The organism is Bacillus sp. z33, from assembly GCF_058313615.1.
Map to the genome: position 1 here is coordinate 173,014 of NZ_JBZFQN010000004.1, position 57,671 is coordinate 230,684.

A 57,671-nucleotide genomic window follows, 5' to 3' on the forward strand; every position below is an offset into this window, starting at 1 on the left:
CGCATCTCTCACAATTGAAAAATGTTCAACATTGTAATGCCCATGAAGAGTTTCATTATGGTGTTGGATGATTTGTTCCGGGTTTAAAACCGTATTGCCGGCTGTAGAATGACCATCCCCAACTAATGTAATATCGAATCCATTGATAGTGGCTGTTCTCACTGCACTATCAATACAGTGTTGTGTCTCGCAGCCCATTATAACAATATGTTCTATTCCTTTAGAGTGTAAATGATTTAAAAGTCCAGTCCCATGAAAGGTGTTTGTTGCCGTCTTATCGAAGAATTTTGCATCCACAGGTACCCGAATTTCTTCATGAATTTGAAATCCTTTACCTTTACCCCCAGCAACATCTAGATCCCTTACAAAAATAATCGGAATATTTAATTCTCTTGCTTTATCAATTACTAAATTAATGTTCCTGATAAGTCTGTTTTTCATAAAAACAGCACTAACTTCTTGATTCCCATCTATTAACTCTTGTTGTGCATCAATAATTAACAAAGATTGATTCAACCGAATTTCCCCTTTCAAATGTGGAGAAACGCTCTTTTATTTAGCAGTATTCCCCTCGTTATAGTTCACTTTACGGTATTTTTTATTCTTCATATAATCTACCTCCCAGGGAATAAACTTTCCAAAATAAATGTAATTTTCGGATAATTATACCTTAACATAGTCTAATTTAATAAGATACGTAGTTCTACAAATAAAAAGCCACCGACATTGTCGGTGGCCATTCATGTTGGTGATTTTAAATTAAATGCTTTTATTTCGGTCAAATAGATAACTTTCTCCCTTTTCATATAAAGCAATTGAGTGTCTAATCCATTTCTGTTTAGGAACGAATTTATGGACGAGTATAGCAGAAACAAATCCAAGAATAGCTCCTGCTAAAATATCAACAGGATAATGGACTCCTACATAGATTCGGGAAATAGAAAGAAGAAGTGCAAGTGCTGCCCATAAATACCAGAATCGTTTGCGGAAGAGGGCAATAGATATACAAACTGAGAAGAACACGATCGTATGGTCACTAGGAAACGAGTTTCCGACCTCTTTTTCTATTAACTTGTTTACATTGGACCAAACGGCAAATGGTTGATGATGTGAATAGACCAATCCAATTAATTTACCAGTTACTTCAGCGATAAAAAAAGAAATAACGGCACTTACGACCATTATTTTGTTTTCTGTTTTACGAGTTAACCAGTAAAACAACAGAACTAGCATCAAGCAATAAACCGTATATTCAGCGAAGAAAATAAAAAGTGGATTTATATCCGGATATTCTTTTCCTATGTCATTAACTGCACGAAATAATGTAATATTTGCTTCTGAATTAGTCATCTTTTCTTTTCCTCCCAAGTTATTCTATTATGGATAATTTACTCGGATATTTCAAGTTATTCTATAACTCAATTGGTCCTATCTTTCTTGATAGTTTAGTTGTAAGAGGGGATTATGATAAAATTTAACAAAACCATAGCTCCGCTGCGTTGTTTTTCATGCCAATGAATTGAATAGTGTACTGGAGTGGTCAGATTTTACGGACGAAAGGAAAGCATATCGAAACACACATGGATATCCGCCTAATCGCCCTGAAAAAACAGGGTCAAAAAATCCATCACGTATGACATCTCAGAATGATCGAAGTAAAAAAAGGAGGCTAATATGAGAACAGTATTTCGTTTGTTACTGCCTTATTTAATCATCATGGTCGTACTCGGTTGTTCAAAAGAGGAGGAGAATGATACCGTTGTCAGGCAGACAGATACAAATGAAAAACAACCATATGATATTGAAGTGGTTGCTGAAGGCCTGAATGTTCCATGGGAAATGGTTATTGCTGAAGATGGGAGAATGTTTTTTACAGAAAGACCCGGACAAATTAGGGAAATTCGTGATGGAAAAGTAGTGGAAAAGCCGCTTCTGTCTTTACCGGCACCTTTCTTTAGTGAAGGAGAGGGAGGATTACTTGGATTGGCGCTAGATCCTGATTTCCAAACGAATCACTTTATGTATACGTACCACACCTATGAAGATAATGGGAAAATCAAAAACCGCGTTCTTCGTCTTATAGTCGATGACAATCAAGCTAGTATTGATAAAGTGATTCTGGATGGGATTGTTGGTGATACGAATCATAATGGAGGGAGAATGAAGATTGGTCCTGACGGAATGCTTTATATTACAGCAGGAGATCGATATGAACCTGACTTAGCTCAGGATAAGACAAGTATGGGCGGGAAAATTTTCAGAATCCATACAGATGGTTCCATACCGAATGATAATCCAATCGAGGAATCGCCTGTTTACAGTTACGGACATCGTAATCCACAGGGACTAGCCTGGCATCCTGTAACAGGAGACTTATTCAGTTCGGAACACGGCCAATCGGCACATGATGAGATCAATTTAATTGAGGCAGGAAAAAATTATGGCTGGCCGATTATTCAGGGGGATGAAGCAAAAGAGGGGATGCAACCCCCTATAGCCCAAAGTGCAACTGAAACATGGGCACCTTCAGGAATGACATTTGTCTCGAAGGGTGAATGGAAAAATCAATTACTGGTTGCCAATTTACGAGGCATGCAGGTGCTTAAGATAGAACTTGATGAATCTGGCAAACAGGTAAAAAAAATCGAATCTCTCTTTAAAGAAAAGTACGGGAGAATCAGAAATATCATTGAAGCACCGGATGGGTCCTTGTATATGATGACAAATAATCGGGATGGCAGAGGCAATCCATCTGACAAAGACGATAGAATCATCCGTTTGAATCCTATAAAAACTAATAGCTAAGTATGGTACGGATGTTGCATGATCCGTTAAAATTACTCTTACATTTAAAGAGTTTGTTTCAGGATGTTGAGTACGTATATTCGTCTGCTTCTTGCTCTTTTGCTGGCATTTGTTTCTTTTGGAGCTTTAGCTGGGGGTGGTGCCATGATGCTTGGTGCTGTGTATCCTGAAATGGATATGATGCAGATGTCATTATTGGATCCTATTCTTTTTATTACTAGCTGGTTAATACCTGGTCTATTATTATTCCTTTTGAATGGAATAGGCAATGGCTGGGCAGCCGATCTTCAGAATTAATGGAATGGTGAAAATCATGATAGCCATTTTCTGTTGAAAATAGAAAAAGCACTCAACCATTAATTCTGGCTTTGTGCTTCGATATTTGTAAGTTTGAGTTCCACTTGATTTCTTCCATTTGCTTTAGCCTTATACAGGGCTTCATCTGCTTTATGAATAAAAGAAGTATAGGTGTCCCCTTTTTCAAAGGTGGTTACACCAAAGCTTGCTCTGATTTTATACGTACCAAGGGGCTCCATTTCTATCGCTTTTCGTAAGCGCTCAGCGACATTCAATGCACACGGATATTTGGTTTTAGGCAAAATGAGAATAAATTCCTCACCACCAAAACGGGCAAGTACATCAAAGGTTTTTACATTCTTCTCGAGAACAGATGCAATATGCTTTAATACCCGATCTCCCTCTAAATGTCCGTATTTATCGTTAAAATTCTTGAAATGATCGATATCTATTAATATAATACTTAAATCATTTTCCATTGGGGCCTTTTCTATAAATTTCGTTAAGTAGTAATCTGCCGTTCTTCTGTTATTGATACCTGTTAATCCATCCTTATAGGCAATAGATTCAAGTGTGAAAAACTTTTCTCTCAGTTCAGTACGCATGTGCTCGATACCGATGATTAAACGGCCCAATTCATCATCTTTATGATATTCTGGGACTTTAACTGTAAAATCCTTATTGGAATAGGATGTAACACTTTGCTCTAATTCAACAATTGGCTGAACCAAATTGGTTAAATGCCAAATGATATAGAAAACAGCAAGTACTAGCATGAGCAGAATTCCAAAACAAAAAACGGTTAGAATAATCATTACCCTGTTTTGTGAGCGCTCTTCCATTTTTGATTTTAACAGTCTGATTTCATTCGTTACCTCTTTATAATGGATCCGTATGTTATCAAATGCCATTTTACTATTATCAAGTACTTCATTTGGAATCAATTTATTATCTTCTATGATCTTAATTTGAACATTCCCATACTCACTATTCCATTTTTCTCCGCTAGTCATCAAAGCAGTAACAGATTTACTTACGCTTGGAAAAATGGTTATATCTTCTTTGAGTTTTTCAGAAGTTTGTTGAAATGTCTCAGTTCCTGCATAAAATGGCTCAAGAAAGGCATCATTTTTAGATAAACTATATCCTCGCTGCCCGGTCTCTTGATCGATTAAAGATTGATAGAGAACTAATACATGTTCGTTCATGGCTTCTAGTTGTTCCATTGTTTCGTTTGAAGAAACAAATTCACTCTTTACATAAAAAAGGGATGCTAAGTTTAAACAGATCCATATTAATCCAATAGTTAATAAACTCCAGAAGAATCGGTGACCAATTTGCCATTTGAATATTTTTTTATGCAGAATAACCCACTCTTTCTGTTGGTATTAAAAGTTAATTCTACAATATTTTACAAAGTTTTAACAAGTTTTTCTATTTAAAAGTATTTGGTTTGTTTTTTGAGATTGATTAGATATGGAAAGAGAGTTACAGATTTAGAGAGATAAAATCTCCCAAAAGCACAAATTAAAAGATTGCTTTTGGAACAATTATCATACATCGTATTATAGGTCATAATTGGAATTGATTGTATGTAGATTTCAATTTCTGAGGTCAGTATAATGATAAGGTTGCAATTATTATCATATTACTTACGGAAAGAAGAATCGGCATGTTTAAACAATATATTCTCGATTTGCATAATGAATTTGCCGGATATAATTCGGCGAAGCTTCGTAAAGATATTATGGCAGGTATTACAGTTACCGCTGTTGCGCTGCCTTTATCCCTCGCGTTCGGGGTTAGCAGTGGAGCAGATGCAGCTGCTGGATTAATTACAGCGATTTTAGCAGGCTTAATTATCAGTATGCTATCAGGTGCATCCTATCAAATATCAGGACCTACAGGAGCGATGTCTGCTATATTGATAGCAGTTGTTGCCCAGTATGGTCTGGATGGAGTATTTATTGCCTGTTTGTTGGCTGGTATCTTATTGGTGATTGCTGGTCTACTGAAATTTGGCCGTGTTGTTTCTATTATACCGATGCCAGTTATCACGGGTTTTACATCAGGGATTGCCATTATAATCGCAATGGGACAAGTAGATAACTTTTTTGGGGTTGAATCGAGCGGAGAGAATCCAATTGGTCAAATCATTTCTTACATAGAGAATGGTTTCCATCCTGATTTTGCCACGGTATTGATTGGAATGATTACCGTTGTCACGATGATCTTCTGGCCGAAAAAATGGAATGCGTTTATTCCATCTTCCTTAGCAGCCTTATTGCTTGTTCTAATTATCAATACCTTTTTAAAATTACCGGTTGCGGTAGTAGGAGATATACCAAAAACTTTTTTACCGGAAAACCGACTCATGTTTGGAGATTTATCACTCACTAAAATAGAGCCATTAATTTGGCCGGCAATCAGTATTGCGGCTTTAGGAATGATTGAAAGTTTATTATGCGGAGCATCTGCCGGTCGTATGGTTGGAGAAAAAATGAATGGAGATCGGGAACTGGTTGCACAGGGAATCGGGAACATGATTATCCCATTCTTTGGCGGCGTTCCGGCTACTGCTGCGATTGCCCGTACGAGTGTGGCGATTAAAGCTGGCATGCAAACAAGATTGACAGGAATTTTCCACGCAATTGGCCTGCTTTTGTCGATGTTTCTCCTTAGCCCGATTATGTCAAGCATACCGATGTCCGCATTAGCGGGTATTTTGATTGTAACAGCATGGCGTATGAATGAATGGGAGAGTATTCACTATATCTTCTCTCACAAATTCAAAGGGGCCATCTTTAAATTCATGTTAACCTTACTTGCTACTGTAGTGTTTGACTTAACGGTTGCTATTGTTGCGGGAATTGCTCTTTCTGCCATATTATTTGTTATTAACAGTGCAGACGTAGAGATGAATATCAGTAAAGTGGATATAGAAAAATTAGAAGACAAGGGAATAAAATTAGATCAGGCATATGATGATATACGGGTTGTTTATCTTACTGGGCCTATTTTCTTTGCAACGGTAAGCTCGTTGACAGAGCGACTGGAAGACATCAATCAAGGGGTTATGATTCTTTCCATGCGCGGTGTTTCCTCCGTTGACGGTTCAGGAGTACAAGCAATGATGGAATTCTGCGAATTAAAGAAACAAGAGGGTGTAACCATCATCTTTAGTGGTGTACAGCGCAGAGTTCTCAGCCGATTTGAAAGAGGCGGTATTCTGGATGTGATTGGAGAAGACAATGTCTTCTGGAGTACAGACCAGGCACTTGCTAAAATCAATCAAATACAAAGATAAAATAAAAGATAGAAGGAGAGTGCCAGCTTGGCGCTCTCCTTTTTTAGATCTAGTCTAAGATAGCTTTTTACCGAGTATCAGATATCGCTCTTTCATTTACTCATTTGGAAAGAAGGAACCATCGATGATACTCCATCCTATTGTATGATAAAGTCTGTGCCGTCAGATTGGGTTGCTGAGCTATTAATGCGGCTGTTTTTTGGTGTCTTATTCGAATATTGAACTGATTTGTTGGATTTCCTCAGAAGATAATGTAACATTCAGTGTTTTAAGATTATTAATCACTTGTTCCGGCTGTTTTGCTCCAGGAATGACTACATCAATTGAATCCTGTGCCAAATACCATTGAAGGACAAGATGAGCAATTTGAACATCTTTATTATTCGCGATTTTACGAAGCTGCTCCACCTTTGCCAGGTTTTGATTAAACAGTTCTCCCTGGAATAATGGGTTACGGGAACGTCCGTCAGCAATAGTAGAATGCTTTGTGTATTTCCCGGTTAATAAGCCAGAGGCAAGCGGGAAGTATGGAACAAAGGAAATATTGTGTTGTGCGGTATAAGGAAGAAGCTCTTTTTCAGCATCTCTTTTAAATAGATTGTATTCAGATTGAATCACATCCACGTATCCATCTTTATTGGCTACTTTTAATTGTTCTAATGAAAAATTAGATACACCGATGGCACGGATTTTACCGGCATCTTTCAGTTCTTTTAAGGCGCCGACTGCTTCATCCTTTGGAGTATCTTGGTCTGGGAAATGAATGTAGAAGAGGTCAATGTAATCTGTTCGCAAACGAATCAGACTATCTTCCACAGTTTTTTTTAGAAATTCAGGGGAGTTATCAAAAATAACTTCATTTTCTACAAATTTATGAGCTCCTTTTGTTGCAATAACCAGGTTTTCTCGATTGCCTTTTTCTCTAATGATTTCTCCAATTAATTCTTCTGATCGTTCCGGACCATAAATATAGGCAGTATCAATAAAGTTCACACCATGGTCGATGGCAGTCCGTACGATTTCCCGTCCTGTTTCCTCATCGAGATTTGGGTAGATATTATGTCCTCCAACTGCATTTGTTCCAAGACCAATTGGATTTACAAGTAAGTCTGTTTTACCTAGCTGAACTTTTTTATTCATACAAAAACCCCCTTAACATGTAATGATTCAATCATAACAAAGGGCGAGAAACATATGGAAATGATAGGGTTTAGAAAAAGATAAATGGCTAAAGGTCTCAAGGATTATCTCCTCGAGACCTTTATGCAAAGAGGGGGGGATTTATTTCTGTTCTATGGCATTTATGATGTGTTCTACTATTAGTATAATTCAAATGATAACGATTATCAATATCATTTAGGTGAAAAAGATGTAAAATTTATTACAAATACATAACTAAATTTTCAGGATTAAATTTTGGTTGAATAATCATGAGCAGTTTGAATGCCTTTTTTATAGGGATTATAAAAAGGAGGGCATTATGGAACTTGTGACTCAATCATAAATGTAATCATCGTTCTAAATTTTTGTTTAAACAAACCTGCAATCTTCATTGTACCGGTTCGGTTTGGAGAATTCTGTTGTTTATCACGGCGATCAGTTCGGTGATATCTGTCAGCAAGGATGACAGCACTGCTGAAGCCAACAAGTCAGCAACGAGCTTCTTTCATGAGAGTCTGTTACAAATCATAACCTACTTACGAATGAGCATTTTGTTTGCTACCTTTTTCACAACTAACTAGAATAAGGTTCATATAAAGGAGGAATAGATTCCAATGAATGAAAAATATAGATCTCTTTTCGAAAGCTTAACACTGCCAAATGGCGTTACGTTGAAAAATCGGTTCGTACTTGCTCCAATGACACATTACTCTTCTAATCCTGATGGTACGATTTCCGATCAGGAGCTTGCATATATTGCGCAGCGTTCCAAGGAGATCGGCTTAGTCATCACTGCTGCAACCAATGTCTCCGATAGTGGCAAGGCGTTCCCGGGACAGCCATCCATTGTACGCGATACAGATATAGCAGGTCTGAAGAAACAAGCAGATACAATAAAGGCTGAGGGAGCTAAAGCAATCATCCAGCTTCACCATGGCGGACGAGAAGCATTAACTAATCTTGTACCGAATGGGGATGTTGTTGCTCCAAGCGCTGTAGAAAAAGAAGGTGCAACTACACCACGCGCATTGGAGACTGCAGAAGTACAGCAAATCGTTGACGATTTCGGCGAAGCAACTCGCCGTGCTATTGAAGCTGGCTTTGATGGCGTCGAAATTCACGGTGCAAACGGCTATATTATCCAGCAGTTCTACTCTCCATTCTCCAATCGCCGCGAAGATGAATGGGGCGAGCGCTTACGCTTCCCACTGGCTGTTGTTGACGCAGTCAGAAATGCTGTTGAAAAACATGGCTCCAAAGATTTCATCGTTGGGTACCGTTTCTCTCCTGAGGAACCGGAAACTCCTGGATTAACGATGAAAGAAACACTTGAGCTGATTGATGCTCTAGTGGAAAAACCTTTGGATTACCTGCATGTTTCTTTAATGGACTTCCATTCTACAGCACGCCGCGGTGCGGATACGAACGTTAAACGTATTGATCTAATCAAGGAACGCATCAATGACAGACTACCTTTGATTGGTGTCGGATCCTTGTACTCTGCCGAAGACGTGGCTGAGGCCAAAGCTACAGGAGTTCCATTGATTGCTATGGGACGTGAGTTATTGATTGATCCGGAATTCGTTACAAAGATCAAAGAAGGACGCGATGACGAAATCATCCGCCTGATCGACCCTGCCCGCGAAGATCAACACGGTCTTCCAGATCCGCTTTGGAACATCATCCTGCAGACAAAAGGCTGGGTTCCGACAAAAGCAGAGTAATAGTCGAAGCGCATTGCAATTATGCTTTAATTGAATGAATAGAAAAAACCTCTCATATGAGAGGTTTTTTTATGCAAGCTGGCGGCCTTGTCCATATAAAGGAATTGCCATTCCATACTGGACTTTTTATTTTTCCTTCTCACTTTTACTTTGTCTCATTCGATTATAATACTGAAAAAAGACCGATATGCTATGGTATATTTGGTATATTGTAGCTAAACGAAGAAAAGGATGTTCGATATGCATATAACAATAATCGGATCAGGTATAGCAGGATCGGTTACCGCATATAAGCTTGCGAAGCGGGGCTTAAAAGTAACAGTGATCGATCGCTTTGATAAAGGGCAAGCGACAGATGCTGCAGCAGGGATCGTTTGTCCATGGCTGTCCCAGCGGCGAAATAAAGATTGGTACCAGCTGGCGAAAGGCGGTGCTCGCTATTATCCGGAAATAATTGAAGAACTCCGTCAAGATGGAGAAACTGAGACGGGTTATGAACGTGTAGGTGCGTTGAGCCTGCATGAGGATCTCAAAAAACTGGATGCAATGCAGCAACGTGCTGAAAAGCGCAGAGCGGATGCACCGGAGATGGGTAAGATAACCCGTTTTAACGAAAACGAAGCACGCCAGTTATTTCCTTTACTTGCGGAGGGATATGGAGCTGTGCATGTCAGCGGTGCTGCTCGCGTCGATGGCCGGGCTTTACGAAATGCCTTGCAACGAGCAGCCAGAAAATACGGCGCCCGTTTCGTATCAGCTGAAGCACAGCTTTCTTTGGAAGCAGGGCAAATCGTTGTGACAGCCGGCAATGAAGAATGGATACCGGAAAAAGTCGTAGTTACTGCAGGCGCTTGGGCTGGACAATTGCTAGAACCACTCGGCTATCGAATGGAAGTCAGCTTCCAAAAAGCACAGATTTGTCATTTGCAGGTTCATACTGCCAAAACACATGATTGGCCAGTAATCATTCCTCCGAATGATCAATATTTGCTTGCTTTTCCAGATGGAAGAATAATAGTTGGTGCTACGCATGAAAACGATGAAAAAATGGATATCAGAATAACGGCAGGAGGCGTCCAAGAAGTGCTGAGTAAAGCCATTCAGCTTGCTCCCGATCTTGCGGATGCAAGCTTGACTGAAACAAGGGTCGGCTTCAGACCTTTTACGCCAGGTTTCCTTCCTGTATTTGGCCGCATGCCAAATCACCATAATCTTTATGTCATAAATGGCTTGGGTGCCTCAGGTTTGACGATGGGTCCATTTATCGCTTCTCAGCTCGCAAAACTGATCGTTGGAGAGGAAACGGATATCGATATATCCGCCTATAATCCAGAGGGTGCTCTGGCATAATCTACGAGTCCATGATAATCATGGACTTTTTGTCATAACCAAATTTATACCAAATTTATTTAAAGAAGTGGTTGCGGTTAACCTGGGAACTTAATATATGTTAAATGTCTCAATATAGCTTGTGAACATTTATATTATATTAGGCGCCGTACAGGTGAATGTTCATACCAAATTAATCTAGTAGTAATGTAGTCTGAATATATTATTTGTTATAAAATGGTGATTAGGGGAGCGTGGATCAATTTGGAGAGGAAGGTTTAAGTATGGAAGCTCTTTATAGTCATGAGGATTTGCTGATGATGATGGATCAATTATTAAAAGAACAAACCGGGTTTGACTGGGATCAATTTTACTTGGATCGTAACCGGAATGTCCCTTTTTTTTCTAATCGGCCTGATGAAAACTTATTGGAGTATTTCAAAAAGGGCTTATTTGTTTCGGAGAGCAAAGTGCTCGAATTGGGATGTGGTCCTGGTCGAAATGCAGTATTTTTTGCAGAAAAAGGTTGTCATGTTGATGCCGTTGATTCATCAGAAGAAAGTCTGAAGTGGGGAAGAGAACGAGCGAAAGAGAGTGGTTTGGCAATCAACTTTATACATAATAATATATTTGATTTAGCTATTGATGAAGGAAGCTATGATATCGTGTTTGATTCAGGATGCTTTCATCATATAGCACCTCATCGCAGGATTAGTTATATCAATTTAATAAAAAGAGCTCTAAAAACAGATGGTTTGTTAGGTATTACCTGTTTTCTTGAAAATGGGAAGTATGGCGGATCAGATATAACCGATTGGGATGTGTATAGATTATGGAGCCTAAAAGGAGGTTTGGGGTTTACGGAGCAAAAATTAAGGGACATCTTTAAAGATTTTAAGGAAATTGAAATAAGAAACATGAGACAAATGGATTCATCGAATGATGTATTTGCTGAGGAAGGTTTTTTGACAGCTATATTTAAAAAGTCTTTATAATTATAAACAACAATAGATTTAAAAGAGTGTGGCATCCTTTAAAGAACTTTGCCACACTCTTACTGCTTCTCTATTGATTCGCTTTTAACCACATCATTGCCGTATGGGCATGTATGGCTGCACCGGTTGGTAGGATTTCTTCATTAAAAATTACCTGTGGATGATGCATCGGAAGTCCATAATGAGGGTCTTCATCTTTTGTGCCCGCTCCCAGTAAAAAATAAACGGTAGGGACTTGATAACAATATGAAGCGAAATCTTCGGAACCCATCCCTCCGCCCTCAAAAGAAATGACAGATTGTTTACCGACAACATCACTCACATAAGAGGACAATTGATTGGCTAAGTTCTTATCGTTCGTTAATGGAGGAACGGATGCAACGACCTCTATATTAGCTTCACCCCTGAACATTTCACCTGTTGAAGTGACTATTTTCTCTAACCTTTTGTAAATAAAATCTCCTAAATCTACATTTAAGTAACGAATGGTCCCCTCCAGTATAGCCTGGTCAGGAATCACATTATGAGTACTTCCGGCTTGGAATTTTCCGATGGTGATAACTACGGATTCGGTTGCTGCGATTTCCCTTGCTATGATTTCATGGATAGAGGTATAGATGTGCGCTGCAATATTAATCGGATCAACACCTGTTTCCGGCATAGCTCCATGACATCCAACACCTTTTACAGTAATTCTAAAGATTGTACAACCTGCGATTGCGGTTCCAAGCCCATATAATATCGTATTAGTTGGTGTGCCGGAATGTACATGTAAGGCCATTGCTGCATCGACTTTTGGGTTCTCTAAAACTCCCGACTTCAACATTAATTTAGCACCCTTGAAGCCTTCTTCATTTGGCTGGAATACGAGCTTAACAGATCCTTCCAGTTCATTCTCATATTGTTTTAATAATTTGGCAGCCCCTAGTAGCATAGTTGTGTGCATATCATGCCCACAGGCGTGCATATTTCCGTTTGTTGATTTAAACGGGTAATCTGTCTGTTCTTTAATTGGAAGAGCGTCCATATCGGCCCGTAATAAAAATGTTTTCTTTGCATCAGGTTTCCCCGCCAGTGCTACAATCCCACTTTCACAGATTTCTTTTGGTTCATAGCCGAATTCCTTTAACTTATCCATCACGTATTTCGTGGTTTGAGGAAGATGATCGCCTACTTCCGGATTTTGATGAATTTCTCTTCTATATTGGATTAACTCATCTTGCATGGCCCTTGCACTTTCTAAGAGTTGGTTCATATGTACCTCCTGTGTAGTCTCTATAGTTTTTGTTCTTCATATTTTGTACATTTCAGGCATTTTATATTAGCCATTTTTCATTTGGATTTTTATGAACATCGATTGTAGGACTGCTATTAATGCTAATGACATTGATTTTTGAAGGATTAATGGTCTTTTTGTTGAAAACTGTATGGGAAAGTGAACTTTCAAAGGATCTTATAGATAATAAAATGAGGGGATGGAAAGATGATTGACATACTAAAAGCGAATGCAAGCCATGCCGAGGGGATTTCGAAAGTATGCAGTGATGGATATTGGGCTACGTATAATGGTTTAAGGTCTGAAGAATATATTAAGAGAGTGATAAAAGAGTTTTATAATCATGAAAGAATTTTGAAGGAAGTAAATGATACAGGCAGGGACTGGGGAGGGTATTTCGTGGCTATAGAAGATAATGAAGTCATTGGGGCAATTGGGGGCGGAATGATTGGTGAGACTTCTGGGGAGGTATTTGTTTTATACCTAAATCCTGAAAGACGTAATGAGGGAATTGGGACAAGGTTATTAAATGTTCTTACAAAGCAGCAAAAAGAAGTATATCAGGCAAATGAACAATGGGTTTCTGTGGCTAAGGGGAATCAAAAAGGAATACCATTCTATGAAGCAAGAGGGTTTGTTTTCAAAAATGAGCAGAATGGACATGGAAATATTGAGGAAGAAAACTATATGACACTGAGATATGTTCGAAAGATTTAATGGTCATCATTTTATTCTATTTCTCATTGAATTGGGGGATTTAGATGAATGGAAGTTAGAGAAACAATAGCAGCTGATAGTGTAGTGTTAACAAATTTAATGGGAGTCTTGGATACCCTGCGGCGATTGAAAATATGGTTCAGCAATATTACAAAACATCCGGATTATTAATAGATTCCTATGATGCGCTATCGTTGGAATAATAGGACTTTCAGTATGGTAATTTGATAGCAGTTTCTTTTGTTTTGACAGAGAAACGTAGTTAGATAAAGAAGGGTGTATACATATGAAGAATAAGATTGTGTTTATATTATTGATTATCAGCTTAGGTATAAATCTATATATAGCAGGGAAGTGGGTTCTGGTTAATCAATGGTATGAACGTGATTCAGAAGAGGATATTATTCTTAGTGAGATGGTTCAAAATACAGTCGAAAGTACAGACTATCAAAAATTAGCTACTAAAGAAAACATTATGGCAATCAATGCAGATATGAATAAATTTGATGGCGGAGTATTCCCTTACTATTTTGGGGTATTTGTTCGTACTGACAAGCAGACTTATCAGTTTGCATGCAATAATGAAAAATGCTCAGAAATGGAAAATGTAGGATCTGGGTATTCTATCTATCAAGATGAGAATCCAAGATTGCCATTTGAAAAATAGTAAGAGAATCCACCTGAAATTCGGACTGTCCAAAAAAGAAAGCACAAGTGCTCATGCACTTGTGCTTTCATAATTTTATTGCGGAGCGTTTATATATAACAATCCTTCCGCTCTTTCAATCGTTTTATTACCATAGTCATCTTCTGCGGTTACTTGTACTGCTGCACCGTTTGCTTTGATGTTTTTGGTGGCAGTATAGTATCCGACATAGTGTCCCTCAGATGTTTCACGCATTGGAAGCTCAAGTGCATTTGATACGCCAACGTTTGTGACTGGAGCTAGGATTGAGAAGGTAGCGTCTAGTCCAGGTTCACTGTCAAATTCGATTTTGACAGAATCACCGCTTTCCAATAGTTTGTCCTCAGCAGGGAGTAGGTTGGAAAGTTCAGGTGCCGTATAATTGGCATCAAGTGTGATAATTTTCTTAATACTGTTTCCTGCTTTGTCCTTAGCTTGGACAGTAATTTCATTGATACCTTCATCAAGAAGGATACGCTTGCTGAATTTCCCGTCGCTTACAGTTGCCGTTTGACCATTTACTTTCACCCAATCCAGATTGACATCAGTGATAGTCCCTGTAACTGTAACGGTTTCTTTATTTGTTTTAGAACCGTCTGTCGGTGAAGTAATAGTCAGTTCAGGTTTATCCTGATCAAGTGTAATCGTAACTGGTTCAGATGGGTCTGTTGAACCGACATCTGTTTTTGCTTTCGCAGTCAGTGTATTTACACCATTATTCAATTCAACAGCAACAGAGAAGTCGCCGCTTGCGTTTGATTTTGTGGTAGCAGTTTTTTCACCGTCATTGAATAAATCAATCGTTGTTTCAGGAGAAGATTTACCCTCAACTGTAACAGACTTTTTATTCGTAAACGATCCATCTTTAGGTGAAGTGATGGATGGTACTTGTAATTCATAGTTGACGGTCGCACGGATCATGTAGTTTCCTTCAGCCTCCGGTGATTGAGACCATGCTCCGCTTACACTTTGCCAGCTGCGTTTGGCATTTGGCCCATCTTCGTCAGTTGCCAAGCCAGGTGCATTTGGATTTGCATTTGGTTGAGTATAGACAATGAAGAAGTCACCTTCTACCATGATGTTATGTTCGGAAAGGTCAACATGTGTCCAGGTACCATCACGTAAAGCTGTTTTGTTGAAAGGTCCGGCTAACTTATTGCCTGGGCTGCCATTGGCACCACTGGTGTCATAAACGGATACTTGGAAATCAGTTCCGCCTGGGGTTGGAAATGTAGTATCCCAGAAGCGAAGGAGTGCACCAGTTACAAGAGCTTGATCTTCACTTTCACTTAATGACATTTTAACAGCCCAGCTATTGCCTGAAGCATTCCAGGCTCTGGCGTTTTCAGCCGTACCGTCATCATATTTAATCTCTCCGGCATAGCCAATGAATGGGCGTAACTCTATATCTTTAACTACTGGTTCTCCTTCATCAATTGTAACGGTTGTTTCAGAGCTGTAGTAAGATGGTGCAACAAATTTAAGTGTGTAGGTACCTTCATATGCAGTAATCGAATATTCTCCATCACCATTCGTTGTCACTGGAACGACTGCAGCATCTTCCACGAGATAAACTGTGGCGCCAGCAACTGGATTGCCTGTAACTTTATTGGTAAGCGTACCGCTGACTGTCCCTTTAGGGATTTCCTGTAATGTAAAGTTAGCAGTAGCTATTCCCTCATCTACAACACTTACTCTTTGTGTTTGGGATTGGAATCCATAGGTTTCCGCTTTTACAGTGTAGTCTCCGGTTGCATGGGTTAACTCATAGGAACCATCCTGTGGATTTGTGTAAACAGAACGTCCCGTTTCAAGGACGGTTACATGAGCTTGGATTGGCAATAGCATTGGTGCTGGTCGTTCATTATCAGGTTTATCAGCTTTTGGGCTTTCTTTTTCAGTTGCTGGTTTGATTTTTGCTGGATCTACTTTTTCTTTTGCTGCTTTTTTGCTGGAATCTGTTTCTTTTGTCACACCAAGTTTAGCTTTTTTAGCCGGTTGGATTGGCACTGCTGATAATTTGATATCATCCAAATACCATCCAGCTTTTGGGATAGAACTATCACTTGTGACGTTAAAGGAAATGTAGATACGTTGTCCTGCGTATTCGCTTAAATCTACTTCCCCATCAATCCAACCTCCGGATGTATTATTGAAACGCGCTGCCTGTGTCCAGTTGGTACCATCCGTTGATATAAATACATGCCCAAAATCGTAGTTTCTTTCCAATTCATACCAATGTTTGAATTGCAAGTAGCTGGCTCCCTCAGAAAGATCGATTGGCGGCATTTCTAAGCTCATATTAGAGCTATTTGCATAATTTCCTGTCAGGTTGGTTGCATATAATTTTTCACCTGAGAATGCAGCTCCAGGGCCAGTTGTTGGTACTCCCCATTCCCAAGAATTATTTGTGCCATACGATGTCCATCCTACCGGATTATGTTCAAAATCCGTTTCATATCCAACTGTAATACCCGGAAGTAACGTAACTGTATGAGCACCCGTCTCTTTTGAATTACCTCCAAAATCATATGCGATAAATTTGTATTCTGTTGAATCTCCGGTTAAATCAGCACCAGGAATTGTTGCTTCGTATTCACCGGATTTATGATCTCCAGTGACACGTTCACCGTTTACTTCTGCCCAGCTTCCATCAGCTTTTTTATATTTTAAAATAACCGATGTCACTGAAATATCATCTTCAGCGGTTGCGTTAAGAGTAAGATCCATTTCTTTATAAGAAGTGGTAACAGGTTCAGTCTCAATTTCAGGTGCCTCTGTGTCGTCACCTTCTTTAGAGACAGTTCCTTTAATTTTTCCTAAACCACTTACAACTGAAGAGACAGCATCGAAAGCATTTACCAAACCATGACCATATCCAAAATTAGGTGACTCTGGATAAGCGCTGTCAGTTAATGGTGTTGCTGTTAAGTTCATAATCTCTTCCATTTGATCAACAGTTAAGCTCGAATCAGCTTGTCTAAGCAGGGCAACTACTGCGGACACATGAGGTCCGGCCATTGATGTGCCATTCCAGGAATCATACCCGTTTCCAGGTACCGCAGAACGAATATTTACACCTGGTGCTGCTATATTTGGTTTCATTTCTCCACCATATGGAGAAGGTCCCCTTGAAGAAAAGCTTGCCAAAGCATTATTGATATCTGTTGCGGCAGTTGCGTAAGATTCAGGATAATTGGATGGAGCGGCTATAGTTCCTGCTCCTCCTCCGTCATTTCCGGCAGAAAATTCAGGGAAGATATCTGCATTTTTCCATGCCTGAACCATTGGTCGGAACCATTCATCTAAGCCTGGTCCGCCACCCCATGAATTGTTTACGACATCAGGTGCATATTCAGGGTGTGGAGTACCATTTGCATCTTTAGGAGCTAAAACCCACTCACCAGCTTCTAGTAAATCAACATTAGTGCCACCGCCAGATGCAGAAAGGGCTTTAACCGCAATGAATTTAGCGCCAGGAGCTACACCGATTTGGTTTGAACCATTAGGCTCTGAGCCAACCATTGTTCCGATTGTATGGGTACCATGGCCGTGATCATCAAATGCTTCGGGGTTGTTTGTCGAAGTAGCATCAAACCAGCTGAACTCATGATTAGGATTATCAGGATTAGCCGGGTTGTAGCCGCGATATTTTGTTTTTAAAGATGGGTGATCCCATTGTGCGCCTGTGTCAATGCTAGCTACGACTGTTCCAGCACCATCAATTCCCATCTCCCAAGTTTGTGGAGCACTAATTTTTTCGATATTCCACTCGATAGAGGAGGTTTCTGCCTTCGTTTTTACTTTGGAGGAAGTCTCCTTTTTATCGGATTCAATTAATGGTTTTTCCGCTTTTGACTGTTTAACTGGTTGTATAAGTTGAATTGTTTCATTCGGTAGTAGTTTATCAACTTCTGGAAATGTCGCAATTTGTTCCATCACTTCTTTTGTGGCCGTAACTGCCATACCGTTTACGATGTAAAAGGATTGGATATCCTTAACGTTACCGGCTTTCTCTTGTTTCTCTAAAAAGTTATTCAGCTCATGCTGAGTTTCTTCAGCTGTTGCCCGAAGATTTGTGACGATGGAAGATCGTTTAGACAGGGTCGTTTTAGCTGATGAGAGCTTTTGCTTCTTTGCAGCTGAAGTAGCTTCTTTAGCAACCTTGGCTGTATCTACCTGTTCTTTAAGTTTGATTAAAAAAGTAACTTTAACATCATCTTTAAATTTATTTTGAAGATCTTTGGAGATTTTGTTACTGCTATTTTGAACTATTGTAGATTTTGCTGAACTATGGATGGATTCTGAGGAAGCAGCAGAAGATGAGGTTGAAGAATTAAAACCTGTAGTAAGTAGCAATGATGGTATGAGAATAGATGTAAGAATGAGTGATGAAACTTTTTTTCTTTTCGTTTTCAACATGTTTCCCTCCCTATTCTATTTTACTAAATTGCCAATATACCAAGAATATTTGCACCTCCTTGTTAAGTAAGATCGAATTATAGGAATCATGCTGGTATTTCTACCATAACGAATAATAGCAGTCATATACTGTCACTAAATGTCGCCAGGATGCTCGGAGAAATGAAAATGAATCATTGTATACACTTTCTCCCGTCCTGCAGGTGTCATACTAATCAGGACCTGTTTAGAAAAAAATAATTCTTGTCTATTTCATATGGATATAGTCGGTGAAATGGAGAGGGTGGAAGAGTATGAATATGCTAGTATAATAAAAATAAGTCATCAGGCTTACCGAACTATTTAAATCATATCCTTTAGTCACTCTAACTATATAGAAAATGGGAAATAGGGAAGGAGTTTTGTTAATTTACCAATCTTTAAGGTGATATCCGCCCCCTCTTTTATCCCAGAGGTATATCAGTTAACAATAGATTTTCGTCTTATGACAACAATCTAATACGGGAATATGTCGAAATAGAGAAGGGACATTAGATAGATAATACTGACATAAATGTAGCTGCTGGGAGGTCGACAGGATGTAGGTCACAAAGACGTTGCCACAGGATGTGGTGTTCTTAGTCTTTGTTCCTTTACCAGATCCCCTACGTGCCTTTGTCTTATGCTCCTCGCTTCTGGGCAAGCCGTTTCAGCTCTTTTTGTAATCCAGCTTCAACGGCTAGAAGCTCAGGACATAAGCATGACCTCTACGGGAGGGAGGATCGCCTCCCTCCGAGCTCCTGTCTTATGCTCCTCGCTTCTGGTCAAGCCGTTTCAGCTCTTTTTTGTAATCCAGCTTCAACGGCTAGAAGCTCAGGACATAAGCATGACCTCTGCGGGAGGGAGGATCGCCTCCCTCCGAGCTCCTGTCTTATGCTCCTCGCTTCTGGTCAAGCCGTTTCAGCTTTTTTTACAATCCAGCTTCGACTCCTAGTCCCTCGAGTCATAAGCAAATCCTCTACGGGAGGAGAACGCCCTTCGAGTATTCGTCTTATGCTTGTCGGAGGCCTACAGGATGTAGGTCACAAAGACGTTGCCACACGACGTGGCGTTCTTAGTCTTTGTTCATTAATACGCCGTCTCAGCTCTTTTTGTTTGAATTGCTTGAAAAATGTTTGGAATATGATGATAATTAAAATACATAGGTATATTGGTTACGTGTGGAGTAATGAATTATGAGATTTATATATGTTTATATAAGGGAGAAATCATGATGTTGACAGTGACACCCAAATTACCTGGAGAAAATAATAAACATTATTCGTATAGAATTATTAAAAATGGAATTATGTCTCTTGAATTGAAACCAGGACAAGCAATTAGTGAAATTGAATTGGCCAATGAACTAAGAATTTCCCGTACACCGATTCGAGAGGTAATCGGAAAATTAAAAGAGGAACATTTGGTTGAAGTATGGCCGCAGGTCGGTTCATATATATCGAAAATTGATTATAAATTGGTTAAAGAGGCAGCATTTATGCGCTCTGTACTTGAAAAAGAAGTTCTTAAGTTAGCCTGCGAATCTATTACTGAAGAAACATTATTAGAGTTAAAGAGGGTTATCAGTTTACAGGAAAATTTCATAGGTAAAAAAGGCGTGGAAAGAACCTTTCATGAATTAGATCAGGAATTTCACTCCCTATTTTATAAAGCTCAGGAAAAAGAACATATATGGGATGCTATTAACCGTCTAAGCACACATTATAATCGAATCCGACTTTTATCGGAGATCAAATATGATTATACAGAAATCATTGAACAACATAAAAATATTATTGATATTATCGAAAATAAAAAAGTGGACCAAATTGATGAGGCTGTTAGCCAACATATATTAGGACCAGAAAAATACTGGAATAGTTTACTAAAGTCAGATAGCCAATATGCTGAATACTTTGTAGATTAATAGTAGGCTGCAAGTTATTGACTAGTCAGCAAATACAAAAGAAACCTTATTCTTTCTATGAAGAAGGTTTCTTTTGTATGTAAGAAGGTAAATTTAGAAGAAATATTAAATTGGATTTATGGAACCTTTAAAACTCACTTTCTGGGTGATAAAAATTACCTTTATATTAATTTTTAAGAATCTCTTGCATTTTTAGGGCACAGTTACTATAATCACTTGTAATATAGGGAATACTTTAGTGAATGTCAGCAGCACAGTGAAAAAGTGAAGCAAAAAGTCTGAATAATCTTAACATCTATGTTAAACTAGACAATGTTATATTAAAAATGTTTAGAATTATCAGAAAACTTAAAATGACCAACAAGATTTGAACGGGAGGTTTTTTATGTGGATAATAGAAAGAGTAGGTCTACAACACTAGCAATCGGTTTCATGCTCTTTGCCTTATTTTTTGGAGCTGGAAATTTAATTTTCCCTGTATTAATGGGACAAATGTCAGGAACGAATGTATGGCAATCTACACTGGGATTTATCGTAACCGGTGTGGGATTACCTCTGTTAGGTGTACTGGCAATTGGGTTTTCAGGTAAAAATGATCTATATTCGATGGCTAAAAATGTTCATCCTATATTTGCAATAATCTTTACAACGGTGCTTTACTTAGCAATCGGGCCATTGTTCGCGATGCCGAGGACAGGAACGGTTTCATTTGAAATTGGTGTGAAACCTTTAATCGGAAATATGAATAGCACAATGGCTATGGTGATATTTACTGTTATCTTTTTTGCAATTACATGTTTCTTTGCGTTAAGACCAGGAAGAATTATAGATATTGTCGGTAAATTGTTGACACCGATTTTATTAATATTTATAGCTTTATTAATTCTTGTAGCTTTGTTTAATCCGATGGGAAGCCTGACTGCTCCAGCTGAAAATTATACGGAATATGCATTTTTCAAAGGTTTTCAGGAAGGTTACCTGACGATGGATACATTGGCATCTTTTGTATTTGGAATCATTATTATTAATGCCGTTCGTTCTACTGGTATTTATAGTAAAAAAGAAATGATGACAAGTGTTATGAAGTCTGCTTTCATTGCAGCTGGTTTACTCGCTGTGATCTATGCAGGTCTTGCCTTTCTTGGAGCTTCCAGTGTGGAAGCGATTGGGGTATTTGATAACGGAGGTGCTATTTTAGCAGCAGTATCTCACTATTATTTTGGATCATATGGCAGTCTGGTGTTGGGGCTGGTCGTTCTTGTGGCTTGTTTAACAACGAGCATTGGCCTCGTAACTGCGTGTGCGGCTTACTTTAATACGTTGCTTCCAAAAGTTTCATATAAAACGTTTGTGATTGTTTTATCTGTTTTTAGTGCGATGGTTGCTAATGTAGGACTTGCCAATTTAGTAGCTATATCAGTTCCTGTATTAACTGCTATATATCCTTTGGCCATATGCTTGATTTTTCTTACATTCATGCATAATGCATTTAAAGGTTTGTCTGAAGTCTATATTTGCAGCTTGGGGTTAACCTTTATCGTAAGTTTGTTTGATGGGTTAAATGCAGCAGGCGTGCAGATTGAAGCAATCAATAGTTTATTTTCCTATTTGCCACTTTCTTCAGTGGGATTAGGATGGATTACTCCAGCCATTTTGGGAGCTATCATTGGTTATCCAATAGGAATGATGAAACAAACAGCACCAGTAATAATAGAAGTGCCAGATTTACAGAAAAAAATACAGTGATCAGATTTAAAGCCAGCAGTCTCCTGCTGGCTTGTTTTTATTAGAAGTGGATTTTTTCAGAAGCAATTTATTAAAAAACACCGGAGACATTCTATTAATATATCTTTAAAATGAAAAATGCATATGAATCTTGTTATCCGAGATAATATAAATGTGAGATTGCTGTATTTTATAGCAGTATATATGCCAAATGAATTTATACTCAAAGAATGTTATTCATGTCATCCCCCGACTTTTTGGTAGGATCGGGTTTATTCTTTATTCTATAGGTTTAACAAGTTCGTTGTATTCTATAGTGTTATCATGATTTTTAGATATTGGACCCCGTGTAATATAGTCTTCTGTTGGTTTTACATAATCGTCATAAAAGACGGCAAGTGAAGTCATGTAGTAAGGTGTGACGTAAATGGATATACCCATCATAGCGATGGATCCAATAATAATGCTGGCAGAACCTGCAAAAATTAAATTAGCATCAGCATTAAATCCAACTCCAATAGAAGCGATTCCAATTACCAATAAAATGATTGGAATGATAAGCCATGTGAAAAAGGATAAGGATAATAACAACAAATCTTTTTTCTTCCCATTCATCATTTTGCGGCTTTCTGAAATGGCTTGGAGAGCAGTCAGTTCAGGGTGATCCCGTAATATAAATACGGTCATTGAATAAGCAAGCCCTTTAATAATCCCAGGTATAATAAGTAAAAGTGACCAAAGAAAAAGGAATAGTGTCATTAAAAAGTAGGTTAAAGCATTTCTGATATAAGTCACAGTAAACCCACGGAATAGTCCTCTGACTGAAGGATCTTGTTTTCTTTTTATATCTAAATGAAACCACATGTATCCTATGAATAAAGGGCCAGATATAAAAAACATGGTAAGAAGTGAAAGGATGTAATAATCTTCAGAAATCCTTCCAATAATAGATGCTAAAATATAGTTTATAAATAATACACCGATTGCTATACCCCAGTTGCCAGATAATGATTGTTTTGCTGCTTCTTTAATAGAACGTATTCTCATAGCACATCTCCTTTTTTATATATACCATTATATAGTTTGAATCATAAAAAATTCGAATCAATTGCCAAATTAAAAAACAGAATTTTTAAAATTATCAGTAAAATAGTTGTATTTTATATCTTTTCTTGTATAATTGGTAACAATTAACAATACCTACTGGTCAGTATGTGAAAGGAGTGAGTATATGGACTTTTCCTATTCAAGTAAGGTTATTGACCTGGGGAGACAGTTAACTGCCTTTATGGAAGAGTATGTATTACCTAATGAAGCAGTCTATGAGGGTCAGTTAAATGAGCAAGAATCACGCTGGAGTCAAGTACCTCCTATTATGGAAGAATTAAAAAGTAAGGCTAAAAAGAAAGGATTATGGAATTTATTTTTGCCTGAGAGTGAATATGGAGCTGGTCTTACCAATTTGGAATATGCTCCTCTGTGTGAAATTATGGGCCGTTCATTAATCGGACCTGAAGTATTTAATTGCAGTGCACCCGACACCGGGAATATGGAAGTATTAGAGAGGTATGGAACAGCTGAACAAAAAGATAGATGGCTCAAGCCATTATTGACCGGAGAAATACGTTCCTGTTTTTCAATGACCGAACCGGATGTTGCTTCATCAGATGCAGCAAATATTGAAGCAAGCATTGAAAAAGATGGGGATAGCTATATCATCAATGGTCGCAAATGGTGGTCGTCCGGTGCAGGAGATCCTAGGTGTAAAATTGCGATCGTAATGGGAAAAACGGACAAAATGGCGAACCGGCATGAGCAACAATCTATGATTCTGGTTCCTCTTGATTCCAAAGGAGTAAAGATTGAGCGAATGCTACCTGTTTTCGGGTATGATCATGCTCCTCATGGACATGGTGAAATTACATATGAGAATGTTAGAGTTCCTGCAGAGAACATCATTTGGGGAGAGGGTAAGGGATTTGCCATCGCTCAGGGCAGGTTGGGTCCAGGGAGAATTCATCATTGTATGAGGCTAATCGGAGCAGCAGAACGTTCGCTTGAAATATTATGTAAGCGTATTCAAAAAAGAAATGCTTTTGGGAAGCCGCTTGCTAATCAAGGGGTCGTGCAGGAATGGATTGCGGACTCAAGAATTGAAATTGAGCAGGCAAGATTATTAACTCTGAAAGCAGCTTATATGATGGATACAGTCGGAAACAAAAAAGCAAAAGCGGAGATTGCTATGATTAAGGTGGTTGCTCCGAATATGGCACTGAAGGTGATTGATAGAGCGATACAAGGGCTTGGTGCTGCCGGTGTTTCAGGGGATTTTCCATTGGCTGCTCATTGGGCTAATGCGAGAACATTACGATTGGCCGACGGACCGGATGAGGTTCATCGTGCCCAAATTGCCAAGCTTGAGCTAAAAAAATATCGAGGGGAGGAACAAGCTAACCATGAACGTTTTACAAATGTTTGATTTATCCGGTAAGACAGCGATTATCACAGGCGGTGGACGCGGGCTTGGAGCCCAAATCGCGCATGGGTTGGCTGAGGCGGGAGCTAATATTGTTCTGTGCTCACGCAAGGTTGAGGCCTGCACAGAGGTAGCAAATCATCTGAAGAGAGAATATGGAATTCAAACCTTGGCCGTAAAATGTGATATCGCAAATCCGGAAGATATTCATAATGTCGTCTCAGAAACATTAAATAAATTTGAGACCATTGATATTCTGGTCAACAATAGCGGTGCCTCTTGGGGAGCACCGACCCTGGATATGCCCCTTGAAGCCTGGAACAAGGTCATCAATATAAATTTAACAGGCACATTCCTGATGTCTCAGGCGGTAGGAAAGGTGATGGTGGAACAGGGACGGGGAAAAATCATCAATATTGCTTCGGTAGCGGGGCTCGGCGGAACACATGCTGATATGATGGATACCGTTGGATACAATGCAAGCAAGGGTGCTGTCATTACTTTAACAAAGGATTTGGCAGTGAAATGGGGGAAACACAATATCCATGTCAATGCCATTGCACCAGGCTTTTTCCCGACCAAAATGTCCCAAGTCTTACTTGAACAGGGGAAAGATGCAATTGAATATATGACACCACTTGGGAGGCTTGGGAATGAGGAGGACCTGAAGGGAGTTGCTTTATTCCTGGCATCTGATGCGTCGAACTATATAACAGGTGAGGTATTGGTAGTTGATGGCGGAAAACACGCCATGGTTTAAATAAAAGATGAAGGAGATTTGACTATGGAAAAAAAAGCTTGGCTTACGCAATATCCGGAAGGTATAGCATCTGAGATTAACATTCCAAATAAATCACTCCCAGACATTCTTCATGAAACGACCATTCAATACCCTACAAATAATGCCCTCTCATTCTTTGGAAGAAAAATGACCTACCAAGAACTTTCAGGAACAGCGAATCGATTCGCAGCAGCGCTTCAGAATAATGGTGTGAAAAAAGGTGACAGAGTAGCAATTATGCTGCCAAACTGTCCTCAGTACGTGATTGCCTATTATGGGACTTTAATGGTGGGAGGGATTGTCACTCAAATTAACCCTATGTTAGTAGCCCGTGAACTGGAATATATATTGAACGATTCCGGTGCTGAAACGATTGTAGTCATGGATGCATTCTATCAAACCGTTAAATCAGTTCAATCCTCTACGAATCTCAAAAATATTATTGTAGTCAGTCTGCAGCCGTCCGTGGCAGATTTCGGAACAGATCGTACATTTGAGCAATTTATCTCTGAAACGGTAACTCCGGTAGATCCGGCGGCCATTGATCCGATCCATGATGTTGCCGTGCTGCAATATACAGGGGGAACGACGGGGCGTTCAAAAGGAGCTATGCTCACTCATCAAAATTTAGTGGCTAATATGTATCAAACAAAGGAATTTTTCAAACAAATTGTAGAGCGTGGTAAGGAGCGGTATTTGACTGTCATCCCATTATTCCACGTATTTGGCATGACAGCCTGTATGAATGGATGTATTTTAATGGCCAGCGAAAATATATTGCTGCCGCGTTTTGACCTTGAAGAGGTTCTTCAAACGATTAAACAGGAGAAGCCGACTATTTTCCCTGGCGTACCAACCATGTACGTGGCAATCAATGCTCATCCGAAAGCACAGGAATATGGAATTGACAGTATTAAAGTTTGCAATAGCGGAAGTGCCCCGATGCCATTGGAATTAATGAAAGAATATGAATCAAAAACAGGTGCTAAAATTTTGGAGGGATATGGCCTTTCGGAGGCATCACCGGTAACTCATTGCAATCCCTCATTCGGAATTCGTAAATCAGGGACAGTTGGAATTGCCTATCCATCCACCGATTGTAAAATTGTGGATGTTGCTACAGGAACAGAAGAAGTCCCGGTAGGCGAATTGGGAGAATTAATTGTCAAAGGTCCACAGGTTATGAAGGGATACTGGAATATGCCTGAAGAAACGGCTAATGCTCTGCGTGATGGATGGTTATTTACAGGGGACATTGCCAAGCTGGATGAAGATGGATACTTATCAATTGTTGACCGTAAAAAGGATCTTATTATTGCAGGAGGCTATAATATCTATCCGCGTGATGTAGAAGAGGTCCTTTATGAGCATCCTTCGATACAAGAGGCCGTTGTGATTGGTGTACCGGATGAATATCGAGGAGAAACAGTTAAGGCTATTATCGTTTTAAAAGCGAATGAGTCAGCTACAGAAAAAGAAATCATTGGATACTGCAAAAATAATATGGCAGCCTATCGAGTACCGACGATTGTAGAATTTCGTCATGAATTACCAAAGACTAATGTCGGAAAAATACTTCGCCGGGCACTGAGAGAAGAAATTCAAACAAAGTAGGACGCCATCAATACACAAGAAGTGGAGTCCTGAGGATGAAACAAAAATTAACGAACACCAGTATTTCTTTATTTGAAAGAAAGGGCTTTGCGGAAACATCCATACAGGATATTGTTGATTCTTTGGGTGTTACCAAGGGAACCTTTTATTACTATTTTGCAAGTAAAGAAGAATTATTGATGAATATTCATCTCGACTATATTAATGGATTAATTGAAAGACAGGAAGAAATAGTGAATGCTCCAATGAAAACGTGTCGGCAAAAAATACAGGATATCGCTTCATTATTAATCAGCGATATTAGAACTAATGGGTTAAGTGCAAAAGTGTTCTTTCGAGAAATGAAGATCCTGTCTGACGATAAGCTTGAGGAAATTATCCCGAAGCGTGACCAATTTCGATTTAATATTGAAAATTTAATGAAGCAGGGAATAGAGACGGGCGAATTACGTCCAACTCTAAACCCTTCCATCATTACATTTGGTATTCTTGGTATTTTGAACTGGAGTTATCAATGGTTTAATCCTGAAGGAGCTATTTCTGAAAACGATATAGCTGATATGTTCGTTGAAATGATTATGAAAGGAATTGAAATAGGGGAGTAGAAAGCAATACTCCTTTTTTTTATTGAAGTTCGGTTAAGCAGCTGGTAGGGGGAATCAAATTGAATTGTCATGGAGATATTTTTAAAGATGTTATGCAAGTAAGGGAAGGCGCTTGTTCTCAGAGTAGGTTTAGAACAATAGAATAGGAGGTCATCATGGAAACAACGGTTACAGTCCGTTTTTCAGAAACAGATGCATTGGGACATGTGAATAATACAAGCTATTTCATTTATTTGGAGGAAGCACGTCTGCATTTTTTAAAAGAAATAGAGATAGATATGAAAATGAAAAACTGGTCATTCATTCTGGCATCGACTAAGTGTGATTTTCTCTCTCAAGCCTATTTTGACCAAATACTAAAAATCACTACGACTGTATCAAGAGTGGGAACAAAGAGCTTCCAGCTTGAACATGATATTTCTTGTGCACAAACCGGTAGTCCGATTGCCAAAGGGAATGCAATCCTTGTTCAGTTTAATTTTGATAAACAGGAAAGTGAACCGATTCCTGAATTGCTTAAAGATAGACTGCTGAGTCTGATCAAAGCTGCATAATGAGTCCGATTTTTGAAAAGGTGGGATAGGCATGACCCAAAGAGTAAGTAAAGATACGATTCCCGTACGAAGTGGAGAAGAATTTAAGCTGTCTGTCCTTGAAACATTTCTGCGGAGTAAGATTAACGATTTGCCAGAAGGAAACCTGGAAATTGAACAATTCTCGGCAGGTCATTCAAACTTAACGTATCAATTGAAAATAGGAACTTGGGAAGCTGTTTTAAGGAAACCGCCGCTTGGACCTGTGGCTCCAAAAGCCCATGATATGCAAAGAGAATATAGCATCCTATCAGAAGTGCATCCTCTTTTTAATCCGGCCCCAAGAACAATCCTATATTCAGGTGATGAGCATGTTGTCGGAAGTCCATTTTTTATTATGGAACGAAAGCAAGGTTTTGTATTTGATACATCCATTCCTGAAAGTATTAAACCTTCCCATGAACTTTTTCAAAATTTATCACAGGAAATGGTAAGACGGCTTGTTCAGCTTCATAACATCCCCTATCAGGAGACAAAGTTTAAAGAAATCAGCAAGCCTGATGGTTTTATGGAAAGACAGACAAATGGATGGATAGTACGTTATGAACGAGCGAAAACACATGATATTCCAAATGTACAAGATTTGGAGAAGTGGTTAATTAATCACGTTCCAGCTTCAAGTGATGCTTCGATTATTCATTATGACTACAAATTAAATAACGCGATGTTTACGGACGATGGATCAGAAATGGTCGGTCTATTTGACTGGGAAATGACTACGGTCGGGGATCCGCTCGCAGATCTAGGAGTAGCTATGAGTTATTGGACAGAGGGAGATGAACCTGATTTATTGAAGAAAGGGTTAGGGAAGCCATCTGTTACGATTTGGGATGGATTTTATACAAGGGAGCAATTTATCTCCGAATATGCCAGACAAAGTGGCCGTGATATCACCAATATGAATTTTTATTTGACATTCGCTTATTTCAAATTAGCAGGGATATGTCAGCAAATCTACTATCGCTATCATAATGGTCAAACAAAGGATCCGAGATTTGCCGACTTTGATAAGTATGTAAAAACATTAATCGAGCATGCTTATTCACTTACAAGGGACCAGTAATATGCGGAAAGTACATGTCTTACTGACTAAGGAAGATATTTCACCTGAAAAACTGGCCTCAGGCAAAAAGATAGCTGTTGTATTAGATATTCTCCTGGCTACAACCACAATCGTAACAGCGTTACAGCATGGTGCAACGGAGGTTATTCCGGTTCTTAATCCGGAAGAAGCTATTAAAGTAAGCAGACAATTTGAGAACGGACAGGCGTTGATGGCCGGGGAATTACATGCCAAACCTATCGATGGCTTTATTTATCCAGGTCCCGTTCCAAACAATTCTTCTTTTCAGCTGAACCTATACCGGCAGAACGTTTATATGATCTTGGGGTCATTAATAAACTTGTACCTTTGGAAGCTTTACGTGATGAAGCGATTCAATATGCGACCATGCTATCCTACGGTCCAGGAAAAGCATATGGACAAATGAAAAAACTGGTTGATTATTCTTTTACAGCTACCCTCGAAGATGTCCTGGAGAGAGAACGCATCACTCAAACGATGATGATAGCCACAGAGGATCATCATGAAGGTGTAGCTGCCTTTAAAGAAAAAAGAAAACCGCAATTTACCGGCAAATAGGAGAAAGGATGTATGTTATATGAAAGCCATACAATTTACTGAATACGGAGGACCAGAAGTTTTAGAGATAGTCGAATTAGATCGACCGAAACCTGGTCCGCATGACGTATTAATTGAAATACATTTAGTTGGTGTGAATTATGCAGATACAGCCAGACGTGAGGGCCAATATGTTGTACCAACCAAGCTTCCTTTTGTGCCTGGGGCAGAAGTTGCCGGGGTTGTGGTCGAAACTGGTGCAGAAGTGACAAACGTAAATATTGGAGCAAGAGTGGTCACGCTAATTGAATCTGGGGGATATGCTGAATACGCTATTGCAGATGCTCGGTCCGTGATTATCCTGAAAGAAGAACAAGATTTGAAAGAAGCGGTTTCCCTGCCACTTCAGGGTTTGAGCGCCTACCATATTTTAAAAACAATGGGTCGTCTGCAAAAAGATGAAACTGTACTAGTTCATGCGGCTGCTGGAGGTGTTGGGACTATTGCTGTCCAATTGGCTAAATTAATGGGCGCTGGTAAGGTTATAGCTACAGCCAGCACGGACGATAAGTTGGAGCTTGCACGTTCTCTGGGAGCTGATGTGTGTATCAATTATACCAATGAGGGCTGGCATAAAGAAGTGCTTGAAGCGACAGATGGCCGCGGAGTCAATGTCGCGCTTGAAATGGCTGGGGGAAATATTTTTGAGGATACGCTTAAATGTTTAGCTACCTTTGGGAGATTGGTTATATACGGAGTGGCAAGTGGAGAACAGGCCATTATGCATCCATCATCTTTGATGGCACGAAATCAATCCGTCATTGGATTTTTCCTTCCGCAAATAATGAGGAAACCAGAACTATTGCTACCGAGTATGCATGAGCTTTTTTCTCTTTTAGAAGACGGAAATATAAAGATGATTATTGGTGAAGTCCATCCTATAGAGGAAGCTGCAAAAGTTCATGAGTTACTGCAAGCGCGAAAGACAACTGGTAAAGTGATATTGGAAGTTCGGCGTTAATCAAAAGGAAGAAATATGCGGCGAAAGTAAGCTAAGTTATACAATAAGTTTGCTACTTTGTTAAATTAAGAAAATGATAGATTATACATGAACCTAAATAAATGATATCCATATATATTTAAAGTGAGATCAAAATTCATTAAGGAGTATATAATTTGTATTTATGTGCCATTGTTTTTACAGGGTTATATTTTGTAAACTATTATAGTGAAATAAAATATAAGGACTGAAAAATAGTGGAATGGAAAAATATATATCGTGGCATGTTAATGGGAATCAGTGATTTAATACCTGGTGTAAGTGGAGGAACTATAGCGTTTATATTAGGTATATACGATCGCCTATTATTATCAATCAGTGGTTTTTTCAGCCGGGATTGGAGAAGTCATCTTGGATTTTTATTGCCACTGGCACTCGGTATGGGGTTTACTATATTGACGTTTAGTCGATTGATTGATTATTTGTTGGAACATCATCATGAACCGACACAATTCTTTTTTGTAGGATTAATTATCGGTGTATTGCCATTTATTGTGAAACAGGCAGAGGTGAAAAAACATTTTACCGGCAAGCATATATTGGTTGTCATTTTGGTCGCAATCATGATGGCAGCTCTCGGTTTTTTGAAGCCGAATGAATCCATTGTCATATCTGATGTAACACTATTATCTGCTCTGGGATTATTCCTTTCCGGCTGGCTTGCAAGTATGGCCATGCTTCTACCGGGTATTAGCGGCTCGTTTATTTTGCTATTGCTTGGTGTCTATTCAACTGTCATCTCGGCATTATCAAACTTAAACTTTACCATCATTATTATTGTAGGGGCTGGAGCAGCGGTTGGATTTATTGTGAGCAGTAAAGCGATTAGCTATTTACTGAGGGAATATCCGCATATGACATTTGCGGTGATAATGGGGTTAATTATTGGATCGATATTTGTCATCGTTCCTGGATTACCAACAGGATCAGTTACTATTCTGCTATGCTGTATAACTTTTTTGGCAGGTATTTTGGTAACTAAACTCTTTACTAAGTAATGAAAGTGAATAGGCTAGGAAGAAAAAGAGACTGGGACATAAGTATTTCATTCAATGATAAATCCGAACTAGTAGGTGATATTTTAATAAATATTTCGCCTATAGTTTGGATTTTTATTTGTTTTCAATAGATTGGTTCCTACTGTTTACCATTATTAAACTTAGTGGCCTGGAACGGAAGCCACCGACTCCTGCGGGAAGTAGAGGAAAGGCTGAGACTTGAGCAAGGCGTAGCCGAGGAGGCTAAAGCCTTCTTCCCCGCGGAAAGCGAGTGGAGTAAGTGCGCAATGGAACGAACTTTTCTTCCAACTTAACTCTTGAATAAGTAACTTAGCCGATAAATTAGATATCGTTCGTCTTTTCAGGATCGTTTATAAGTTATGTCCCATCCTCTTTTTTTATTTTACAAAATATGACTATAAAAGGTATATCTAGTCCTAATCAATGATTACGTACTTGTGTACGCAATTATAGGCATTAAGAACCCTATTCTTATCTGATATACGAGTATATTTCTAATTTACCATTATTAGAATATTAAATATTTTAGAGGTGTTTGTATAACAATTACTTTAAAATGGAAATATACATGTATTTATAGGGGGAATGAATGGTGAAGAATAGATTAAGGCTCATATATATGGCATGTTTAATTTTAATCATTACAGCATGTGAAAGCGGACAAGAAAAGTCAAAAGATGAAAATTTTAAAAAGAGTGCTACTAGGGAAGAAGTAAGTGTTAAGAATAAAGAAACAAAGGGAAGAGTAGCGGCTAAAGGAGAAGAAGGAACAAAAAAGGGTACATCTCAACCCAGTCTGTATCCAGATCGTTTGACTTCCGATAAGATGGCTGTGAAAAAAATACTCTACGAAAATTTAAAAATGAATAAAACTAAACAAATTGACAAGGTAAATATTACTTTAGAAGGCATACAGTTTACGGAAATAACGCCATCTGAGGCGACGAAATCAAAGTTTGAAAAATACAGTGAAACTGGCGTCGTGGCACTTACAATGAATTTAAAGCTCGAGAATAATTCTGATCAGCCATTGAATTTATCTTCAATAAGCTCATTTTTAAGGGGAAATGATAATCAATTTTCCTATATATCTCAGTCCAGTATGGAGACGGAACAACAAAGAGAGGTTATCGCTGCCGGAGCATCAGGAGAAATGCTTCATGTATTTTTAATGGATAAGGATATGTTTGCTATAACCAAAAAATTAAAAATGGAATTCGGTCCATTCCGGGATAGTGACGGGAAGGATCTATTTAAAGGTAAAAAAGCAGAATTTAATATCCCTGTCCCAGAATAAGATTAGGCAATAGAGACTAAAAGAACCGCAATCCTGTATAAATAGGATTGCGGTTCTTTATATAGCTTTTTAAAATTAAATTCAGTCAAATTTGGAGTCGCTGAGAATACGGCCTAATTCTTCCATATGACCTGTTTCATCTGTAATTAAATCTTCAAGTTTCACAACTAATTCAGTTAAACCTAATTCTTCCGCTTGTTTCTTACGAGTTTCATAACGGTCGATTGTATCTTTTTCAGCCTGATAGGCAGATTCAAGCATAACTTTTACATCAGTAGTTTGTTTGACTTTGGCTGGTGTGACAGTTGGAGTTCCACCTAATGTACTAATTTTTTCTGCAAGATATAAGGCATGGCCTTGTTCATCGGCTATTTCACTTTGAAAGAAAGGTTTTAAAGTTTGTCTGTACAAACCGGATACTAAAGCTGCGTAGTTTGAATACATAATAGATGCAGCATATTCATTAGCTAAATCTTCGTTTAACCCATCAATTAATTCTTTTAATTTTGCGTCCATTCCAAAATTCACTCCTTCTACTTGTCTATAATTCAAAGATACCCTACTTTTCTACATATTAAGCATCCTTTTCGTGACAAAATTTAGAAATGTTTAAGATTATTTGACATACTACATAAATTTACATATAAAAAAGCTTGATCCAAGAAGGATCAAGCTGATAAATAGTATGGTTAAATTAATTTCGAAAAATGAATACGCTTGTTTAATGAATACATGATTGGAGCGCCAATTGCCATAACTACAAATTCCCCAATAGCTGTTGTTGCCCACGTAATCCAGAATGGGAATTGAAAGGCAAGATTTAACTGAAAAGCAATTATGAACATCATAAAAGTAAACACAAGTGTGTTTATAATCATTCTTGCCCAAATGTTATGAATAAATCGGCAAATCAGAATTGTGATGGTTAATGATAGGATGGAGTGGCCTACACCAAATACTAAATCGTAGGCTAGTAATTGTGAGAAAAAGAGGTTGGATAAAAATACCCCTATCACAATTCCAAAGAAGTATTTTTTATTAAATACAATCAGATGGTTTAATATTTCTGGAACTCGAAACTGAAAGTTCGAAAATGCAATCGGCTGTACAATCATGGTAACAGCAATATAGAGTGCCGCTAATACACCGTTTACAGCAAGTGTTCTAATATTCATTTTTAAATCTCTCCCTTAGTTTTTTATCGTGGGATGGTTACGAACCACGTTCGGTATACCCGAAGATACCAAATAATCATAAGCAAAATAAGGTGTACAGTCAACAGGAAATTCCATGTGCCAGCATTCAACTGTGGATCGCTTGAATAGGATATTTTATATTAAAATTAATTGAGCTATTTCAGCTAAGTTCAATGTAATGAAATGGACCTTTTAGAAAAAAAAACGTCGAGAATTATCTCGGCGCCATGTATACTTAGTGTCTCCAATTAATGACTTGGAGTTAATTTTTTTGTGTTAACGGGCTTTACGTCATCCTTTTTAAAGATTGTTTTACGAATCCAAGGAAGAATGTAATAATCTCCGCCAAAGCGACCAGCATTTGCACCTGCTACCAAAATAATCATTCCAAGTAAAATGTATAGTGGGTTAGTAGATACCGTTCCGCCGAAAAGAAACATAAAGTTCATCAATAAGCCAAAGAAAGCGGCAGTGGTTGTTAAAACACCAAGCAATAATCCGAGTCCGACTAAAAATTCACCCCATGGAATTAAGATATTGATCAAACCGACATTCGGAATGGCAAATTTTTCGATGAAAGCACCGTAGATTGGATATAGTGCTCCTCCTTCTGGCCCCGCTACAGGATTGGCAACAATATTTCCAAGGAATCCAGAGGCATCAAATGCTCCGCCTTTAATTTTTTCGAATCCATGAATCATCCATTCATATCCAAGGTATAGTCTAATGAGTAATAATATTCCGGAAGCGTATTTATTCGTGCGTAACCAATTCATCATTTTTAATCACTCCTATATGGATTTAACTGGCTCTAATCCGCGGTTGTTAGTGCCAATAACTTTCTTCTCCTTATTTATATACCATTCAACACATCTTGTGGCACATTATCCCTGCATTTCATTATTTGTACAAAAACATGTGAATCTTTTGAGTTAATACTGAAAATAACTTTACAAATGTGATATTGTGCATTTCTTCACAAACTTTGCGGGGTAGACAATCTTATAAAGATGGTTACCAAGATTTATTCAGAGCCATATCGTTTGTTTATGGAACTTTAATAAAATTACCCCTTTTATAAATTTCTTATATAAGAGTAAAATATATTTAATATAAATGATTAGACTAAGTACTTTTAAGGAAAAGGAATAGTATAGGATTTTTAAGGAGGAATGGGAATGAGCTTACAATCAGTTATTATTGAAGCTTTACATGTTAAACCGCAAATAAACCCAAAAGAAGAAATTATAAACAGAGTTGGGTTCTTAAAAAATTACTTAAAGAAGAGCGGAGCAAAAGGATTTGTTCTTGGGATAAGTGGTGGGCAGGATTCTACTTTAGCAGGACGCCTTGTCCAATTAGCGGTGGAAGAACTGCGTGAAGAAGGATTTGCAGCCAAATTTGTTGCTGTTAGACTTCCATATGGAGTACAGCATGATGAAGATGATGCACAGCTTGCCCTTCAGTTTATTAAACCGGATGAAAGTGTAACTTTTAATGTAAAATCTACAGTCGATGCGATTACCGATCAATATAGAGAAGCAACAGATGAGGCATTAACTGACTTTAACAAAGGGAATGTAAAGGCAAGACTTCGTATGATTGCGCAATATGCGGTTGGTGGACAAAATGGCCTTCTCGTAGTGGGTACAGATCATGCTGCTGAGGCAGTAACTGGATTTTATACAAAATATGGAGATGGTGGGGCTGATATTCTTCCGTTATCCGGACTATCTAAACGTCAGGGCAGAGAATTACTTAAAGAATTAGGGGCAGAGGAAAGACTATATATGAAAGTGCCGACTGCTGATTTACTTGACAATAAACCGCAGCAAGCGGACGAAACAGAGCTCGGCTTAACGTATGAAACGATTGATGACTATTTGGAAGGTCGCAAAGTAGATCCTGAAGCTGCTCTGAAAATTGAAAAGCAATATTTAAAAACAGAACATAAACGCCAAATGCCAGCAAGTATACACGATAATTGGTGGAAATAAACAACCAAAGGTAAGCCTGTGATTTTTATAGTCATGGGCTTGTTTTTTCGTGAATAAATTGAATCATGCCATAAGGTAAAATATATTGATATAATAAATAAGAAACAATTAAGGGATGTAATAGTTTTAGTTATTTTATAATGGGTATAGGATATAATCTATAAGTATAGTATTTCAAATATGACAATTATTCCATAATACTTTCATAATGTATTGAAGATGAAATTTAACAGAAATCATTTTGCAATCAAATTTTATTACACTATATAAGTTATAAAGTATTATAGAAAATCCAATTTATATAAATGAACCAGGGAGGGGTCGTATGATGAATAATGAAAATAACTTGATAGAAAAGTCCTTATATAAGACCTTATTAATGAATGATAATGCGGCGAACCCGTTGCTTATAATAAGTGAAGAATTACTGGCAGAACAACAAAAAGAACTACCTGAGTTATCAATATTAAGATTTGCTCAGGGAGAGATTTATTTTCATCATAAAGATTACGAAGCTTCTATTTTTAAGTGGGAAAAAGTTAGTGATGATTTAAAACCATGGGCTAAAAAGAATATGGCGGATGCATATTTTGAATTGGCTATGTATTCTAATGCGGAAGAGCTTTATAAATCTATTGAAACAGAATCGATTATATTGAATACCGAGGTTGGATTACAGTTATTTGCACTTTACATAAAATTGAATAAAACAGAAATGGCTGACAGAACCATTAAAAAGGTTGTTAAATTAAATCCTGATGATTCTCAAGTGACAGAAATCGCACGTTCATTTTTTGAGAATCAACAAGATTGGTATAGCGCAGTTGAACTTGCAGTCAATGAATCTATCCGTACCGAGTCTTTAATTTGGTATGATGTCCTGAAGTCCTATATTAACCAGGGTGTAACGAAGAATATGGAACCCGGCTATTTTTATCAAGTTTTACACCAACTTTATTCCATTGACAGCACCCATTTCGAACAGCTAGCTGTATCTCTTTGGAACAGCTATAAGGGTGAGCCAGCTTATTTGTCCTGGGTTCAGGGATTCAATGATTTACTGCAGGATCTGGAATTTATTCATGCCGAACCATGGTCTGATTTATCCGCTTTATTTAAAGAGGGATATTTCGAATTAATTAATGGAGAAAAACCACTAAAATCTTTAAAAGGATTAGTGCCAAGTTTATTACGCAATTGGCTTCGTATTGCAGATAGGCACCATGCTCTTCTAGCTTCTTCTGCTGTATTGGCATGGAATGATAATTTCCCGGCTGCTATTGGACAAATGGATATTGATAAAGCTGAGAGAGTCTTAATGAAGGCTGAAAATAACCGGAATGGTCTGGAAGATAGTGTGCGTCTATTTGAAGAAATCGATCAATGGGCAGTTGAAAATAATCTTGCTGTGAGTGAAAGAGATAAATGGATAATTGATGAACTGTTAGATGTTCATGTACAGCATATTATGATTGCTGGAACAAGTGGAAGCGGTAAATCTGCTTTGATTCATTCTATTATAGGTGAGGAGCTATTTGACCAACCGACCTCTTCAGCTATCATGTATAAAAATGCAGAAGAAGAAAAGATTGTGGAAGTAACAAATTCTTCAATTAATCCACTTACACTGGAAGAATTAGAAGAAAAAGTGATGGATCGTAGCTTGATGAGCTCTGATTTAAGTATCATTGAGTATCAACTGCAGAGTAAATTTTTGAGTGATAACCAAATTGCAATTATTGATACTCCGGGATTCAGTATCGCGAATAATAAAATGCATGAGATACGTCGTTATTTGAATATGGCAGACAGTCTTTTGCTTGTATTGGATGTAAATGATCCGTTTACGAATAAAGAACGGGAAATCGTCATGAAGATTCATGAACAGGTACCTGATCTGCCAATTCACTTCTTATTGAATAAGATGGATCTTGTCCATAATGATCAGGAAGCCATTCGTATAGTAGATGAAGCATGGTCAAAAATTAACCCTTATTTGCCAAATGCAAAAATATTTGCCCATTCGGCCCATTACAGGGGCAATAGGCAGCTATCCGATTTTGCTGAGTTTATACAAATGAATTTGACAAGTAGGTTTACGGAAAACGTCCGAACGGCTAAACTGCTGCACTTTGTACGGGATACCATTTCTAACTTGTTGGATCAACGTTTGGAAAGGGAAGAAAGTTTAATAGAATCTATTCACTGGAATGAGGATCTTTTGGCTAAACTAAATGGTGCCAAAAATCAGATGGATGATTTGGAAAAAGAAAAGGCCGTATTGTTACGTAAATCATTTAAACAAAGAAAAGAAGTAATTCGTCTGGATGTGGAGGCAGCCGTGCCGAAAATTCTGCGTGCCAGCAAAGATTTACTTACGGAGGATAGTGATTTCCGTACAATTCATGTTGAATTAAATGAAAAAATGAATCTACGGATTCAAGAATATATAGATACAACTATTTTGCCTAAGTATTTTTACTCTCTAAAGGAATGGATTACAGAGGCTGAAGTAGAATTGAAGGAAAGCCAGGCTTATTTAACCGAGATGGCGGAAAGCTTTAATGCCATTTATCGTGAAGACCGTATGAGATTAGAGTGTGATTTTAGAGTATTGGATGATTGGCGCAGAGACGCAAACAGAATGACAAGCGGAGTACAAATGGAAACCATTAATATTCTACTTCGCCATACCCCACAGCAATTATTGTTGAAGGGTGCAGGAATGTTGTTTGGTTCGATTGCGAATAAAAGTGTTCTGTACAATAAGTATACAACTTTAATTGAAACACAGGATTACACAGAGGTCGCTCAATTGATTGCAGATAAATTCTTGTTGCAATTTGATATGTTTGAAAAATCGATTACTCGGGATGTAGCCATGTTCTTTGCAGATCCAAAAGAAGTGATGATTGGAGCCATTACTAATACGAATGAGCAAATTGCGGAGCACAACATTGTGCTTGAGAAAATGCGTTCTCAACCGGAATTATATCGCGATCCATTAAAGTTATACGAATTGCGCTTACGTCAGTACGAATGGATCTTGATTGGCCAAAAAGAAGTTCAAGCCATAACTAGATAAAAAAAAGGTGACTCAATGGTCTTAAGAAAAAGCCTTGAGTCACCTTTTTTTAAAATTCAGCTACTTTAAGTAGTACGCAGTTTATAAAATTTTATGAAATTCTTTACTATGACCTTCACAACAGAATAAGTAGGTATGGCAATAAGAATGCCAATAAATCCATATAGGGAACCTGCTACAAGGAGCAATAATATAACCGTTAAGGGATGAATATCCAGGCGCTTGCCCATAACTTGTGGTGTAACGAGATGCCCCTCAAGTTGTTGGACAATCCCAAAGACGATTAGGACTTTTAAGGCGGTAAACGGACTAATTAATAACCCTGATATTATCGCAGGGATGGTTCCGAGAAATGGACCAAGGAAAGGTACTACAGTCAGTAAGGTTGCAAAAACAGCCAGAATTAACGCATTATCAAGTCCAATGATAAGATAGCCAATATACATCAGGAAACCATCGACAATGGCGATAATAAATTGACCAACAATATAGGTGGATAAGGTTTTATCGACATCCATTAAGATACGATTGCCTTCTTCTTCTACATTAGAAGGAATACGTTTTAATAAAAAGGGTCTAAGTTTATGTCCATCCTTAAGAAAGTAAAATACAATAAAAGGAACAATCAAGAGAACAGTGATAATGCTGCTGACAGTTGAAAAAATAGTTATAGCATGATCGGATAATAGCTTTGGAAAAGAGTCTAAGTATTCTTTTGCATAGTGGAGAATTTTATCCACTGATACGTAGTTTGAGGTATTCTCACTTAACATATCCTTTGATTCTTCTACTTTTTCAGGTATTTTATGGATGAGCTCTTCACTCTGAGAAGCAATCTTCGGCCCTAGAAATTGGACCGCACTATAACCTATCCCGCCTATTACCAGATAGAGGAGAAGAATGCTGAGCGTGATGGGCATATATTTACTTAAAAATTGAACGACAGGTCTCAAGATATAATAGAGAAGCCCGGCTATCAGAATAGGAAAAAAGATTGTTATAATCAGTTTTTGAAAGGGCCACATAAAATAATCAATTTTTCCAAATAAGTAGATAATAATCAATATCAAAATTGTAGCAGTGGCATATTTATAAAAAGGTTTATTAATCCACATAAGAATCCCCCGAATCTATAATTTCGTTTGCTAGAACTATACCCATAAATGCGAAGAATATACTCTCAGGCAAGAAAAATAGATGGTAAGCAACCTTATAAAAAAACAGCGACTACACCAATTCAGGAATACAAGTCGCTGTTTGATATGGATATATATAATGGATGTGACATGTGGTGTGGCGAGAAAGATAAAATTACATATCTTCAATGATGAGCCCTAATTTAGTAAAAGCCTGATTAACACTGCTTTCTGTTTGAATACTTGAAAAATCAATTCCAAGCTGTACACTTGTTTGGGCAACCTCTGCCCGAATTCCTGTCATAATTACCTTTACACCGATGAGTTTAAGTGCTTTTATCATTTGAAAAAGGCGCTGGGCGACCATAGTATCAACGATATACACTCCAGATAAATCGATAATTAATGTTGAAATTTGAGTATCGGCACTTTGCTGAAGGGTACTTTCGTTAATAACCTGAGCTCTGGCTGAATCGATATTACCTACAATAGGCAACAAGCCGATGTTTTTGGTTAATTTAATCACAGGAGAACTTAATTCATTAATAAGATTAGATTGTGAGAGAATACGCTTTAGTAAAATGTTTATATAATGTTCTGTGTAGCTGTGAGTTAGCTGATCAATGGTCGAGTTAAGCCTCTCTTCCCAGTAAAAAATATCTTCAAAGCTAATTTTTATACTGGTATTTTCGATAAATTTTTTTACATATCCCCATACCACTCTTCTTAATAAACCAGCAGCATTAATAGAATCGCTTAAAGGAGTACAAGAATCAAGTCGTACATGTGCAACAGAGAGCGTGCGTTCTTTTACTATAAAATCCCGTTCTTCTTCTGATTGAAACAGGCTATCTGCAACTATATGTAAGTATTCTTTAAATTGTTTCTTTAATGCTGTGACTGTATGGATCGGCGCTTTAAGAGAATAATCAGCTTCATTAGATTTTGGCAATCGTGAATACCAGTCTTCAATTATTTTATCTGAATGAGTAATCAAATAATCATACAAAGCTTTCGATTTGTTTTCCATACTGACCTCTTTCCTTTACTGTCTATATTAAATATTTTGCTTGTAATAAAAGAAAAACACAATTGATTATTTCTCAATTATCAAAGTAAAATATGGATTATTTTTAATAAATAGATACTTTTTCCTTTTAAAGTTTAAATATACAAAAAATTCAAAATTAAATTGCGTATTTTCGCAGCCAACCTTATAATGTTATTCATAGACTTTTCTGAATAATTAAATAAAGGGGGCGTCATTTTGAAAAAGAGATTTTTTTTAACCATAATCATGTTATCTATTATGGCTGTCATTGCAGCTTGCGGAACGAAGGAAGAAAACGTGAGCGGCGAAGGTGACGCAAAGAAAACGTTAAGAGTAGTGACTGACGCGGCCTATTCACCATTTGAATTTCAAAAAAAAGGTGAAGTCGTTGGGTTTGATGTAGATATTGTTAATGCGATAGCGAAGGAAGCGGGTTTTATAGTAAAAATCGAGCATGTTGGCTGGGATCCGTTATTTGTCGAGATTAAAAGCAAGAGGGCGGCCTTTGGGATGTCAGCGATATCAATTAATGACGAACGGAAAAAAACATATGACTTCTCTTTGCCATATTTTTTATCCACTAATAAAATTCTTGTCCCCGAAGGAAGTGATATTAAATCTGCAGAGGATTTGAAAGGCAAGGAAATTGCCGTTCAAACTGGTACTACAGGTCAATTTGCAGTTGAAAAAGTAGTGGGCAAGAACCATAAAGATATTAAAAAATTTGAAACAACCGTATTGGCAATTATGGATATGAAAAAAGGCGGTGCGCAAGCCGTAGTAGCTGATAATGGTGTTGTCGAGGAATACGCTAAAAATAATCCTAAGGATGAGTTTGTTGTAGTGAAGGATGAACAAGCATTTGACAATGAGTACTATGGTTTAATGTTTCCAAAGGATAGTAAAGATAGAGCTTCCGTAGATAAAGCGTTAAAAGAAATTATCGAAAATGGAACATATACAACAATTTATAAAAAATGGTTTGGAATTGAACCGGATCTTGAGACGTTAAAAGCTCAGCAATCAAAATAAAGAAACCGTGAGAGGATTGCGTATCGCAGGGAAACTGTGCTACGCAATCTTTGTCTAGAGGGGGAACAGGTGTGGATTTTAGGTGGGATATTATTCAAATTTATGCTCCATTGTTAATGAAAGGAACGCTTTATACAATTGGGCTTTCAATAGCCGGAATTTTAATTGGATCAATTCTTGGTTTACTTATCGGTCTTGGCAGATTGACCAAAAGAAAATGGTTATCTATCCCCCTAAATTGTTATATAGCATTTTTTCGTGGAACACCCATATTTGTTCAACTCCTGTTAGTACACTTTGGAGTGGTACCAGCATTGACCGGCGAAACAAATGCCATATTTGCAACCATTCTCGCCTTGTCCCTAAATGCAGCTGCTTATATAGCTGAGATTTTCCGAGGGGGTATTCAATCGATTGATGCAGGACAAATGGAAGGAGCCAGGTCACTTGGAATGTCTCAGAGTCAGGCGATGAGATATGTTATTTTGCCGCAAGCGTTCAAACGCATTATTCCTCCTCTGGGGAACGAGTTTATTGTATTAATAAAGGAGTCTTCAATAGCCGCTGTTATCGCGGCACCGGAACTAACGTATTGGGGCAGAGCCATGGCGACTGAGTATTATCGGGTGTGGGAACCTTATTTAACATCTGCCTTTATTTATCTCATCCTTACGCTTTCTTTGAGCTTGCTATTAAATCGATTGGAAAGAAGGCTGGAGACAACATGATAGATGTGAGGAATTTGAAAAAAAGCTTTGGAAATCATGAGGTATTAAAAGACATATCGTTAAAGATTAAACCCCAGGAAGTCGTGGTAGTGATTGGTCCTTCAGGTTCGGGCAAATCTACCTTTCTTCGATGTTTAAATTTATTGGAGATCATATCGGATGGGCATGTCATCATCAATGGGAAGGATCTTGCCGATAAAAAAATAGATATTAATATGGTTCGAACCAAAACGGGGATGGTTTTTCAACATTTCAATTTGTTTCCCCATAAGACGGTCTTGGAAAATTTAATGCTGGCTCCTACCAAAGTAAAGAAGATTCCCGTTGAAGAAGTGCGTAAGCATTGTTTGGAGCTTCTCGAAAAGGTAGGGCTTTCAGATAAAGAAAATGCCTATCCGGATTCATTATCCGGTGGACAAAAACAAAGGGTAGCGATCGCACGTGCTTTGGCAATGGAGCCAGAAATTATGTTGTTTGATGAACCAACTTCAGCACTTGATCCTGAAATGGTTGGAGAGGTCCTGGAAGTCATGAAAGAACTGGCACGTGACGGAATGACAATGGTAGTTGTCACGCACGAAATGGGGTTTGCACGTGAAGTTGGAGATCGGGTTATTTTTATGGATGATGGATATATCGTTGAACAAAATGACCCAGCAAGCTTATTTGAAAATCCGCAACACAATCGGACAAAGCTATTTTTGAGTAAAGTTTTATAATGACAAAGGGACTGCAATTGCAGTCCCTGAATCGTTATACACCGGTCCGTTTACGTTGATTGTTTGGTTTTTTTGTCAATTGGCTTTGCAATTCTTTCGTTTTTTTGACAGGTCCGTTTACATGGCTGTTGGCTTGAGTTGATTGTTGCTTGGAAGCAAGTTTTTGTTTGATTGCCTCTTGAAGACTTAATTTTTTAGACATATTATAATAAACTCCTTAAATGGATTTCCTTAATAATATCCCCTATAAGCCGTAACATCAAGATTAGAACTCATCTGATTTTCTGCCTCTGGTTAATTTCTCGAATCCTTTTATCGATTCTGGGGTCTCCTTTTTATCACTGACATGATAAGGGTTTTGGCTTTGGTTAAACCCGGGCTGCAGGCTGCCATTAACCACACCCATTTGATTGCCCATTGGATCATTTATTATCGATTCCTGTTTCCCATCTGGATTTGGTTCGGGATTAACATGGACATTATCTCTGTTTCTCGGCAATTGACTCATTCCTTTTCTACTCAAGAATTATTTACTCTTAAGTTGCCTGAAATCTTTCTTTCTATACTTGGAGAATGATAAGAAGCGTTGCCATGAGCTTTTGTTTTAAAGCGTCATATAGTGAATATTACGTTCATTAATTGGTATAATATAGGAGATTAACAAAGTGTAAAAGGCAACCTCTTGAATTTGGTTGCCTTTTTGTTATCAATATAGTTCTGTATGTTTTTTTATTCTTTATCGTTATAATATTTATAGAAGTAAAGACAATGTTTCAGTTGGAGAGGTAGATAAATGGATATAATTAATAATTTTATGTGGCAATTGTTAATAATAATCAATCTTATATTTGCTATAACGATAACCTTTTTAGAAAGGCGTAATGTCAGTGCTTCGTGGGCTTGGTTAATGGTTCTAAGCTTTATTCCAATTGGAGGCTTTATTCTGTATATTGTATTGGGGCAGAATTTAAGTAAAAGGAAAATATTCACATGGGATAAACGTGGCTATGATTATTTGGAGAAACGGATCGCCAAACAAAAAGAAAACTTAAAAAATATGGAAGAGCCTTTTAATACTTCTATACCTCAGAGATATAAAGATTTGATTTTAATGAATATGAAAACGGATAATTCCGTGTACACCAATGATAATAATATTGAAATTTTTACGGATGGAAAAGATAAATTTAACGCACTATTTGATGATATTGCGAATGCCAAGTATCATATTCATGTACTATATTACATTATTCAAAACGATACATATGGTAACAGGCTGCTCGATGCTTTGATTGAAAAGGCTAAAGAAGGAGTAGAAATACGGCTGATTTATGATGATGCCGGTTCCAGGAGGATCTCAAAAAAACGAATTAAGAAATTAGAAGAAGCTGGTGGTCATGCAGAAGCATTCTTTCCTGGGAAATTACCACTTATCAATCTCAGAATTAACTTCCGAAACCATCGGAAGCTCGTCATCATTGACCGTAAAGTTGGATATCTTGGCGGATTCAATGTCGGTGAAGAATATCTGGGACTTAACCCGAAGTTTGGTTATTGGAGAGACACCCATTTACGAATTTGGGGTGATGCAGTAAATGATTTGCAGTCGCGCTTTCTACTGGATTGGGCGCAGGCTTCTGGAGATAAAATGGAATGGACAGAAGATTACTTCAGATACAGTCTCAAACATAATGAAAAGGGCGTTGGACTTCAAATTGTTACATCCGGACCTGATTCTGAGTGGGAACAAATTAAAACCAGTTATATTCGTATGATACTGGATGCAAAAGAGTATATTTATCTGCAGACACCATATTTCATACCAGATGACAGTGTGTTAGATGCAGTCAGAATCGCATCTATGTCCGGTGTCGATGTCAGAGTAATGATACCAAATAAGCCGGATCATTTATTTGTTTATTGGGCCACCTATTCTTATGTAGGAGAACTACTAAAGGCCGGTGCAAAAGTTTTTTTATATGAAAATGGATTCTTGCATGCTAAAACGATGGTGATAGATGATCGATTAGCGACGGTTGGAACAGCTAATATTGATGTGCGAAGTTTCCGGTTGAATTTTGAAGTAAACGCCATTATTTATCATGCAGAGACAGCGGTACGTTTAAAGGATACATTTGATGCTGATTTAAAGCACTGCCATGAATTGACATTAGAAATTTATAATAATCGATCGCTTTTCATTCGATTTAAAGAGTCATTATCCAGATTATTATCCCCTGTTTTATAAATAAGAGTAAATAAGTACTATTTTTAAAGACACTAGGACGAGTTAGTGTCTTTTTATTATGGTAATACAGTATAATATTGGTGTGTTCTTTAAATATTTCTAATAATAGTCCTGTAAATAGATAGTAGACATTGGGAACAGGGAAGAGGTACATGAATGACATTTAAGCAAAAAAATTTAGTTGGCTTTGGCACAATATTAGTAATCATTATTGCATTGATGGTTATAATTGACGCAAGATTGAGCAGCTCGAGAGAAGATTTACTTGAAATAGTGGATGATCGATATCAAAAGGTTAGTTATATTAATGATATTCAAAGAAATTTTGCAGAGTCGGAACGTACTCTTAATTTACTGGGGCAGGATTCCAGTACTCCGAGTAAAGAAGAGTTAAGCGAGGCCTCAGAAACAATCGATCAAAATCATATCTATATTGAGGACCGTTATAGAAAACTGGAAAGCATCGCGAATACGAAAAAAGGTGAAGCCTTATTGGCGGAGTTCCGTGCATCATATGAGAACTATACAAAGCTGGAAATTCAATTAATGACTGATATGCAAAAAGGGGTCACTAGCTATGAAGTGCTAAGGGCAGAGAAAGACAGAGCAAGTGATAATGTGCTTGGTGTAATTGCCGATTTTGTTGACTTCCAAGAAGATCTTATGGATGACGCACTGGTGCGTGCCGATGAAAAATATGAACAAATGCAGACGATTATTGTCAGTTCTTTAATCATTACAATTGTTCTGACGTTACTTTTGGCTTATTGGGTAATCATGAGTTCTACACGTGAATTAAACAGAATTACAAAAGTGATTACTAATGTAGATCTAAGTGATACGACCACTATGCCAAGAATTGAAGTAAAAGTAGAGGATGAAATTGGTCGAATCGCATCTGCTTTTAATAGGATGTCAGCATCACTAGAGACATTTAGTAGAAACGAAAAAGAATATACTCAGGAAATCATGAATCAAAGCTGGGTGCAAACACAAGTTGCCGAAGTTGCGGAAATGTATCAGGGAATCTTTAAGGTTGGGCAGCTTGCCGATGAATTTATAAATAAAATCACGCCAATCATGGGAGCGGAATTGGGAGCCTTTTATTTAAGAAATGAAAATGAAGATCACCAATTCTATAAAGTTGCCTCTTATGGTGATGGAGGGCGTGATGGATTTAGTCTTGGTGAAGGCGTAATCGGCCAGTCGGTCGCTAATAAAGAAGTTGTATTACTTGATGATGTCCCAGGAGATTACAAACTGATTAAAACTGGGCTGGGAGAAATAAAACCGAAGTCGATTGTGATTGCTCCGGTTTTATATGAACATAAGGTAATAGCTGTACTGGAGTTTGCGAGTATTAAAGGTTTTACTGATCTTGAGTTAAAAACAATTAACCATATGCTTGATAATCTAGGTATGGCTATAAACAGTGTACTTGGTCGGATGGAAGTAGAAAGACTGCTAAATGAATCACAGGCTATGACTGAAGAATTGCAGGTTCAGGCAGAAGAATTACAAACCCAATCTGAAGAACTTCAGATGCAATCAGAAGAATTGCGCATGATTAATGAACAATTGGAAGAACGTAATCTGGAAGCCGAGCAGAAATCAAGAGAACTTGAGATTTCTAAAGAGGAACTGGAGGTTAAAAATGAACAACTCCTTCAAAGTTCAAATTACAAATCTGAGTTTCTTGCGAATATGTCTCATGAATTAAGAACTCCTCTGAATAGTATTTTAATTTTATCTGAAATGCTTGCAGAAAAAGAGCCGGGTGAATATACAGAGGATGAAAAAGAATTTGCAAAAGTGATCCATACGTCTGGTAATGATTTAATGACACTTATTAATGATATTTTAGATTTATCTAAAATTGAGGCTGGGAAACTGGAAGTCTTCTTTAATGAGACCAATGTATATGAGATTATTGAAAGTTTAGAAAGGGTCTTTTCTCCTCAGGCAGAACAAAAAGGCCTGGAATTGGTTATTGAAAAAGAAAATGACCTGCCATCCATCTTCTATACGGATGAACAGAGAATGCAGCAGATCTTAAAGAATTTATTATCCAACGCTGTGAAGTTTACGGACAAAGGTTCAGTTACGGTCAAGCTGGAAAAAGTGAAAAACACTCGAGAGAAAGAACTGCTTGATGGTATTACGGAAACGGATTTCTGGATGAAAATTGTTGTAACCGATACTGGTCCTGGTATTGCAGTTGCTAAACAGCAAATTATTTTTGAGGCCTTCCGGCAAGCAGATGGAGCAACAGCCCGTAAATATGGGGGAACTGGATTAGGATTATCGATATGCCGCGAATTTACAAAATTACTAGGCGGATACGTGACCTTAGAAAGTGAAGAGGGCGTTGGAAGTGCGTTTACTGTGTACTTGCCGAATCTACCGAATGGAATGACTAATAGAAACAGTAAAGAGAATGCTGAAATTATTCATATGCCAATTGCAAATGATGTAATGGAGCAAATTGCTGTTCAAAAAGAAGTAGTGGATCCTCGGGAAGAAGAAATGGAAATACTGGATGTCTTTAAAGGGAAAAAGGTATTAATTACGGATGATGATCATCGTAATATATTTGCTCTCCAAAGAGCACTTGAAAGTAAAGGTGTTCAAATCATAGTTGCCGAGAATGGAAGAGAATGTCTTGATATCATTAAGGAACAAGGTGATTTGGACATGATTCTTATGGATATTATGATGCCTGAGCTTGATGGATATGATACGATGAGACATATACGTGCAAATCCTGAATTTACATCTATCCCTATCATTGCATTAACAGCTAAAGCAATGAAGGGAGATCGAGAAAAATGTTTGGAAGCTGGTGCAACAGACTACATCAGCAAACCAATTAATTTAGAACAGCTATATTCGGTAATGTCTGTTTGGTTAACGAAGTAAGGAGAAAGGAGCTGCTTATTGTTGGTGTATCCCTCATCTTTGGAGGAACGCGAGAATTTAGAAATTGACTTATTGCTAGAGGCAATCTACCGGATGACAGGGTACGATTTCCGTGAATATATGCGTTCTTCAATTGCTCGCCGCATAAAAAATCGACTTAATAAGGATCACCTGACTACTATTTCCGACCTTCTAGTAAGAGTGATTCATGAAGAAGGGTATGTAAATAATCTTCTGAGTGACTTTTCAATTAATGTTACTGACATGTTTAGAGATCCAGACTTCTTTTATGCTTTTCGTAAGAAGATTGTTCCCAGATTGAAGGATCTGCCAGAAATACGCATATGGCATGCGGGTTGTTCAACCGGTGAGGAAGTATATTCAATGGCGATCCTCTTGGAAGAAGAAGGACTGGCTCACAAAACAAAAATTTATGCGACTGATATGAATGAAAAAGTCATTGAAAAAGCCCGCCAAGGTGCATTTCCCCTAAAAAGAATGCAATCTTACACGAAAAATTATTTGCAGGCTGGTGGGGTGGATGCTTTTTCTAAATATTATAAGACGGACATGCAATATGCATATTTCCGACCTTCCTTATCGAGGAATATTGTTTTTGCACAGCATAACTTAGTGACGGATGGATCATTTAATGAATTCCATGTGATAATTTGCAGAAACGTCATTATTTATTTCACATTGGAGTTGCAGGCGAAAGTATTCCAGCTATTTGATGAGAGCTTAAGCCCTGGTGGCTTTTTGGGACTTGGTAACAAAGAATCCCTTAAGATTATGGAAATGGCTGATACGTATATGGAATTAGATATTAATCAGCGTCTTTATCGAAAAAAATTACATTCATAATAGGGTTTGAAAAATGAAAAGGAGACTCCAGTTCTGGACTGTGTCCCGAAAGTTGGTTTTATCATCTAACTTTTGGAATCAGCTCAGTTGGGTCTCCTTTTTATTTTACCCGGATAGGATGAATATTAGGGAGTAAGGAAAAAAGTAATCAGCTCACTAATAGCAACTAATAATTTTATGCTCAATGTTTGTCCGTAATCTAATTTTTAATCGACTACTTCCTCCATCAAAAAAGACAAAGACACAGATTCATATACGGAACCTGTGTCTTTGTCTTTTTATGATAAACATTTAGACAGCTATATTAACCTCTAACGAGAATCACGCACATATCATCGTGTTGATTGGCTTGTTTCTCTTCAGGAAGGATAATATTTAATGGAGCCATTGCTTCATGTTCTGTCCATGGATGCTTGGCGATCTTTTTCAAATGTGCCAACGCAATATTTTCATTGTCATCAATAGCTTCTGCAACACCATCAGTAAATAGTAACGCCTGAAAACTATCTGTATAAGGAACAGTTATTTTGTTTATATGCATATCGACAAAGAAGCCTACAGCAGTGTTTCGTTGACCCATTTCGATTACATCTTTCCCATCGATATAAAGATAGCCTGGTGGATGGCCGGCATTTACATATTGAATCGTTTTGGATTTGGTATCTACTAATATATAAATACCTGTTAAGTAATAAGATGTTAACTTTGTTTTTTCCTCAAGTAAAGTCATGCATCGATTTAATTCAAGAATAACTTTCTCAGGATCCACCAGGTTACGTACCGCTTCACGAAGAATAGAGGAGATATACATACATACCAATGATGCGGGTATTCCATGCCCCATCATGTCAAACATAAATATAGCATAGCGGTCCTGATCAATTTGTTGCCAATAATACATATCACCCGCCAGATTAAAAGATGGCTTATAAGACCTGGTAATTTTAATTTGCTCATTAATTATAGGCTCACTTAACAAACTCCTCTGCACTTTAGTGGCAAGATCGAGTTCGTAGCTTATTTTTTCATCCTGATTTTTATGCCAATCCTTCTCTTCTTTTAATCGAAGTGCAGCACGTATACGAGCCAAAAGCTCTATCTTATTAATAGGCTTCATTAGATAATCCGATCCGCCGGCATCCAATGCCTCTGCCAGCTTATGTGTATCGCCTAATGCGGTCACAAATATAACCGGTATATCTTTATATTCCACCGTTGCAGTAATTCTCCTGCAGGCTTCTATTCCATCTATTTCAGGCATCATGATATCTAATAGAATCAAATTATAGGAACTTCTCCCATGATTTTTACTTAAATCTTCTTCTAAAATATGAATCATCTCGTTTGCAGATTTTGCCAGTGCTATTTCTTTATAGCCTGCCTGCTTTAAGATGGTCTCTATAACAAACAAATTTACTTTATTGTCATCAACGACAAGTATTGACATTCTTTCACCCATCTTCTACAGTACTAAATCTTATATTAATTATGGTATGTCACTTTTACTTAAAATACAAATAGTTGAAACTATGATAACTATTATTAACTTTTTATTAAATTAAAAAAATGGGCTGAAGGTAGGAATGAAAAAGAAGCAAAAAAGATCAAGAGTTATTTGCATGTCTTTTAGATTATATATCTTTTATTAAATGAAAAATATAGTCTCTAAGGGAGGCTTAACCTCTATGAAAAATGTTCGTAATAAATTGGCTACTTCACTCATAGCCTGAAAGGAATATGAATTTTAAAAAGGATGGTGCAACCATGACTGAACAAGATCGACCTGAGAAATCTTATATGAAATCTTACACACCCTTTCACAGTCGATTTGATCCATGCAGACCAATTGGCAAGAAGTACTATTCTACTCCACCTAATTTATTTCTTGGGTTTCAACCTCCCAACTTGCCGCAATATTCTCCGAAAGAAGCGCTTTTCAAGGGAACCCTTTGGCCTGTTTTTTATGACTATTATGAAAACCCATATGAACATAAAAGGGAGGAGCCTTAATGAAACCGCAACTACCGGATGAATATTATCAATTATTAGAGGAAATTCAGGCAATCGACTTTGCCTTGGTAGAGCTAACTTTATATTTAGACACGCACCCTAAAGACGTGGATACCATGCAGCAATTTAATGAGTATTCTCATCAAAGCAGAAAGCTTAAACAGCAATTCGAAAAGAAATTCGGACCGCTTCAACAATTTGGGAACAGTTATACAGATGCCACTTGGGGATGGGGAACCAACCCGTGGCCTTGGCAAATATAATAGATGAGGTGATATCAGCATGTGGTTCTATGAAAAGAAATTACAATATCCAGTCAGAGTCAGCACATGTAATCCGACATTAGCCAAGTATCTAATCGAACAATACGGAGGAGCAGATGGAGAATTGGCGGCAGCCCTTAGATACCTGAATCAACGATATACCATTCCTGATAAGGTGGTGGGGTTGTTAAACGATATTGGCACGGAGGAGTTCGCCCATTTAGAAATGATAGCCACCATGATTTATAAACTCACAAAAGACGCTACTCCAGAGCAGATGCGAGATGCCGGTTTGGCAGACCACTATGTTGATCATGATTCTGCTCTTTTTTATCATAATGCTGCTGGTGTTCCATTTACGGCCGCATATATTCAGGCAAAGGGAGATCCAATTGCAGATTTATATGAGGATATTGCGGCTGAGGAAAAAGCAAGAGCTACCTACCAATGGATTATTAATATGTCAGATGATCCTGATTTAAATGATAGTTTACGATTTTTAAGAGAAAGAGAAATCGTTCATTCTCAACGGTTCCGTGAGGCTGTACAAATTATTACAGATGATAGAGAACGAAAAAAAGTATTTTAAGCGAGGCATATAGCTAATGAAAATCCTGTGTTTGAACACACAGGATTTTTTGATAGAGGCCAACAGAATGTTGGTCACAAAGACATTGCCACACGATGTGGCGTCCTTAGTCTTTGTTCATTAATACAGTCGCATCAGCTTTTTAGTCAATCCAGCTTCGACGTCTAGAAGCTCAGGACATAAGCATAGTCTCTACGCGGGATGGAACTCCTCTCCGAGTCTCTGTCTTATGCTCCTCGCTTCTGAGCAAGCCGTCTCAGCTTTTTAGTTAATCCAGCTTCGGCTCCTAGCTCCTCGAGACATAAGTGTAGCCACTGCGGGAGGGGGAAACACCTCCCTACGTGACTCCTCTTATGCTTGTCGGAGCTGGACAGTCGCATCAGCTTTTTAGTTAATCCAGCTTCAGGGCCTAGCCGCTCGAGGCATAAGTGTAGCTGCTGCAGGAGAGAAAGAACGCTCGCCTTACGCAACTTCTCTTATGCTTGTCGCGGCTGAGCAAAGCCCTGAAGCTTTTTCTGTAATCCAGCTTCGACGGCTAGAAGCTCAGGACATAAGCATAGTCTCTACGCGGGATGAAACTCCCCTCCGAGTCTCTGTCTTATGCTCCTCGCTTCTGGGCGAGCCGTCTCAGCTTTTTAATTAATCCAGCTTCGGCTCCTAGTCCCTCGAGTCATAAGCAAATACTCTGCGGGAGAAGAACCCTCCCTTCGAGTATTCGTCTTATGCTTTTCGGGCCTGACCAGTCACATCAGCTTTTTAGTGTGAATGGCCCCAGATCATGGTTAGGATGGTTCCAAAGATAATAGCGTGTGCAACGAATATCGCATATATTAGATTGAGATAGAGTATTTTCTTATCTTTCGATTCATTTACATGCATGAACATGAAGAGTTGTACAGCTGTTTGGATAATGGCGGTTATGGACAGGATTACCATTCCGGCCGTAAAGGATATGTCATAAAAGGCTACAGATAGCGCAATGATTGTTAGAATTAAAGATATAACATATCCTAAAACATGTTTAACTGGAAATAGTTGTTTGATCATCCTATATCATCTCCTTCAAATAAACGAAGCTAAAGATGAGAATCCAAATCACATCAAGGAAATGCCAATATAGAGAAAAGATAAATGATTTATTAGCTGTATCTGCAGTAAATCCTTCTCGTATGACTTGAATCAGAATACATAGTCCCCAGAATAGCCCGAACGTTACGTGGGCTCCATGTGTGCCGAGCAACATGAATAAGCTGGATAGAAAACCGCTTGTTTGCATGGTTGCGCCTTCTTCAATATAGGTCATAAATTCAAAGATCTCTACACCAAGGAAGACAAGACCGAGCAGCATGGTAATAATAAAGAATGTAATCATCGGTTTTTTCAAATTAAGTCTCATACTATGAATAGCGAGACCACAAGTAAAGCTGCTTGTTAAAAGGACAATGGTTTCAATAATTACGCCTTTAATTTCAAAAATTTCTTTTGCTGTAGGGCCATCACCTGTACCATTAAAGAGCGTATAATAGGTTGCAAATAACATGGAAAATAAGGCAATCTCAGCACCAAGGAATAACCAGAATCCAAAGATTCTTAATTGATTTTGTTCTGTGCTATATTCCAATGGAAGAGAAGAGTCTATCTTCATAGTTTTTCACCTCTCAATACTTTTTCCGTTCCTTCTATTTCCTCAACAGAAACATAATAGCCAGGATCTCGTTCAAAGGATTTAGCAGCCATCGTGACGAATACACCAATCCCAAATATAATAGCTGGAATCCACCAGCTAAATACTAAGCAAAAACCAGAGAGGAAGAAGAAAATGCTCATAATGACTGGTTTTCCTGTATTGCTTGGCATATGGATAGGTTGTATTTCATCTTCATAAAGCGGTTCATTATGGGTTTTGGAATACCATAAAGGATCCACGTGTTTAACGTTTGGCATAACAGCGAAATTATAAAAAGGTGCCGGACTAGGAATAGACCATTCTAATGTACGTGCATCCCATGGGTCTGCCTGTCTGTCACGCGGACTCTTGAATGCACTATAGATAATATTATAGATAACCAGTGCAAAGCCGATTGCTAAACCTACCGCTCCAATACTTGCTACTAAATTCAGTGGTCCGTAGCCTGTTGCTTCGGAGTAGGTATACATCCGACGTGCCATACCGTCCAAGCCTAAATAGAATAGCGGAAGGAATGTCACATTAAAGAATATTGCAATCATCCAAAAACTAATTTTTCCGATTTTTTCATTTAAACGGAAGCCGAAAACTTTTGGGAACCAATAATACGTTCCTGCAATCAATCCAAATACAGTACCTGGAATTAATACATAATGGAAATGAGCCACCAGGAACATGGTATTATGGTACTGATAATCTGCACTGGACATCGCCAGCATAACCCCTGTTACACCGCCGATTGTAAAAATCGGTATAAAGGCTAGTGAGAATAGCATGGCTGTAGGGAATACAATTTTTCCTTTTCTCAGAGTAAACAGCCAGTTGAAAATTTTAATACCTGTTGGTACAGAAATAGCCATTGTAGCAATTGCGAATACACTATTTACTGTTGCGTTGTGTCCCATTGTATAGAAGTGATGGGTCCATACAAGGAATGATAGTAACGAGATGGCAATCATACTGAATACCATTGATTTATATCCATAAAGGTTTTTACGTGCGAAAGTAGAGATGACATCACTGAAAATACCGAAAGCAGGCAAGATAACGATGTATACCTCAGGATGTCCCCAGAACCAAAAGTTGTTTGCCCAAAGCATGTCCATACCACCGTTTGTGGTAGAGAAAAATTGTGTCCCAAATAATCGGTCAAACATCATTTGGGCGAGTGACACGGTGAAGGTAGGGAAAGCGAACAAAATAATAATACATGTAATCAAAGCTGACCAAGTAAATGCCGGCATTTTCCACATGGACATACCTGGTGCTCTCATTTTAATAATAGTTACGATAAAGTTAATCCCCGTCATCAGTGTACCGAGACCGGATAACTGGATGGCGATTGAATAATAATTGTGTCCAACAGTTGGACTGAATTCATTGCTTGCCAAAGGGAAGTAGGCGCTCCAGCCTGCATCTGGAGATCCACCAATGATAAACGATAAATTATAAAGCATAGCTCCTACAAAGAATAACCAAAAGCTTAAGGCGTTCAGCGCCGGAAAAGCAACGTCACGGGCTCCAATTTGTAAAGGAACTATAATATTCATCATTCCCAGTACAAATGGCATAGCCATAAAAAGAATCATAATGACTCCATGAGTAGAAAATACCTCATTGTAGTGTTGTGAATGAAGAAACTCCATATTTGGTGTCGCTTGCTGTAAACGCATCATTAAAGCATCAACACCACCGCGAAATAACATAAGGAACGCAGAAAGTATATACATGATACCAATGCGTTTATGATCTACCGTTGTTAACCATTCACTCCACAGCCAACCATATCTTTTGGTATAGGTTAGAAAGATGATGATTGCCAGCATGACTACTACTATACTGACCATTGCTCCATATATGAGTGGATCGCCAGTTACAAAAAATTCATCCCATTTCATGGTCAAATCTCCTTTCCTGATTTATTCATGATTGTGTTCATCCGTTTCTGTATCTGTGCCATCTATTGCATCATCATTGTTTTCATGGAATGGCCATACAGGAGCCGGACTGAAATCAAGGTGTGTGGAAGTGTAAGTAGCTCTGCCCATTACTTCCATATCAAGCAGCTTGTTAAATTCCTTCTCAGTTAAAGGATCAGCTGTTTCCTGAACCTCTTTTGTCCACTCATCAAATTCTTCTGGTGACTGGGCTAATACTTCGAATTCCATCTGTGCAAAGCCTTCACCACTAAAGTTTGCATTTCGCCCAAAATAAGAACCTGGTTCGTCTGCTGCGATTCTTAAGGTCGTAACCATATCACTCATTGCGTATTTTTGACCTGATAGCTGTGGAACCCAAAAGCTAGTGATTGGTCCAAAGGAATATAGACGAAATTCAATTTCACGATTGGTTGGAATGTTTACATAATTGACCGTTTCAATTCCTTCTTCTGGATAGCTGAAATGCCATTTCCAGTTGGAAGAAGATGCATAAATCACCAAAGGTTCTTCGTCTTCATATCCAGCTGGTGTACTTTCCACTTGGAAGGTGGTTATGACAGTAACTACTGATAGGACTATTACAATAAGGATAGGAATGGCAGTCCAAATAACTTCCAACCATATATTTCCTTTTTCGTATGGCGGGACATAATCAATAGGTTGTTTAGATGCTCGATATTTCACAATCATATAAATGAAAAGGGTATAAACAACCACTAAGATAATAGCCATCACAATCATTGAAAAAATAAT

Annotated in this window: 51 protein-coding genes, 1 pseudogene and 1 riboswitch (2 of these 53 only partly in view); of the genes and pseudogenes, 33 read left to right on the forward strand and 19 right to left on the reverse strand. The window is 38.1% G+C overall.

Annotated elements, in window-relative coordinates:
• Positions 1–516: the 5' portion of an isochorismatase family protein gene (locus AC4G3L_RS15445; RefSeq protein ID WP_491077885.1), read on the reverse strand. 42 nt of this gene lie to the left of the window's left edge; only the first 516 of its 558 coding nucleotides appear in the window; the start codon lies at positions 514–516; the stop codon falls past the left edge of the window.
• A 243-nt stretch (positions 517–759) separates the two neighbouring features.
• Complete coding sequence (locus tag AC4G3L_RS15450) at positions 760–1,350, reverse strand: undecaprenyl-diphosphatase (RefSeq protein WP_491077886.1); 591 nt, start codon at positions 1,348–1,350, stop codon at positions 760–762.
• A 324-nt stretch (positions 1,351–1,674) separates the two neighbouring features.
• Here AC4G3L_RS15450 and AC4G3L_RS15455 point away from each other — a divergent pair, with 324 nt between their 5' ends.
• Both AC4G3L_RS15455 and AC4G3L_RS15460 read left to right on the forward strand, forming a co-directional pair.
• On the forward strand, positions 1,675–2,805 hold the full coding sequence (locus tag AC4G3L_RS15455; protein WP_491077887.1) for a PQQ-dependent sugar dehydrogenase: 1,131 nt from the start codon (positions 1,675–1,677) through the stop codon (positions 2,803–2,805).
• A 63-nt stretch (positions 2,806–2,868) separates the two neighbouring features.
• Complete coding sequence (locus AC4G3L_RS15460) at positions 2,869–3,102, forward strand: hypothetical protein (protein ID WP_491077888.1); 234 nt, start codon at positions 2,869–2,871, stop codon at positions 3,100–3,102.
• Positions 3,103–3,161: 59 nt separating this feature from the next.
• Here the strand turns inward: AC4G3L_RS15460 and AC4G3L_RS15465 are convergent, their stop codons facing one another.
• Complete coding sequence (locus AC4G3L_RS15465; RefSeq protein WP_491077889.1) at positions 3,162–4,328, reverse strand: sensor domain-containing diguanylate cyclase; 1,167 nt, start codon at positions 4,326–4,328, stop codon at positions 3,162–3,164.
• A gap of 446 nt (positions 4,329–4,774) precedes the next feature.
• On the opposite strand from AC4G3L_RS15465, the gene AC4G3L_RS15470 reads away from it, so the two are divergent.
• Complete coding sequence (locus tag AC4G3L_RS15470; protein ID WP_491077890.1) at positions 4,775–6,409, forward strand: SulP family inorganic anion transporter; 1,635 nt, start codon at positions 4,775–4,777, stop codon at positions 6,407–6,409.
• Positions 6,410–6,616: 207 nt separating this feature from the next.
• Here AC4G3L_RS15470 and AC4G3L_RS15475 read toward each other — a convergent pair whose 3' ends face one another.
• Complete coding sequence (locus tag AC4G3L_RS15475) at positions 6,617–7,549, reverse strand: aldo/keto reductase (protein ID WP_491077891.1); 933 nt, start codon at positions 7,547–7,549, stop codon at positions 6,617–6,619.
• 635 nt (positions 7,550–8,184) lie between these two features.
• Between AC4G3L_RS15475 and AC4G3L_RS15480 the strand changes: the two genes are divergently transcribed.
• The 3 genes from AC4G3L_RS15480 to AC4G3L_RS15490 all read left to right on the forward strand — a co-directional run bounded on the left by AC4G3L_RS15480 (position 8,185) and on the right by AC4G3L_RS15490 (position 11,618).
• Positions 8,185–9,294, forward strand: coding sequence for an NADH-dependent flavin oxidoreductase (locus AC4G3L_RS15480; RefSeq protein ID WP_491077892.1), 1,110 nt, complete (start codon positions 8,185–8,187; stop codon positions 9,292–9,294).
• 240 nt (positions 9,295–9,534) lie between these two features.
• Positions 9,535–10,644: an NAD(P)/FAD-dependent oxidoreductase gene (locus tag AC4G3L_RS15485; protein ID WP_491077893.1), complete on the forward strand. Its 1,110-nt coding sequence runs from the start codon at positions 9,535–9,537 to the stop codon at positions 10,642–10,644.
• Positions 10,645–10,907: 263 nt separating this feature from the next.
• Positions 10,908–11,618 (forward strand): class I SAM-dependent methyltransferase, encoded by a 711-nt coding sequence (locus tag AC4G3L_RS15490; protein WP_491077975.1) that lies wholly within the window; start codon positions 10,908–10,910, stop codon positions 11,616–11,618.
• 70 nt (positions 11,619–11,688) lie between these two features.
• Here AC4G3L_RS15490 and AC4G3L_RS15495 read toward each other — a convergent pair whose 3' ends face one another.
• A complete protein-coding gene (locus tag AC4G3L_RS15495; RefSeq protein ID WP_491077894.1) occupies positions 11,689–12,873 on the reverse strand; it encodes a M20 metallopeptidase family protein in 1,185 nt (394 codons plus the stop codon).
• Between the two features lie 228 nt (positions 12,874–13,101).
• On the opposite strand from AC4G3L_RS15495, the gene AC4G3L_RS15500 reads away from it, so the two are divergent.
• The 3 genes from AC4G3L_RS15500 to AC4G3L_RS15510 all read left to right on the forward strand — a co-directional run bounded on the left by AC4G3L_RS15500 (position 13,102) and on the right by AC4G3L_RS15510 (position 14,278).
• Positions 13,102–13,611, forward strand: coding sequence for a GNAT family N-acetyltransferase (locus AC4G3L_RS15500; protein ID WP_491077895.1), 510 nt, complete (start codon positions 13,102–13,104; stop codon positions 13,609–13,611).
• Between the two features lie 48 nt (positions 13,612–13,659).
• Complete coding sequence (locus AC4G3L_RS15505; protein WP_491077896.1) at positions 13,660–13,782, forward strand: hypothetical protein; 123 nt, start codon at positions 13,660–13,662, stop codon at positions 13,780–13,782.
• A 115-nt stretch (positions 13,783–13,897) separates the two neighbouring features.
• Positions 13,898–14,278: a hypothetical protein gene (locus tag AC4G3L_RS15510; RefSeq protein ID WP_491077897.1), complete on the forward strand. Its 381-nt coding sequence runs from the start codon at positions 13,898–13,900 to the stop codon at positions 14,276–14,278.
• Positions 14,279–14,353: 75 nt separating this feature from the next.
• On the opposite strand, the gene AC4G3L_RS15515 is transcribed toward AC4G3L_RS15510, so the two are convergent.
• Positions 14,354–18,718, reverse strand: coding sequence for a S8 family serine peptidase (locus tag AC4G3L_RS15515; RefSeq protein WP_491077898.1), 4,365 nt, complete (start codon positions 18,716–18,718; stop codon positions 14,354–14,356).
• 1,252 nt (positions 18,719–19,970) lie between these two features.
• Here AC4G3L_RS15515 and AC4G3L_RS15520 point away from each other — a divergent pair.
• Both AC4G3L_RS15520 and brnQ read left to right on the forward strand, forming a co-directional pair.
• Positions 19,971–20,663, forward strand: coding sequence for a GntR family transcriptional regulator (locus tag AC4G3L_RS15520; protein ID WP_491077899.1), 693 nt, complete (start codon positions 19,971–19,973; stop codon positions 20,661–20,663).
• Positions 20,664–21,050: 387 nt separating this feature from the next.
• Entirely contained in the window at positions 21,051–22,409 is a 1,359-nt protein-coding gene (gene brnQ / locus AC4G3L_RS15525; RefSeq protein ID WP_491077900.1) for a branched-chain amino acid transport system II carrier protein, read from the forward strand.
• Between the two features lie 258 nt (positions 22,410–22,667).
• Here brnQ and AC4G3L_RS15530 read toward each other — a convergent pair whose 3' ends face one another.
• Positions 22,668–23,435, reverse strand: coding sequence for a DUF975 family protein (locus AC4G3L_RS15530; RefSeq protein ID WP_491077901.1), 768 nt, complete (start codon positions 23,433–23,435; stop codon positions 22,668–22,670).
• A 184-nt stretch (positions 23,436–23,619) separates the two neighbouring features.
• Here AC4G3L_RS15530 and AC4G3L_RS15535 point away from each other — a divergent pair, with 184 nt between their 5' ends.
• The 11 genes and pseudogenes from AC4G3L_RS15535 to AC4G3L_RS15585 all read left to right on the forward strand — a co-directional run bounded on the left by AC4G3L_RS15535 (position 23,620) and on the right by AC4G3L_RS15585 (position 33,454).
• Positions 23,620–24,867, forward strand: coding sequence for an acyl-CoA dehydrogenase (locus tag AC4G3L_RS15535; RefSeq protein WP_491077902.1), 1,248 nt, complete (start codon positions 23,620–23,622; stop codon positions 24,865–24,867).
• The gene (locus AC4G3L_RS15540) at positions 24,845–25,624 is read left to right on the forward strand and encodes an SDR family oxidoreductase (protein WP_491077903.1); all 780 of its coding nucleotides are present in this window, start codon (positions 24,845–24,847) and stop codon (positions 25,622–25,624) included. The genes AC4G3L_RS15535 and AC4G3L_RS15540 overlap by 23 nt, the downstream gene beginning before the upstream one ends.
• 24 nt (positions 25,625–25,648) lie before the next feature.
• Entirely contained in the window at positions 25,649–27,259 is a 1,611-nt protein-coding gene (locus AC4G3L_RS15545; protein WP_491077904.1) for a long-chain-fatty-acid--CoA ligase, read from the forward strand.
• Between the two features lie 35 nt (positions 27,260–27,294).
• Positions 27,295–27,864, forward strand: a complete 570-nt coding sequence (locus AC4G3L_RS15550; protein WP_491077905.1) for a TetR/AcrR family transcriptional regulator — start codon at positions 27,295–27,297, stop codon at positions 27,862–27,864.
• 152 nt (positions 27,865–28,016) lie between these two features.
• Positions 28,017–28,418 carry an acyl-CoA thioesterase gene (locus AC4G3L_RS15555; RefSeq protein ID WP_491077976.1) on the forward strand — a complete coding sequence of 134 codons (402 nt, stop codon included), beginning with the start codon at positions 28,017–28,019 and terminating at the stop codon, positions 28,416–28,418.
• 31 nt (positions 28,419–28,449) lie between these two features.
• On the forward strand, positions 28,450–29,520 hold the full coding sequence (locus tag AC4G3L_RS15560) for a phosphotransferase family protein (RefSeq protein ID WP_491077906.1): 1,071 nt from the start codon (positions 28,450–28,452) through the stop codon (positions 29,518–29,520).
• A 1-nt stretch (position 29,521) separates the two neighbouring features.
• A pseudogene (locus tag AC4G3L_RS15565) lies at positions 29,522–29,758 on the forward strand (2-phosphosulfolactate phosphatase); the annotation flags it as partial.
• Between the two features lie 59 nt (positions 29,759–29,817).
• Positions 29,818–30,099 carry an enoyl-CoA hydratase/isomerase family protein gene (locus AC4G3L_RS15570; protein WP_491077977.1) on the forward strand — a complete coding sequence of 94 codons (282 nt, stop codon included), beginning with the start codon at positions 29,818–29,820 and terminating at the stop codon, positions 30,097–30,099.
• A 19-nt stretch (positions 30,100–30,118) separates the two neighbouring features.
• Entirely contained in the window at positions 30,119–31,099 is a 981-nt protein-coding gene (locus AC4G3L_RS15575; RefSeq protein WP_491077907.1) for a quinone oxidoreductase family protein, read from the forward strand.
• Positions 31,100–31,335: 236 nt separating this feature from the next.
• Complete coding sequence (locus tag AC4G3L_RS15580) at positions 31,336–32,136, forward strand: DUF368 domain-containing protein (RefSeq protein ID WP_491077908.1); 801 nt, start codon at positions 31,336–31,338, stop codon at positions 32,134–32,136.
• Between the two features lie 610 nt (positions 32,137–32,746).
• Entirely contained in the window at positions 32,747–33,454 is a 708-nt protein-coding gene (locus AC4G3L_RS15585) for a DUF5068 domain-containing protein (protein WP_491077909.1), read from the forward strand.
• Between the two features lie 81 nt (positions 33,455–33,535).
• Here AC4G3L_RS15585 and AC4G3L_RS15590 read toward each other — a convergent pair whose 3' ends face one another.
• From AC4G3L_RS15590 to AC4G3L_RS15600, 3 genes are all read right to left on the reverse strand, one after another.
• Positions 33,536–33,970: a ferritin-like domain-containing protein gene (locus tag AC4G3L_RS15590; protein ID WP_491077910.1), complete on the reverse strand. Its 435-nt coding sequence runs from the start codon at positions 33,968–33,970 to the stop codon at positions 33,536–33,538.
• Between the two features lie 173 nt (positions 33,971–34,143).
• Positions 34,144–34,629, reverse strand: coding sequence for a QueT transporter family protein (locus tag AC4G3L_RS15595; protein ID WP_491077911.1), 486 nt, complete (start codon positions 34,627–34,629; stop codon positions 34,144–34,146).
• Positions 34,630–34,638: 9 nt separating this feature from the next.
• Positions 34,639–34,683, reverse strand: a riboswitch (PreQ1 riboswitch).
• Positions 34,684–34,898: 215 nt separating this feature from the next.
• Complete coding sequence (locus AC4G3L_RS15600; protein ID WP_491077912.1) at positions 34,899–35,429, reverse strand: DoxX family membrane protein; 531 nt, start codon at positions 35,427–35,429, stop codon at positions 34,899–34,901.
• A gap of 399 nt (positions 35,430–35,828) precedes the next feature.
• Here AC4G3L_RS15600 and nadE point away from each other — a divergent pair, with 399 nt between their 5' ends.
• Together nadE and AC4G3L_RS15610 are read left to right on the forward strand one after the other, a co-directional pair.
• Positions 35,829–36,647, forward strand: a complete 819-nt coding sequence (gene nadE / locus AC4G3L_RS15605; protein WP_491077913.1) for an NAD(+) synthase — start codon at positions 35,829–35,831, stop codon at positions 36,645–36,647.
• A 325-nt stretch (positions 36,648–36,972) separates the two neighbouring features.
• A complete protein-coding gene (locus AC4G3L_RS15610) occupies positions 36,973–39,732 on the forward strand; it encodes a dynamin family protein (RefSeq protein WP_491077914.1) in 2,760 nt (919 codons plus the stop codon).
• A gap of 65 nt (positions 39,733–39,797) precedes the next feature.
• Here AC4G3L_RS15610 and AC4G3L_RS15615 read toward each other — a convergent pair whose 3' ends face one another.
• Both AC4G3L_RS15615 and AC4G3L_RS15620 read right to left on the reverse strand, forming a co-directional pair.
• Complete coding sequence (locus tag AC4G3L_RS15615; protein WP_491077915.1) at positions 39,798–40,847, reverse strand: AI-2E family transporter; 1,050 nt, start codon at positions 40,845–40,847, stop codon at positions 39,798–39,800.
• Between the two features lie 196 nt (positions 40,848–41,043).
• A complete protein-coding gene (locus tag AC4G3L_RS15620; RefSeq protein ID WP_491077916.1) occupies positions 41,044–41,898 on the reverse strand; it encodes an STAS domain-containing protein in 855 nt (284 codons plus the stop codon).
• 237 nt (positions 41,899–42,135) lie between these two features.
• On the opposite strand from AC4G3L_RS15620, the gene AC4G3L_RS15625 reads away from it, so the two are divergent.
• The 3 genes from AC4G3L_RS15625 (at position 42,136) to AC4G3L_RS15635 (ending at position 44,398) form a co-directional block, all read left to right on the forward strand.
• The gene (locus AC4G3L_RS15625; RefSeq protein ID WP_491077917.1) at positions 42,136–42,951 is read left to right on the forward strand and encodes a basic amino acid ABC transporter substrate-binding protein; all 816 of its coding nucleotides are present in this window, start codon (positions 42,136–42,138) and stop codon (positions 42,949–42,951) included.
• A gap of 71 nt (positions 42,952–43,022) precedes the next feature.
• A complete protein-coding gene (locus tag AC4G3L_RS15630; protein ID WP_491077918.1) occupies positions 43,023–43,679 on the forward strand; it encodes an amino acid ABC transporter permease in 657 nt (218 codons plus the stop codon).
• A complete protein-coding gene (locus AC4G3L_RS15635; protein WP_491077919.1) occupies positions 43,676–44,398 on the forward strand; it encodes an amino acid ABC transporter ATP-binding protein in 723 nt (240 codons plus the stop codon). Before AC4G3L_RS15630 ends, AC4G3L_RS15635 begins: the two co-directional genes overlap by 4 nt.
• A 34-nt stretch (positions 44,399–44,432) precedes the next feature.
• On the opposite strand, the gene AC4G3L_RS15640 is transcribed toward AC4G3L_RS15635, so the two are convergent.
• Both AC4G3L_RS15640 and AC4G3L_RS15645 read right to left on the reverse strand, forming a co-directional pair.
• Positions 44,433–44,600 (reverse strand): hypothetical protein, encoded by a 168-nt coding sequence (locus AC4G3L_RS15640; protein ID WP_491077920.1) that lies wholly within the window; start codon positions 44,598–44,600, stop codon positions 44,433–44,435.
• 63 nt (positions 44,601–44,663) lie between these two features.
• The gene (locus AC4G3L_RS15645; protein ID WP_491077921.1) at positions 44,664–44,921 is read right to left on the reverse strand and encodes a hypothetical protein; all 258 of its coding nucleotides are present in this window, start codon (positions 44,919–44,921) and stop codon (positions 44,664–44,666) included.
• A gap of 270 nt (positions 44,922–45,191) precedes the next feature.
• On the opposite strand from AC4G3L_RS15645, the gene cls reads away from it, so the two are divergent.
• The 3 genes from cls (at position 45,192) to AC4G3L_RS15660 (ending at position 50,429) form a co-directional block, all read left to right on the forward strand.
• Positions 45,192–46,646, forward strand: coding sequence for a cardiolipin synthase (gene cls / locus AC4G3L_RS15650; protein WP_491077922.1), 1,455 nt, complete (start codon positions 45,192–45,194; stop codon positions 46,644–46,646).
• A 156-nt stretch (positions 46,647–46,802) separates the two neighbouring features.
• Positions 46,803–49,565 carry a response regulator gene (locus AC4G3L_RS15655; RefSeq protein WP_491077923.1) on the forward strand — a complete coding sequence of 921 codons (2,763 nt, stop codon included), beginning with the start codon at positions 46,803–46,805 and terminating at the stop codon, positions 49,563–49,565.
• Between the two features lie 18 nt (positions 49,566–49,583).
• A complete protein-coding gene (locus tag AC4G3L_RS15660; protein WP_491077924.1) occupies positions 49,584–50,429 on the forward strand; it encodes a CheR family methyltransferase in 846 nt (281 codons plus the stop codon).
• A 304-nt stretch (positions 50,430–50,733) separates the two neighbouring features.
• On the opposite strand, the gene AC4G3L_RS15665 is transcribed toward AC4G3L_RS15660, so the two are convergent.
• The gene (locus AC4G3L_RS15665; protein WP_491077925.1) at positions 50,734–51,876 is read right to left on the reverse strand and encodes a SpoIIE family protein phosphatase; all 1,143 of its coding nucleotides are present in this window, start codon (positions 51,874–51,876) and stop codon (positions 50,734–50,736) included.
• Between the two features lie 317 nt (positions 51,877–52,193).
• Between AC4G3L_RS15665 and AC4G3L_RS15670 the strand changes: the two genes are divergently transcribed.
• Genes AC4G3L_RS15670 through AC4G3L_RS15680 form a run of 3 tightly spaced genes read left to right on the forward strand, consistent with a single transcriptional unit; the run spans position 52,194 to position 53,291 of the window.
• Positions 52,194–52,439 carry a spore coat associated protein CotJA gene (locus AC4G3L_RS15670; protein WP_491077926.1) on the forward strand — a complete coding sequence of 82 codons (246 nt, stop codon included), beginning with the start codon at positions 52,194–52,196 and terminating at the stop codon, positions 52,437–52,439.
• Positions 52,439–52,702: a spore coat protein CotJB gene (locus AC4G3L_RS15675; RefSeq protein ID WP_491077927.1), complete on the forward strand. Its 264-nt coding sequence runs from the start codon at positions 52,439–52,441 to the stop codon at positions 52,700–52,702. Before AC4G3L_RS15670 ends, AC4G3L_RS15675 begins: the two co-directional genes overlap by 1 nt.
• A 19-nt stretch (positions 52,703–52,721) precedes the next feature.
• Positions 52,722–53,291: a manganese catalase family protein gene (locus AC4G3L_RS15680; protein WP_491077928.1), complete on the forward strand. Its 570-nt coding sequence runs from the start codon at positions 52,722–52,724 to the stop codon at positions 53,289–53,291.
• A 756-nt stretch (positions 53,292–54,047) separates the two neighbouring features.
• Here the strand turns inward: AC4G3L_RS15680 and qoxD are convergent.
• The 4 genes in view from qoxD to qoxA are tightly spaced (at most 21 nt apart) and all read right to left on the reverse strand, a layout consistent with a single transcriptional unit that may run on beyond the window.
• On the reverse strand, positions 54,048–54,335 hold the full coding sequence (gene qoxD / locus AC4G3L_RS15685; protein WP_491077978.1) for a cytochrome aa3 quinol oxidase subunit IV: 288 nt from the start codon (positions 54,333–54,335) through the stop codon (positions 54,048–54,050).
• A gap of 4 nt (positions 54,336–54,339) precedes the next feature.
• The gene (gene qoxC / locus AC4G3L_RS15690) at positions 54,340–54,936 is read right to left on the reverse strand and encodes a cytochrome aa3 quinol oxidase subunit III (protein ID WP_491077929.1); all 597 of its coding nucleotides are present in this window, start codon (positions 54,934–54,936) and stop codon (positions 54,340–54,342) included.
• Entirely contained in the window at positions 54,933–56,876 is a 1,944-nt protein-coding gene (qoxB, locus tag AC4G3L_RS15695) for a cytochrome aa3 quinol oxidase subunit I (protein ID WP_491077930.1), read from the reverse strand. Before qoxB ends, qoxC begins: the two co-directional genes overlap by 4 nt.
• Before the next feature lie 21 nt (positions 56,877–56,897).
• Positions 56,898–57,671, reverse strand: the 3' portion of a protein-coding gene (gene qoxA, locus AC4G3L_RS15700; protein WP_491077931.1) for a cytochrome aa3 quinol oxidase subunit II. It continues 120 nt past the right edge of the window; the window shows 774 of its 894 coding nt (coding positions 121–894); its start codon lies off the right edge, out of view; its stop codon occupies positions 56,898–56,900.

Excerpts from the sequence above, each read along its gene's own strand:
- AC4G3L_RS15450 (WP_491077886.1), bottom strand. The coding sequence starts at position 1,350 with ATGACTAATTCAGAAGCAAATATTACATTATTTCGTGCAGTTAATGAC.
- AC4G3L_RS15455 (WP_491077887.1), top strand. The coding sequence starts at position 1,675 with ATGAGAACAGTATTTCGTTTGTTACTGCCTTATTTAATCATCATGGTC.
- AC4G3L_RS15460 (WP_491077888.1), top strand. The coding sequence starts at position 2,869 with ATGTTGAGTACGTATATTCGTCTGCTTCTTGCTCTTTTGCTGGCATTT.
- AC4G3L_RS15465 (WP_491077889.1), bottom strand. The coding sequence starts at position 4,328 with ATGGAACAACTAGAAGCCATGAACGAACATGTATTAGTTCTCTATCAA.
- AC4G3L_RS15470 (WP_491077890.1), top strand. The coding sequence starts at position 4,775 with ATGTTTAAACAATATATTCTCGATTTGCATAATGAATTTGCCGGATAT.
- AC4G3L_RS15475 (WP_491077891.1), bottom strand. The coding sequence starts at position 7,549 with ATGAATAAAAAAGTTCAGCTAGGTAAAACAGACTTACTTGTAAATCCA.
- AC4G3L_RS15480 (WP_491077892.1), top strand. The coding sequence starts at position 8,185 with ATGAATGAAAAATATAGATCTCTTTTCGAAAGCTTAACACTGCCAAAT.
- AC4G3L_RS15485 (WP_491077893.1), top strand. The coding sequence starts at position 9,535 with ATGCATATAACAATAATCGGATCAGGTATAGCAGGATCGGTTACCGCA.
- AC4G3L_RS15490 (WP_491077975.1), top strand. The coding sequence starts at position 10,908 with ATGGAAGCTCTTTATAGTCATGAGGATTTGCTGATGATGATGGATCAA.
- AC4G3L_RS15495 (WP_491077894.1), bottom strand. The coding sequence starts at position 12,873 with ATGAACCAACTCTTAGAAAGTGCAAGGGCCATGCAAGATGAGTTAATC.
- AC4G3L_RS15500 (WP_491077895.1), top strand. The coding sequence starts at position 13,102 with ATGATTGACATACTAAAAGCGAATGCAAGCCATGCCGAGGGGATTTCG.
- AC4G3L_RS15505 (WP_491077896.1), top strand. The coding sequence starts at position 13,660 with ATGGAAGTTAGAGAAACAATAGCAGCTGATAGTGTAGTGTTAACAAAT.
- AC4G3L_RS15510 (WP_491077897.1), top strand. The coding sequence starts at position 13,898 with ATGAAGAATAAGATTGTGTTTATATTATTGATTATCAGCTTAGGTATA.
- AC4G3L_RS15515 (WP_491077898.1), bottom strand. The coding sequence starts at position 18,718 with ATGTTGAAAACGAAAAGAAAAAAAGTTTCATCACTCATTCTTACATCT.
- AC4G3L_RS15520 (WP_491077899.1), top strand. The coding sequence starts at position 19,971 with ATGTTGACAGTGACACCCAAATTACCTGGAGAAAATAATAAACATTAT.
- AC4G3L_RS15530 (WP_491077901.1), bottom strand. The coding sequence starts at position 23,435 with ATGAGAATACGTTCTATTAAAGAAGCAGCAAAACAATCATTATCTGGC.
- AC4G3L_RS15535 (WP_491077902.1), top strand. The coding sequence starts at position 23,620 with ATGGACTTTTCCTATTCAAGTAAGGTTATTGACCTGGGGAGACAGTTA.
- AC4G3L_RS15540 (WP_491077903.1), top strand. The coding sequence starts at position 24,845 with ATGAACGTTTTACAAATGTTTGATTTATCCGGTAAGACAGCGATTATC.
- AC4G3L_RS15545 (WP_491077904.1), top strand. The coding sequence starts at position 25,649 with ATGGAAAAAAAAGCTTGGCTTACGCAATATCCGGAAGGTATAGCATCT.
- AC4G3L_RS15550 (WP_491077905.1), top strand. The coding sequence starts at position 27,295 with ATGAAACAAAAATTAACGAACACCAGTATTTCTTTATTTGAAAGAAAG.
- AC4G3L_RS15560 (WP_491077906.1), top strand. The coding sequence starts at position 28,450 with ATGACCCAAAGAGTAAGTAAAGATACGATTCCCGTACGAAGTGGAGAA.
- AC4G3L_RS15575 (WP_491077907.1), top strand. The coding sequence starts at position 30,119 with ATGAAAGCCATACAATTTACTGAATACGGAGGACCAGAAGTTTTAGAG.
- AC4G3L_RS15585 (WP_491077909.1), top strand. The coding sequence starts at position 32,747 with ATGGTGAAGAATAGATTAAGGCTCATATATATGGCATGTTTAATTTTA.
- AC4G3L_RS15590 (WP_491077910.1), bottom strand. The coding sequence starts at position 33,970 with ATGGACGCAAAATTAAAAGAATTAATTGATGGGTTAAACGAAGATTTA.
- AC4G3L_RS15595 (WP_491077911.1), bottom strand. The coding sequence starts at position 34,629 with ATGAATATTAGAACACTTGCTGTAAACGGTGTATTAGCGGCACTCTAT.
- AC4G3L_RS15600 (WP_491077912.1), bottom strand. The coding sequence starts at position 35,429 with ATGATGAATTGGTTACGCACGAATAAATACGCTTCCGGAATATTATTA.
- nadE (WP_491077913.1), top strand. The coding sequence starts at position 35,829 with ATGAGCTTACAATCAGTTATTATTGAAGCTTTACATGTTAAACCGCAA.
- AC4G3L_RS15610 (WP_491077914.1), top strand. The coding sequence starts at position 36,973 with ATGATGAATAATGAAAATAACTTGATAGAAAAGTCCTTATATAAGACC.
- AC4G3L_RS15615 (WP_491077915.1), bottom strand. The coding sequence starts at position 40,847 with ATGTGGATTAATAAACCTTTTTATAAATATGCCACTGCTACAATTTTG.
- AC4G3L_RS15620 (WP_491077916.1), bottom strand. The coding sequence starts at position 41,898 with ATGGAAAACAAATCGAAAGCTTTGTATGATTATTTGATTACTCATTCA.
- AC4G3L_RS15635 (WP_491077919.1), top strand. The coding sequence starts at position 43,676 with ATGATAGATGTGAGGAATTTGAAAAAAAGCTTTGGAAATCATGAGGTA.
- AC4G3L_RS15640 (WP_491077920.1), bottom strand. The coding sequence starts at position 44,600 with ATGTCTAAAAAATTAAGTCTTCAAGAGGCAATCAAACAAAAACTTGCT.
- cls (WP_491077922.1), top strand. The coding sequence starts at position 45,192 with ATGGATATAATTAATAATTTTATGTGGCAATTGTTAATAATAATCAAT.
- AC4G3L_RS15655 (WP_491077923.1), top strand. The coding sequence starts at position 46,803 with ATGACATTTAAGCAAAAAAATTTAGTTGGCTTTGGCACAATATTAGTA.
- AC4G3L_RS15665 (WP_491077925.1), bottom strand. The coding sequence starts at position 51,876 with ATGTCAATACTTGTCGTTGATGACAATAAAGTAAATTTGTTTGTTATA.
- AC4G3L_RS15670 (WP_491077926.1), top strand. The coding sequence starts at position 52,194 with ATGACTGAACAAGATCGACCTGAGAAATCTTATATGAAATCTTACACA.
- AC4G3L_RS15675 (WP_491077927.1), top strand. The coding sequence starts at position 52,439 with ATGAAACCGCAACTACCGGATGAATATTATCAATTATTAGAGGAAATT.
- AC4G3L_RS15680 (WP_491077928.1), top strand. The coding sequence starts at position 52,722 with ATGTGGTTCTATGAAAAGAAATTACAATATCCAGTCAGAGTCAGCACA.
- qoxC (WP_491077929.1), bottom strand. The coding sequence starts at position 54,936 with ATGAAGATAGACTCTTCTCTTCCATTGGAATATAGCACAGAACAAAAT.
- qoxB (WP_491077930.1), bottom strand. The coding sequence starts at position 56,876 with ATGAAATGGGATGAATTTTTTGTAACTGGCGATCCACTCATATATGGA.